Raw genomic sequence first — 57,671 nt, 5'->3', positions numbered from 1 at the left:
GAGGCAAGTATTTGAGAGGCTGTACACTGTATGTCACTCTGGAGCCCTGCCAAATGTGTGCCGGCGCTTTGTATTGGAGTCAGTTATCAAGATTGGTGTTTGCTGCTCCCGACGAGAGGCGGGGGTACATAACTCTGGGAACACAGCTGCATCCTAAAACCAAAGTCGATCATGGTCTTTTAGAAGAAGAAGCCTCCATACTTTTAAAAACCTTCTTTATTCAAAAACGCAATATGAATTGAAGTGGTTTGTATATCCATTTAGTTTCCAATCGTTGAACTGCTAGTTATTATTAGCTTGTCAAATAGTCTCTCTCCGAAATATCTCCTATTGAGTTTACAAATGAACTCATCGAGATATAACTGAAGATACTTTCGCCTTATTTTATAAAACTTCTGTAGGTCTATTTTTGCGTTTCCAATTGCAATGTGCATCCATTTAAGTGTTTCCTTTGTCAGCTGTTTGCTAGACTTTCCAGTGTTATGACTACTTACGACATCTGCTGTATTTATATATGATGTGCTTTCATCTAAAAACACAATGAATTTTCCTCTTTCAATAGTCCTTTTTAGCATTTGATCAGTGCTCGTTTAGCCCCGAATATGTTCGGAGTACTATTTTAAATAACACCTTTGATATATAAAATACAAGAAGTGGAGTTAGAAGAAAAAGCTAGAGATTCTATCATTTTTAGAACAACTAGGAATCGTCAAAATGAGACTTAAATATAGTTTGAGTTTTTTCATTTCCTCTATATAATTCATAACAAACAATTTGATAAGTTCTCCATCGGTGAAACTCAAAATGTTGAAAATAAAGTTTTGATGTTTAATCAACATTATCGATTATTTCTATTTGCTGATCTAAGAGACTTTAAAGACTTTTATCAAGACCTACCTGTTACAGGTTTTTATAGCTTTCAACATTCAAACTTTGTCACTTTTTAACCTGCCTTTGCCAGAAAACAGGCCGTGTTTTAGGATCTTCTATGCGAGGACCTTCTAAGCGATTTGATTCATCTAAGGTTTAGATGCTGAAACAAGTTCAGCATGACAAACTAGTTTAGAGAAAATGCTGAAAAACCTTAACCAAGCCTTTACTGAGTTTATCGAAGAATCGAAACGCTCAGTTCAACACAATCTTCTTAAATACAAAAAACCCCTGTTGATTAAAACAGGGGTTTTATAATCAATAAAATCACCATAGAAACTATAATTCAGTGTAGCCCATATTATAAAAGGTAAAGGCAAAAATATCTGCGTATTCTTGGATAATTTTTGAAGTTGGTTTACCCGCACCGTGTCCAGCATCGGTTTCTATTCGAATCAAAGTAGGGGCGTCTCCTGCTTGTTTACTTTGTAATTCAGCAGCAAACTTAAAACTATGCGCTGGCACTACTCTATCATCATGGTCTCCAGTAGTCACTAGAGTAGCTGGATATTCTGTACCGTCTTTAACGCTGTGTAATGGAGAATAGCCTTTTAGGTATTCGAACATTTCAGAACTGTCTTGAGACGTTCCATAATCATAAGCCCATCCAGCACCTGAGGTAAAAGTATGATAACGTAACATATCCAGAACGCCTACCGCTGGTAAAGCAACTCTCATTAAGTCTGGCCGTTGAGTCATTGTGGCTCCTACTAGAAGACCTCCGTTAGATCCTCCGCGAATCGCCAATTTATTTGATGACGTATAGTTTTCAGCAATAAGATATTCAGCAGCAGCAATAAAATCATCAAAGACATTTTGCTTTTTCATTTTAATTCCTGCATTGTGCCATTCTTTTCCGTATTCACCTCCACCTCGTAAATTAGCCACAGCGTAAATACCTCCATTTTCTAACCATACTGTATTTGCAGTACTAAAAGACGGCGTTAATGAAATATTGAATCCTCCATATCCATAAAGCATCGTTGGGTGAGTTCCATCCAATTCAATCCCCTTTTTATGAGTGATGATCATTGGGATTTTAGTCCCGTCCTTGGACGTGTAAAATACTTGCTTACTTTCGTAGGCCTCCGTATCAAAATCGATATCTGGTTTTTGATACACCACGTAAGTTCCATTTTCAGGAGCAAACTTGTAAATGGTCCCTGGAGTAGTATAATTTGTAAAAGAAAAGTAAATGTCTTTCGCTTCTTTTTTACCACCAAAACCTCCAACAGATCCTACACCTGGTAATTCAATATCTCTCAGTAATTCACCTTCGTAGTTGTATTGCTTTACTTGAGAAACCGCATCTACCATATATTCTGCAAAGAAATATCCAGCACCTGTAGAAGGAGACAAAACATGTTCCGTTTCAGGAATAAAATCTTCCCAGTTTTCAGGCTGAGGTGCACTTGCCTCCACAGTCACAATCTTTTTATTGGGGGCGTCTTTATCTGTCACCATAAATAATTTACTATCTTCATTTTCAATCACATAAACATCGTTATCGTAATTATCGACAACCTCTATAAAACCTGAATCTGGATTGGTCAAGTCTTTAATCATCAACTTATTACCCGAAGTAGATTTGGATGCAGAAATCACCAAATACCTATCGTCCTCTGTTACATTTCCAGAAACATACCTATGCTTTTCTGCTTCAGTTGCTCCAAAAATAACTTCATCTCCACTCTGAGGGGTTCCCATGGTATGGAAATACAATTTATGCTGATCTGTTTTTGCAGAGAGTTCGCTCCCTTCTGGCTTATCATAACTAGAATAGTAAAAGCCCTCATTTCCTTTCCAAGACACCCCACTAAACTTGACGTCCACTAGCGTATCTTCTTTTCTATCCATAGTTTCAGTATCGAGGACGATTATTTTTCTCCAATCGCTACCACCTTCAGAAATAGAATAGGCGAGAGTTTCACCATCTTCAGTAAAACTCATTCCAGCGAGTGAAGTCGTTCCATCGTCGCTAAAGGTATTCGGGTCTAAAAACACCTCTGCATTTACTATGGAGTCCTCATTTTTATAGCGGTAAAAGACATATTGGTTTTGTAAACCATCATTTTTGGAAAAGTAAGTATACTTACCACGCTCAAAAGGAGCGCCTATTTTTTCATAATTCCACACTTTAGACAAACGCTCTTTCAGCTTGTTTCTGAAGGGAATGCTATCCAAATAATCGAAGGTAACGTCATTTTGGGCTTTCACCCAGTCTTCAGTTTCTGCGCTTCGGTCATCTTCCAACCAACGGTAAGGATCTTTCACTTCAGTATCAAAATACGCGTCCACCGTATCGACTTGTTTTGTTTCTGGATATGTCAAATTTGCTTGATTTTTTTCACCTTCATTGCAAGATGCCAAGAGACATAAAGCTGCAAGAGGTAATACTATTTGTTTCATAGAAAAATGATTTTGTCGTAAATATAATCAAACAAAATCATATGCTTTTTAGCGCTTTTATTTACTCTGAATTTAATGCAGCCAGCTTTGATGTTTTTTGATATCAAACTTAAAAGCTGGAGTATAACACAAAGGCTTTTCCAAAAAAAAGAAAAGCCCTTGTGGTCATTATCGTCTTAAATCTTATACTTTGAAGCGCTTTTCTAAAAGGTACTCAGCGATTTGTATCGCATTGGTCGCTGCTCCTTTTCTAAGGTTATCTGAAACGATCCAAAGATTTAAAGCATTGTCGCGCGTGAAGTCTCTTCGTATCCTACCAACAAAGACATCGTTTTTGCCTTCAGCATAGATAGGCATTGGATATGTATTCACCTGCGGGTTGTCTTGAAGGGTAATCCCACCGGTTTCACTTAAAAGCTTTCTGATATCAATAACTTCAAAAGCTTTTTTAAATTCGATGTTAACCGATTCTGAATGACCGCCAACCACAGGGATTCTAACTGCTGTAGCAGCTACTTTGATGCTATCATCCGACAGGATTTTTTTGGTTTCGTTAGTCAACTTCATTTCTTCTTTGGTATAGTCGTTGTCTAAAAAAACGTCACAATGTGGAATTGCATTTTTATGAATAGGATAAGGATAGGCCATCTCACCAGCTTTACCTGCATATTCATTCTCCAATTGTCGCACTGCTTTTATCCCAGTACCTGTAATAGATTGGTAAGTAGAAATAATTACACGATCTATTTGATAGGCTTTGTGCAAGGGCTGTAAAGCCATCACTAACTGGATTGTAGAACAGTTGGGGTTAGCGATAATCAAGTCTTCCTCTGTAATTTCTGAAGCGTTTATTTCTGGAACTACTAGCTTCTTGGTAGGATCCATTCGCCAAGCGGAAGAATTATCAATAACGGTTGTACCCACCTCTGCAAATTTTGGAGCCCACTCTTGTGAGGTTTCACCACCAGCAGAAAACAAAGCAATCTCTGGTTTTCGGTTCACTGCGTCTTGAAGGCCTACAACGGTGTAAGATTTTTCTTTGTACATGATTTTTTTTCCGACTGACTTTTCTGAAGCCACTGGAATTAATTCAGTTAAAGGAAAATTACGCTCCGCTAAAATCTGGAGTACCACTTGGCCTACCATACCGGTAGCGCCGACGACAGCTACTTTCATTTGTTTGTGTTTAAGTAATTTATAAAGCAGCAAAAGTATACTTTTGAAGGAAGGGATCTCCTTGTTTTGGAAATTATTAGGAGCAATTCAAAGTTCTATAAGCTAAAGAATTAGCTATTTCAAATGGACTTGAGTACTTTTGCAAAAAATTTAGCATTGAATTACTTATCAGTTGAAGAAATTTCTAAGTCATACGGCTTACTTGTATTGTTTGAAAACTTGTCTTTTGGCATCAGCCAAGGCCAAAAAATCGCTCTTATTGCCAAAAATGGAACCGGTAAAACTACTTTACTAGATATTGTTTCTGGAATAGGAGTCCCAGATAATGGACAGGTGGTCTATAGAAAAGGTGTTAAAGTCGGGGTTCTTCCTCAAGAACCTGACCTTGACCCAAAATTGACTGTTGAGGAAACTATACTTACCTCTGATAATGAGGTTTTGAGAATCATCAGTGCTTATGAAAAGGCTCTACAAAATCCTGAAGACGCAGATGCTTATCAAAGCGCTTTCGACCAAATGGAAGCCAAGCAAGCTTGGGATTTTGAAACGACTTACCGACAAATCCTTACCAAACTGAAGTTAGATGACCTCTCTAAGAAAGTAGGAGACCTCTCTGGAGGTCAAAAAAAGCGTTTGGCCCTAGCCAATTTGTTATTGGACAAACCAGACCTGCTTATTCTTGATGAGCCAACCAACCACTTGGACTTGGAAATGATAGAATGGCTCGAGGAATTTCTAAAGACCGAAAACCTTACTTTATTTATGGTTACCCACGATAGGTATTTTCTAGACCGTGTTTGTAACTATATTTTGGAACTAGAGGACAAAACTCTATATAGCTATAAAGGCAACTACAGTTATTATATAGAGAAACGTGCTGAACGTATTGAAGTAGAGCAAACCACAACAGCAAAAGCAAAACAGCTCTATAAAAAAGAGTTGGACTGGATGAGAAGACAGCCTAAGGCTAGAACGACCAAATCCAAATCTAGAATCGAAAGTTTTGGGGAAATAAAAGATCGAGCTGGCAAACGTAGAAACGACCACAAGGTAGAGTTGGAGATTAATATGGAACGTTTGGGATCTAAGGTTCTAGAAATGCATCACGTGTCTAAAGGCTTTGAAGACAAGTTTCTTTTTGAAGATTTTGATTACATCTTCAAGAAAAATGAGCGAATAGGCGTTATTGGTAAAAACGGTACTGGTAAATCTACATTTTTGAACGTCTTGACAGGTAAGTTAGCCCCAGATCAGGGTAAAGTTATCCATGGAGAAACTTTAAAAATCGGTTATTACACTCAAGATGGTATTAAGGCTAAAGAAGGTCAAAAAGTAATAGAAGTGATAAGAGATTATGGCGACTATATCCCTCTTAATAAGGGGCGACAAATTTCTGCTCAGCAACTTTTAGAAAAGTTTTTATTTGATCGTAAAAAACAATATGATTTTGTAGAGAAGCTAAGCGGTGGAGAAAAAAAACGCTTATACTTATGTACGGTATTGATTCAAAATCCTAATTTTTTAATTTTGGATGAACCTACTAATGACTTAGACATTGTGACCTTAAATGTTCTCGAAAACTTCCTTTTAGACTTCCCTGGATGCTTAATTGTGGTGAGTCACGACAGGTATTTTATGGATAAAATAGTGGATCATTTATTTGTCTTTGGTGAAGGAAAAGTAACTGATTTCACTGGAAATTATTCTGACTACAGGGATATAAAGGCCTTGGAACTTGAAGCTAAATACGAGGAGAGCAGCCAAAGTTCTTCGGAATCTCCAAGTAAACCAAAACCTGTTTCAGACCAAAAAAGCAGCCTTAGCTTTAATGAGCAAAAGCTTTATAAAAAACTGGAAAAGGGAATTCATTCTCTAGAGAACAGAAAAGAAAAGCTCGAAGCTGATTTCCTTAGAGAGTTGAACGCGAAGGAGGTTAAAGATAAAACGATCGAGTTACAGGACATCCAAAAAGAGCTGGAATCAAAAACAGAACAGTGGTTTGAATTATCTATGAAAATTGAGGGATAGAAAAGTCTTTTAATTAATCTTACTCTGGTTTGAACTTAATTTTGGTAATCTATAAGAACTGAATACGATATAAGGAAAGTTGTAAATCATGTGGTTCAAAATAAAGGCGTATTTAAAATTTTTGTGGCATTCCAAAAACCAACATGGCATACATTCTCCCTTTGTTTATAAATTAATCACTCAGTGCTTTTATAATAAGCACTATTTTAAAGCCTATGGGATTTGGTCCAATGCACAAAGAAAAAGTTTAGAATCCAAAGAGATTCTTGAAGTTGAAGATTTTGGGGCGAAATCAAAAGTTTTCGAGAGGAATAGGAGACCTGTCTCTAAAATTGCTGAACAGGTTTCGATAACAAAGAAGCGAGCTCGACTAATGATCCGCCTTGTCGATTATCTTTCTATAGAAAAAGCACTAGAACTGGGGACTTCTATTGGACTTGGGAGTTTCAGTATTGCAGGAAATGGAAAAACCAGTTTGACAACAGTAGAGGCCTGTCGAGAAACTTCTTCTTTTGCAAGGCAACTTTTTAAAAGTGAAGGCCTTGAAAATATTTCTGCAATATCTTCTTCATTTTCTGAGTATCTGTCAGGCTTTGGCTCTAGCGAGAATCTTGAACAGGCAAATTCAAAAAATAAGTTTGATTTGGTTTTTATAGACGCACATCACGATGGCAAGATCACCTTGAACTATTTTGAACGCCTATTAGCCCATAAACACAACGATAGCCTTTTTATTTTCGATGACATTCATTTGTCACCTTCTATGGAAGTAGCCTGGGAGCAGATAAAAGTTCATAAGGACGTAAAAGTCACCATCGATACCTTTCAGTGGGGGCTTGTATTTTTTAGACAGGAACAAGTCAAACAAGATTTTGTAATCCGTGTTTGATTTTAAAATCAATTTAAAACTCATTAACTTTATTAAAATTTGAATCATGCTCGAGCAATTTTCACCAGACTTACAATTTATCATAGTCATTGTGATTTTGGCAATTCTATTTTTAGCGGTGTTCTTAAACAATAAGAAAAACAAAAAGAAACACTACGGCCGAAAAAACAGAAACTTTAGAAGAAATTTCTACGATAAAAAACAAAACAAAAAAGAAGCTTAAAAAGCTACCTCTCATAGCTCTAGGACTTATAAATTTAAGTTTTTCTATTACCTTTGTGACGTATGACAAAAGCTGAAATTAAAAAACACTTTTCCAAAAGTCCAATAATCAAAGAGTTAAGTGAAACTCTTTTGTCCGGAGAAAAGAAACAGATTTTCATCAAAGGTTTAATAGGTTCTGCGGTCTCTTTTGTGCAAGCCGAAAGTTTTTTGAAGTCTGAGCGTCCTTTTTTGTTGGTCTTTAACGACAAAGAAGAAGCCGCATACCATCTTAACGATCTCGAGCAGCTCGTCGATGAAAAAAACGTTCTTTTCTACCCTGGAAGTTATAGACGACCTTACCAAATTGAGGAAACCGATAATGCAAATATCCTGCTGAGGTCTGAAGTTCTTAACCGAATCAATTCTAGAAAGAAATCATCCATTATAGTAACTTATCCAGAGGCTATCTTTGAAAAAGTAGTCACCAAAAAAGAACTGGATCGCACGGTTTTGAAAATAAATCTCAAAGATGAGCTATCGATTGACTTTGTTAATGAAGTTCTATTTGACTACAATTTTAAACGTGTTGATTTTGTAACAGAACCTGGAGAATTTTCTGTAAGAGGAGGCATTATAGATGTGTTTTCATTCAGTAATGATGAACCTTATAGAATAGAGTTTTTTGGGGATGAAATCGATAGCATACGAGCATTTGATGTGGAAACCCAATTATCCACCAAGCAAAAGAAGAGAATCGACATCATGCCCAATGTTGAGAAAAAGCAGCTAGATGAAGTCCGCCAAACCTTCTTGGAATATATCAGTCATAACACGGTGGTCTTTATCAAAAATGTAGACGTCCTGTCGCAAACGATTGATGATTTATTTTCAAAAGCTGAAAAGGCTTTTTCTAAACTCTCTACAGATATAAAACACAGTGAGCCTAATGAATTATTTTCTAAAGGCGAGCTGCTCAAAAAACAGTTACTTGAGTTTACAAGTGTTGAATTTGGAACACAAGCTTTTTTAAAACCCAATCAAACCTTTATCTACCCTACGAGCCCTCAACCCTCCTTCAATAAGAAGTTTGATCTGCTTATAGAGGATTTGAATAGCAAGCACCATAAAGGCTACGAGAATTATATTCTTTGCACTAGTGAACAACAGGCCAAACGTTTTAAAGATATTTTTGAAGACCAAGACGATGACGTCCATTATATAACCTTGGTGCTTTCCATGCACGAAGGCTTTATAGATGAAACCAATAAATTGGTATGTTATACAGACCACCAAATCTTCGACCGGTATCATAAATTTCATCTAAAAAACGGCTATGCCAAGAAGCAGGCTATTACCTTAAAAGAATTAACCAGTTTAGAAATTGGGGATTATGTGACTCATATAGACCATGGAATTGGAAAATTTGGTGGGTTACAGAAAATAGACGTCGAGGGGAAATTCCAAGAAGCTGTAAAGTTGTTTTATGGAGACCGAGATATTCTCTATTTAAGCATTCATTCTTTACACAAAATTTCAAAATTTAACGGGAAGGATGGTAAGGCCCCTCAAGTCTACAAATTAGGAAGTAAAGCTTGGAAAAGTCTTAAGAATAAGACCAAAGCTAGAGTAAAGAAAGTAGCCTTTGACCTTATAAAATTATATGCCAAACGAAAGTTGGAAAAGGGATTTCAATATGGACCAGATTCTCATTTACAACATGAACTGGAAGCCTCTTTTATCTATGAAGATACGCCAGATCAAGGCATAGCTACACAAGATGTAAAGAGCGACATGGAAAAAGAACAACCCATGGATCGCTTAGTCTGTGGGGATGTAGGTTTTGGAAAAACAGAAATCGCTATCCGTGCAGCTTTTAAGGCTGTAGATAATGGTAAGCAAGTTGCTGTTTTGGTTCCCACTACAATTTTAGCCTTTCAGCATCATAAAACATTTACTGAGCGATTATCAGAATTTCCAGTCACTGTAGATTACCTCAACCGCTTTAGAACTACTAAAGAGCGTAAATCTGTTTTGGAAGGCCTCGAAGACGGTAGTGTGGACATTGTAATAGGTACTCACCAACTCGTTAGTAAAGCTGTAAAGTTCAAAAATTTGGGACTTCTCATCATTGATGAGGAGCAAAAATTTGGGGTGACCGTAAAAGATAAATTGAAAACTATTAAGGCTAATGTAGATACTCTTACCCTTACAGCTACTCCTATACCAAGAACCCTTCAGTTTAGCCTGATGGCTGCCAGAGATTTATCGACCATCAAAACCCCTCCTCCAAACCGCTATCCTATAGAAACCCATGTCATTCGATTTTCTGAAGACCAGATCCGAGATGCCGTGTCCTATGAAATCGAAAGGGGTGGGCAAGTCTTTTTTATCAATAATCGTATTGAAAACATAAATGAAGTTGCTGGACTCATCCAACGGTTGGTTCCTGATGCTAAAATTGGCATTGGACATGGACAAATGGAAGGAAAGAAACTCGAAAACCTGATGTTGCAGTTCATGAACAACGAGTTTGATGTGCTTGTCTCAACTACAATTATAGAAAGCGGTCTAGACGTTACCAACGCCAATACTATTTTTATTAATAGTGCTAATAATTTCGGCATGTCAGATTTACACCAAATGCGTGGGCGTGTGGGAAGAAGCAATAAAAAAGCTTTTTGTTATCTTATCACTCCACCCCTAACGATGATGACCGACGATGCTAAAAAGCGACTTTCAGCGTTAGAACAGTTTTCTGATTTGGGGAGCGGCATCAATATCGCTATGAAAGATTTAGAAATCCGTGGAGCAGGAGATTTGCTAGGAGGTGAGCAAAGTGGATTTATTTCGGATATTGGTTTTGATACGTATCAGAAAATATTGAACGAGGCCATTCAAGAATTAAAAGATAATGAGTTCAAATCTGTATACGAAGAAGAAAACGTAGAAGAGGATCAGGTGTTTGTGAAGGACGCTCAGATCGATACTGACTTTGAGATTTTATTCCCAGATAACTATATCAATAGCATAAAAGAACGCTTGAATTTATACACCAAATTAAATTCTATTCAAGATGAAGATGGGCTTGCCAATTTTGAAAATGAATTGATGGATCGGTTTGGAGATTTGCCAAAAGAAGCTCGAGATTTAATCAACAGTGTAAGATTAAAATGGATTGCAGCCAATATTGGACTTGAAAAATTAATTTTGAAAAAAGGTAAAATGATAGGTTATTTCCTCTCTAATCAAGATTCAGAATTTTATAATTCCAGGCGCTTCAGAAGTGTCCTTCACTATGTACACTCGCATCCACGCCAATGCCAGATGAAGGAAAAGCAAACTAGAAATGGCTTGCGTCTGCTGCTTACGTTTGAACACGTTAAAACTGTCGATAAAGCTATAGGCTTGCTTCAACCCTTTGAACAAAAAGAAGTAGCTAAAGTCTAAAATTAATTCACTTCCTTTAGAAGATTAACAAGACTTTCCCTCCAATGAGGAATTCCTATAGCAAAAGTAGATAAGGCTTTAGACTTATCAAGAACGCTAAATTTTGGTCTTTTTGCCTTTGTTGGATACGAAAACGTGGCTTGTAAACTTATCTCTTGTGTAAGGTTTTTTTCTTCCAAAATCAATCTTGCAAAATCGTACCAAGTGGCTTCTCCTTTATTGCTGTAATGGTAAAGGCCATAGTCTGTAGAATCCGTTTGGATTAAATGGAGAATAAATTTTGCTAAGTCGTTGCCATTGGTTGGTGTTCCTATTTGCTCGGTAGTGATATTTAAGGAATGTTGACTTGCGGCTTTTTTTAATATAGTATTGAAAAAATTATGACCAAATTCTGAGTATAGCCAACTCGTCCTCAACATAAAATAAGAGTTCATTGTTGAAGTAATATAAGTCTCTCCCTGAAATTTTGAAGCGCCATAGACATTGATAGGATTTTCATTATCGCTCTCATGATAAGGGCGGTTTTTTAAACCGTTAAAAACATAATCTGTAGAGATGTGTATAAGTTTAGTTTTAAATTTTTCACACAATTTAGCGAGGTTATGAACCGCTTCAGCGTTCACTTGAAAAGCTGATTTTTCATTATCTTCTGCTCCCTCTACATTGGTATAAGCTGCGCAGTTAACACAAAAATCTGGCTGATGTTTTTCAAAATAAAGAGTCAGGGTCTCTTCTTGAGTAAGGTCTAAGCTTTTTAAGGTTTCAAACTTAAAATCAAATACAGTTAGAGATTTAGCCTGCTTTTGGAGACATTGTCCTAATTGCCCATTGGATCCTGTAACAAGTATTTTCATAACTTTAAATAAGCATCTAGTGAAGGTAAATTCTGATCTTTTTCAGAAACAATTTGATCGTCTTTAGGAATTTTCCAATCAATATTCAAGGCTTTATCATTGAAAACTATTCCACTTTCTGAAGCTTTATTGTAAAAATTATCACATTTATAGTCGAAAACAACTTCATTAGAAAGGCTAGTAAACCCATGAGCAAATCCTCTGGGGACAAACAGCTGGTGATTGTTTTCTCCCGAAAGGAGATAACTAAACTGTTTGAGGTAGGTTGAAGAGTTTGGGCGCATATCCACCACCACATCTAAAACCTCCCCTTTAGCGACTCTTATCAATTTAGCTTGAGCAAATTCTCCTTCTTGAAAATGCAAGCCTCGTATAGTTCCATATTGGGAGATCGACTGATTGTCTTGAACAAATACAATGTCTAGGCCTGTATTTTTTTTGAAGTCTTTAGAATTGAAAGTTTCAAAAAAACTTCCTCTTTCGTCTTCAAAAACCTTGGGTTCTATAATAAAACAATCGTTTAAAGGCGTTTGTTTACAAATCATTTATTCTGGATTTATATTTTTAGAATAACCACTTTTTAGAAAAGGTTCTGTTATTTTTTTAAGTTGATCTTTAGAAATATAACCCATCTTATAAGCTGTTTCTTCAATAGACCCTATTTTAAGACCTTGACGTTCTTCTATAACCTCAACAAATTGCGAGGCTTGCATCAATGAGTTAAAAGTTCCTGTATCTAACCATGCCGTTCCTTTATCCAAAATACTAACATTCAATTTTCCTTTTTCCAGATAAGCGTTATTCACATCTGTAATTTCTAGTTCTCCTCTATGACTTGGAGTTATAGATTTAGCAATATCAACCACGTCATTATCATAAAAATAAATCCCAGGCACCGCATAATTAGATTTTGGATGTTTAGGCTTTTCTTCTATAGACTTCACTTGGCCAGTAGTATCAAAATCTACAACACCATAGCGTTCTGGATCGTGCACATGGTAAGCATAAATAATTCCCCCATCTGGATTGGTATTGCCTTGAAGCAGTTGATCCAAGCCCGTTCCATAAAAAATATTATCCCCCAGAATCAAGGCAACCTTGTCATTACCTATAAAGTCTTCGGCAATGATAAAGGCTTCTGCAAGACCGTTTGGGTCGGCTTGAACAGCATATTCAAACTTGCATCCTAGAGTAGAACCGTCTCCCAATAGCTTTTTAAAAAGCGGTAAATCATTGGGTGTAGATATGATAAGGATCTCACGTATTCCTGCAGACATCAGCGTTGATAAGGGATAGTATATCATCGGTTTGTCATAAATAGGCATAAGTTGCTTACTTACTGCTAGCGTTAAGGGGTGGAGTCGAGTTCCTGACCCTCCAGCTAAAACAATTCCTTTCATAAGTTAAAGATTCAAGGGTTGGTTATACTTTTCAAGATACCACTGGACTGTTTTTTTTATACCACTTTCAAAGGTTTCATCGGCACTCCATCCTAACTTGCTTTCAATTTTACCAGCATCTATAGCATATCGAAAATCGTGACCAGGCCTGTCGGTAACATATTCAATCAAGTCCTTATAAGGCTTATTTTGAGGCTTTAATTCATCTAAAATTTCACTAATTTTGGTTGCAATGTAGATATTTTGGCGTTCATTCTTTCCTCCAATATTATAAGTCTCACCTAGTTTCCCTTTATGCAGTGCTATATATATGCCTTTACAGTGGTCATCAACATAAAGCCAGTCTCTTATGTTTTTTCCATCTCCATAAATAGGAATGGGTTGCTTTTGAATAGCCTTTCGAATAATGGTTGGGATCAATTTTTCATCATGTTGATGAGGTCCATAATTATTGGAACAATTGGTTGTAACTACGGGGAGACCATAGGTATGAAAATAACTTCTAGCAATCATATCCGAGGACGCCTTGGAAGCGCTATATGGACTGTTTGGTGCATAAGAGGTGTCTTCTGTAAATAAGCTCCCGTCATTTTCTAAAGTCCCGTAGACTTCATCTGTCGACACATGAAGAAATCTTGCCTTTTCAAATTCTTTTCTGAAATTGAAAGGAGATTCCATCCACAACAAATAAGATTGATGAAGAAGATTGAAGGTTCCTGTTATATTGGTTCTGATAAAAGCATCAGGATTAGAAATCGAATTATCTACATGAGATTCTGCAGCAAAATGAATTACCTTTTCAAACTTATATTCCTTAAATAAAGTTTCTAAAAGAGAGGCGTCACAGATATCTCCTTCTATAAAGGTATAATTATCATAATTGGAAACCTTTATATTGTTAAGGTCTCCAGCATAGGTCAATTTATCCAAATTAACAAAATGATATGTTTGTTCAGGAACCCAAAGGTTTAAAAAATTAGACCCTATAAATCCCGCCCCTCCTGTAACTAGGATAGTTGTCATATGTCCTTATTTCAAATTTTGAATAGCATCATCTATAATTTGCTCAAGAATTTTTTCAGTGATTAAATAAGTGGGCTTTACTCCTGCTGTACCTAACCCACCAGAAGCTAGTGTACTTCCTGTTTCTAGAGGATTATCACTGGCATAGTAAGCATAGCGTAATTTTACTTTAGGTGAAATGTTCCCTCTTAGTCTGGATGCCGCTTGAATCGCTTTTTGGTAATGCGCCCCTTCCATCTCTAGGCCAATGACGTTCCAAGTAGAGTCGTGGAAAAATTTCAATAAATCTCTATTTTGAAGTGAAGTCCCAAGCACAGTCACCATAGAACCATCATAGACTCTCAAGCCTTGGTCTTCAAAGTCCGATTTGGTCAATTCATTATAGAAGGGATAGTTATCTGCCGTCCCTTCAAATAAGTGAGCATCTGGAATCATTAAATCTCCTTTTCCACCTTCCAAAATCCCTGCCTTTCCCATAATAGATATGGAATCCACATTCATATAGACTGGTTTTTCCTCATCCTTATAAGGTTTCAGAAGCTCGTCCATAGTTTCGTATGCCTGCTCTCCAAAAGCGTAATCCATAACAATGATCACTGGAGCTTCTTCATTAGCATTAAGTTTTGTGTTGCCTTTATAATGACTCAACTTCGCAAGATCAAAAATTTGGACATCGATATTTGTACCGCTTTCATCATCCAAAACAATCATGCCTTCTTCTTTTGCCTTTTCAGTAACTGTACGCCTTAACGTTTTGTTTTTAGCATTACTTAACTCTTCATAGACCTCAAAAGCAGACTTTTCCTTGAGTAAGTCTTTTAAGGCCAATGGAGAAAAAAGGGTGTTCATCACACTGTGCATGTTAGCACTAACGATGTGTAATTTCCTGTGGATTAAATCGTGCTTATGTAGCGTTTTTTTGATGTTATTGGCCCAGACCTCTCCATGAATATGATGTCCTAAACGCTCCCTTACAACAGGACTGAAGGTGATAACTCGCTTGTCTCCATGAATAATTTCACGAATGGCGAGCTTCCCTAAATTATAGATAAGATGTAGGAATTTGTCAGGAGTGTCTTTGGTAGCAAACCTATCGTAAACCTGAGTAATTTCAGCAAAAGTTCGTCCCAAAATATTAGCCGTATGCGTAATAGCAATCTCTCTTTCATGCTGGCTCAACTCCACTTCCTTTAAAACTGCTGCACTTAGTTTTTCCCAGTCTCTAGAAGTATGACCTGCTTCGTTAATCACCACATTTCGCATGATTTTATGAGATTCTATAAACATAAAAGTAAGGTGAGTCAAGATATCATAAATCTCAGAGCGACCTCTGGTAATCTCGATGTTCATCTGTTCCTCATCTATCCTATAGCAATTCCTTCGCCTCTTAGGCGGAATAATGGCTTTAAAATGCGAGTTAGAGTAGCCTTCATCACTAGTTAAGTTGATAAAACTACACTCTTCAATTCCTTCTGGAAGTCGTTCAATGATATATTGAAGACCACTTAATTCGACTTTAGGCTCTGCGATTGTTCCATAAATTTCTGGTCGCAAAGTCAACAATGCTTCTCGCAAAGTTTCTCCAGAGACTCCCATTGGTTTATAAAAACCTCTAATAAAGAGGTGTCTCATTGTAATGTACATTCGCTCTATAGCATTTGTACTTTCTTGGGCTCTGTTTCTTCCTATATTAAAAGGTTCTGTCATATCAATTTATTGTTTTATCAGCTGCTTATATAATTCGTCTGCTATTTTTCTATCGTTAGACAGCCGTGGTAATTTATTTTGACCTCCGAGCTTTCCAATGGATTTCATATAATTTTGAAATCCGTCTTTTTGAACTTTAGTAATCACTAAAGTTTTCAATATATTACCTTTTATAAGGTCATGATAATACGCGTTTTGTTGTTGAAGCAAATCATCCATCTTCTGTCTAAAAGCTTCCATGTTTCTGGGTTCCTTTTGAAATTCAATCAACCATTCGTGATAAGGTAATCCTTCTTTTGGAGTAATTTGTGGAGCGACTGTAAATTCATTAATTTGAGCCTCGAATTCTTCGGAGGCTTTAATTATAGCCTGCTCTACTTCTTGAGCAATTACGTGTTCTCCAAAAGCAGAAGTGTAATGCTTAATTCTACCAGAAACTTTTAGTCGATATGGGTGTGTATTGGTAAACATGACTGTATCTCCGACATTATACCTCCATAAGCCTGCATTGGTAGAGATAATCATCACGTAATTTACATCGACTTTCACATCTCCGATTGTTAGTATTTCAGGAGTCTCCTCAAAAAATTCATCAGCCTTGATAAATTCATAAAATATACATGAGTTTAACTGTAGAAGCATCCCGTCTGCTGTTTGAGAGTCTTGAAAAGCAAAGAAACCTTCAGAGGCAGGATAAAGTTCTATACTATTAACAGAACCTCCTATTAGATTTTCAAATTTTGACCGGTAGGGTTCATAATTTACACCTCCATAAATAAATAGCTCAAGATTAGGAAAGAGTTCTGAAATGGACTTTCCAGTTTTATCTTTTAGTTTTTCAAAATAAATCTGTACCCAAGATGGAATACCACTGATGATGGTCATGTCTTGCGTGTAAGTTTCTTCTACGATTTCGCTTATTTTTTTGTCCCAATCTTCTATACAATTGGTTTCCCAATTTGGCAATCTGTTTTTCTGAAGATAATTGGGGACAAAATGAGCAACAATCCCAGACAGTCTTCCAAAGAAAATCCCATTTTTTTCTTTTAACTCAGGACTCCCTTGCAAAAAAATCATTTTACCATCTACAAAACTAGAGTTACCAGTTTCTGCAATATAAGATAATATGGCATTTCTAGCAGCGCTGGTATGGGTTGGGATAGATTCCTTGGTTAAAGGTATGTATTTAGCCCCGCTTGTAGTTCCAGAAGTTTTTGCAAAGTATAGAGGCTTACCTGGCCATAAAATATCTTCTTGACCGTCGACGACTTGGTCTATATAAGGTTTTAATCCTTCATAATCTTGAATGGGTATACGCTCAAAAAAATCTTCGAAGGTTTCGATCTCATCGAATCGGTGATCTTTTCCAAATTTGGTTTTGCGACCTTCTTTTATCAGGTTTTTGAAAACTTTACGCTGAGTCTCCAAGGGTTGAGAAGACCAACTTTTAATTTGTGATGTAATATATTTAGCAAATATTTTTGCGGCTATAGATTTAAGGGGCATAAGCTCTTATTCAAAATTTATGTAATCGGATGGGTTGACAGGATATCCATCTACCCAAAGTTCAAAATGTAAGTGAGGACCATAAGAAAATTCTCCTATGTCCCCAACTACCGCGATCACTTCTCCTGCAGTTACCAAATCACCTTGACTTTTCAACAGCGAGTTATTGTGTTTATATACAGATATTAATCCTCGGCTGTGTTCAATAATAATCACATAACCAGTTTCAACAGACCATTCTGAAAAAATAACTGTACCATCTAGAGTCGCTTTTACAGGTTCATCTTTTTCAGTAACAATATCTACGGCATAGTGCTTAGCATCGGCATTATATTCTTCTGAAATTTGACCAGAAACTGGAGGGAAAAGCGTAAAATTTGCATTAAAAGTTGCTTTTTCTAAAAGACTGTATTTATCTTCCTGTTCTACTTTTTCTCGTAAAATGGAATCCTGTTGGGAAGCATATATATTTACTGTTTCAGCATCTACAGGTTCTGTGTCGTCTATAGAATAGGCGTCTTTTGCACTTAATGAATCCAATTGCCCAGTAAGCATATTGCGTATCGACTTAAAATAGATATCATTTATTTCTACATCTGCCATTAAAGAATCTACCGTAATCGTTAACCGTGTGGCTTTGTTTTTTAAAGCTGTCGAAGAATATCCAGGAATAAACTCTCTTATTGGTGTAAAAGCAATTAGAAGAGCTGTTCCAGAGATCAATAATAAAGTTGATATTGCTGTTAAGATGATTACGTTTAATTTAGACAATTGAAATGATAACCTCTCTTCAAAGGTGTCTTCATTCAATATGACTAAACGATACTTATGAAGTAGCTTTTGCTTAACTTTTCGTTTATCTTTTTTAGGTGAACTCATAGTATTTTAACTCGTACAAAGATAGAATAAAGTTAATTTATGTAGGTTTTAGAATCACAAACCTTTGGTTTAGATTTTTATCACTAATTTTGAATTAAATTTCAAAGTTATGAATGCACTTAATGTAATAATGGGAATGGTGGGACCATGGCAATGGGTCATTATTGGTATTGCGATTTTACTGTTGTTTGGTGGAAAGAAAATACCGGAATTGATGAGAGGACTAGGGAGCGGAATTAAGGAATTTAAAGACGCATCAAAGGAAGATGATGATGATAATGAGACTAAAAAAGAGTCTAAGTCTATTAAATAAATAGACCTTTTTAATATAGATTATAAACCCTGTTTACTTTGTATTCAGGGTTTTTTAATTGAATTTCTTTAATGTTAATTCTTTTCCATCAAACACTCCATAAGTATAGTGAGAAATCCAGTCTCCTAAATTAATGTATAGGGAAGCCTCTCCAACTTCGATTTCCATAGGTAAGTGTCTGTGCCCAAATACAAAGTAATCATAATGAGAAGATAGCAGCTTGCGTTTACAATACTGAGCTAACCATTCGTTCTCTTCCCCTAAAAAATTCGCGTCTTCATCTCCAGAAATAAGTTTATTTTTCACCGATAGGTGTCTGGCCAATCGCACTCCAAAATCCGGATGTAGCCATTTGAAAAGCCATTTCGAAACAGGGTGGGTAAATACCTTCTTCATTCGTTTATATCCTAAATCCCCTGGGCCCAAGCCATCTCCGTGACCTAAAAAAAAGACAGTTGAATTTATTTCGAACACTTGTGGTTTATAAAAAACAGGTATGTTAAGCTCTTTTTCAAAATAATCTTTCATCCACAGGTCGTGGTTTCCTACAAAAAAGTAAATCTCTACTCCGGCATCACTAAGCTCAGCAAGCTTACCAAGTGTTCTAACAAAGCCTTTGGGAACCACTTCTCGGTATTCGAACCAGAAATCGAAAAGATCTCCTAACAAAAAGATAGCATGAGCATCACTTTTAATGTGATCTAGCCAAGAGACAAAAACTTTCTCTCGCTTTAGACTTTCTGAATGCGTTGGCGCACCGAGGTGATTATCACTAGAAAAGTAAATCTTTTTTCCTTCGGGAAGTTTCATGCAAAATAATTCTGGGTCAAATATACTTAAACCATAAAAATACAGACGCCCAAGTTTTGGGTAAAAATTAATGCCCTAGTAAAACAGATTCTAGTATTTTTGATCTGCACTTAAAAAACACACTCATGAAAGTTAAAATCAATTTTATAGCCTGCTTATTTCTTATCCTTGGATCTTCTGCCTTTTCACAGGTAAAATCTATTTCACCAGGGGAAGAGTTTACAAAAATCAAAGTCTCTACTGGACTTTTTGTTGAAATCATCACCAATTCAGACGAAAGCAAAATCGATATAAAAGGCTCTGAGAAAGACAATGTAAATGTTGATATTAAAAATGGTGAATTGGAATTGAGTTTACCGGTTGGTCAACTCTTTTCTGAAGCTGAAATTTTAGTGACGGTCTATACCCGTAAAGTTGAAGAATTGAAGGCAAGAAGTGGTTCTGAAGTAGAATTTAAGAACAAAGTCCAGCAAGAGGAACTGAGTCTTATCGCCTCTGAAGGGAGCTATATAGGCGGTGTAATTGAAGTTAAAAATTTAGCGGTTAGAACAGTAACTGGAGCTAGTGTTAGTCTAGTTGGGTTTGCTAATAACCAAAGTATAAGCTTAAAAACAGGAGCCTCTTATGATGGCAAGAATCTCGAAACTGAAAACACGAGTATAAGTGTAAGCTATGGGGGAGAAGCGATCGTATTCTCTACCGATAGTTGTAGCGCTAATGTGACTGCTGGAGGTAGTATTGATATTTATGGGAACCCTTCTTCCATAAGCCAAAACGTTAAACTCGGCGGAAATATCCACCTTATTGAGGAGTAAAATCAGGCTTAAATATACCTTATGCAAGAACCCTTATTAGCATTCAATCAAAATGGAATCTACTGCGCCAAGGCAGATGTATACCTTGACCCCTGGAGGAAAGTAGATAAAGCTATTATTTCTCACGGTCATGCCGACCATTCTCGCTGGGGAAATAAAAAATATATTACCCATCATGATAACATCCCTATCATGAAACATCGTCTGGGAGAAATAGATGTAATGGGAAAAGCATATGGGGAAAGTTTTACCATCAACAATGTAAAATTCAGTTTACATCCCGCTGGACATGTCATTGGAAGTTCACAAATACGAGTGGAGCACCAAGGAGAAGTCTGGGTGTTTACAGGCGATTATAAAGATGAAGACGATGGGGTTTGCATACCTTACGTCCCGGTAAAATGCCATACATTTATTACTGAATGTACTTTTGGTTTACCTGCCTTTAAGTGGACACCTCAAGCGGAGGTAATGGCAGAAATCAATGACTGGTGGCAAAGCAATAAAACTGATGGACGCACCTCTGTCCTTTTTGGATATTCCCTTGGGAAAGCACAGCGGCTTCTAAAACATCTCGATACTAACATTGGAGACATTTATACCCATGGTGCTATTGAAAACATGACGAATGTGCTAAGAGCACAGGTAGATTTTCCTGAAACTAAACTTATCACTCGAGAAACCACAAAAAAAGAGTTAAGCGGAAATTTGGTGCTCGCCCCTCCAAGTGTTCATGGTGGCACCTGGATTCGTAAAATGGTGCCTTATGTGACAGCTTCAGCGAGTGGTTGGATGACTTTTAGGGGGGCTAGAAGACGACGGGCTATTGATAAAGGTTTTGTGATGAGCGACCATTGTGATTGGGATGGCTTACTCAACAGCATTAAAGCAACTGAGTGCGAAAAAGTGATTTGTACACACGGTTATACCGATATCTTCTCAAGATATTTACGTGAAATAGGTTACGACGCCCGAACTGAGGCCACTCAGTATGAAAATGAATTAGATGATATCGAATTGTAGTTGTTAAGCCCCGCACCTCTTTTTTACTTTTAATTAAATTCATTTTGAAATCAATGACTTGATAGATTGCAAAATTTTCATAAATTGTCTAAGAATAGGTTTAGAATATTCTTTTTCCTAAAATGTCACTTATGAATCGACTTCAACTCATCAACGTTTCCAAAACCTATAAAAACGGAGTAAAAGCTCTTGATAATATTTCCATAGAAATCAATTCTGGAATGTTTGGATTACTAGGACCCAATGGGGCTGGAAAATCTACCTTAATGCGAACCATCGCTACTTTGCAACAACCAGATTCTGGTGAAATTCACTTAGATGAGATCGATATTTTGAATCAGAAAATGGAATTGCGTAAAGTTTTGGGGTATTTGCCACAATCCTTTGGTGTGTATCCAAAATTGTCGGCAGAAAAACTCTTGCATTATTTTGCTGAATTGAAAGGAATCTCAAGTAAAGAAGAACGAAATAAGATTGTAGATTATGCCCTAGAGGTCACCAATCTTTCCAATGTTAAAAACAAGTACGTAGCCGGATATTCCGGGGGGATGAAACAGCGTTTTGGAATTGCCCAATTACTACTGAATAATCCTAAACTTATCATAGTAGATGAGCCAACCGCTGGTCTGGATCCTGCAGAGCGTCATCGTTTTCTTAATGTCTTACGTGAAATAGGCACCAATCACATCGTTATCCTTTCTACGCATATTGTAGATGATGTAAAAGAGCTGTGTACCGATATGGCCATTCTAAACGGCGGTAAATTGCTAAGTCACAAAAAACCAATTGATGCGGTTTCAGAACTTGAAGATAAAATTTGGGGACTTACTATTGATCGGGAAAATTTGGAAACTTATGAATCTCAATTCAATTTGATTTCAACCAACTATAACCAAGACAATTCTTTGAATATTCGTGTTTATGGAGATACTCCACCTGGAGAAAAATTTCAAAAAGTAGAACCAGACTTGAGTGATGTGTACTTTGTACACCTGAAGGCAGACGAAACTGAAGCCACTAACCAACACCTTTAATCTTTATGTTTTCAAGCATCTTCAAGTTCGAAATCAAGACTTGGTTTAGAACACCTATTACCTATATTTATTCAGGCATCATGTTTATTTTTGCCTTGATTTTAATGGCCTCATCTGGTGGACTTTTTGATAATTTCACCGTCACAACTACCTCCGCAACCTTTCAGAATTCTGCTTTAGCAATTAATGGTTTGATTAATATCATTGCTGTGTTTTTGTATTTTTTACTTCCCTCCATCGTTGGTGCCTCTGTGAGTAAAGATTTTAAATACGATATGCACCAGGTGTTATATTCTTACCCAATCACCAAATTTAATTATCTATTTGCTAAGTTTTTGAGTGCATTGAGCATCGTCATCATGATTGTTCTTTTCATTTGTTTCGGTCTCTATCTAGGGACTATTTTTCCGGGAACCAATCCAAAACTTTTCATGGATTTTGATATTCTGAATTACGTACAACCCCTTTTATTAATCATTTTACCTAACCTTATTTTCTTTGGGGCTGTTGTATTTGGAGTAGTGACGTTTTCAAGAAATATTTTCATAGGATTTATCAGCATATTAATATTGATTGTTATCCAAGGTTTAGCTCAAACTTTAGCAGCAGATGTCGATAACAAGACCCTTGCAGCACTCATTGATCCTTTGGGCGCACAAGCATTATCACTTGAAACGGAATATTGGACTGTTTTTGATAGGAATACAAATTATTTACCCTTTGAAGGCTACTTGCTTTACAACCGATTGCTTTGGGCATCTATTAGTATTTTAATTTTCGCATTTGTGTATGTGAAATTCAAATTCAACCAGCAGGCTATTCAATTTAGACTTTTCAAGACTAAGGCAGAACGGATCATTAAAAGAAATTTTGGCAGTTTAGTACGTATTAAAATCCCAGAAGTCAGCAAAACTTATAAGTTTAAACATCAGTTGAAAATGGCCTGGACACACAGCCGTTTCGAAACTAAATACATTTTCAAAAACTGGGTTTTTATTTCTTTTGCACTCGTCATTGTATTGGTTACTTTTATCACACTTGCTCAGCGTATTCCTATTTATGGTACTTCTACTTATCCCGTGACGCGAGAAATGATGCAGTCGGCTTCTGGAATCATTAGCGGGTTTATGATTATTATCACATTTTTGATTTCGGGCATGCTTATCAATCGTGCTCAAAACACAAATATGAACCAATTGGTGGATGTAACTCCTTACCCTAACTGGTCGTTTATGTTGTCCAAATTTCTTGCCATTTTCAAAATGCAAGCGTTTTTCTACATTTTAGCCCTGGTCATGGCTATTGGCGTTCAAATTTATAATGAGTACTATAAATTGGAAATTGACTTGTATTTATTTCAATTTTTTGCTGTTGATTATTTACGAGTCTTTGGTTGGACGGTTATGGCATTCTTAGTTCATGTCCTTATCAAAAATCATATCGCAGGTTTTATAACTCTATTGGCAGGATTGATTTTTCTTTCTTTTCTCCCAAGTTTTGGTATTGAACAATACATCTTCAGATTCAACACTAATGCTGGTGCCACCTATTCTGATATGGTTGGTTATGGCACCAGTCTAAAAGTCTTTTACATTTACCGACTATATTGGTTTGCTTTGGCCACGGTGATGTATGTTTTGGCCCTATTATTTTATCGTAGAGGTATCTCTTATTCTGTAAAACAAAGGATACAGAGAGCAAAGCAGAATTTTAATCCACTCCAAAAATCTATTGTTGCTTTAAGTCTGCTTCTATTTATAAGTATTGGTTCTTGGATTTATTATACCGATAATGTTGTCAATAAACGCTATTCTGGAAACGAAATAGAACAGCTAGGTGTCGATTTTGAAAACCAATTTTCAAAATATAACGAGTTGGCACAACCCAGAATTACAAGTGTCAATATCGATTTTGATTTATATCCTGAAACTCGAGATTTCAAGGTAAAAGGGGAGTTCATTCTGAAAAACAAAACTGATATCCCTATGGATTCAGTTTTCATCAACATGAACGACTACCCCCAATCTTATGCCTTTGAAAAAGCAGGGAAAGTAGTCATAAAGGATACTCTTTATGATTTTGAAATATTCAAATTCAATGAAAATTTATCTCCTGGAGAAGAGGTGAAATTCACTTTTGAAATGGAGAATAAACCCAATACTATTTTGACGTCAAATTCTCCTGTAAGAACCAATGGAACGTTTATCAATAATCAAATTTTCCCGAGTTTTGGCTACGATGAAAACAGAGAAATTCAAAATAATAAAACCCGAGAAAAGTATGGATTAGGGCCTAAAGAACGGATGAATTCACCTTATGATTCAACAGCTTTAGGCAATACTTATATCTCTAGTGATGCTGATTGGATAGATTTTGAAACCACAGTATCTACCTCTAAAGATCAAATTGCCATTGCACCGGGCTATCTTCAGAAAGAATGGATGGAAGGCGACAGAAAATATTTTCACTATAAAATGGACAAGAAAATATTAAATTTCTACGCCTTTAATTCTGCTGAATACGAGGTTTACGAAGACCGCTGGAAGGATGTGAACATCCAAGTGTTTTATCATAAACCGCACGATTATAACATTGAAAGGATGGTAAATGCAACCAAAAAATCATTAGCTTATTATTCAGAAAATTTCAGTCCATATCAATTCAAACAACTTCGAATCTTGGAATTCCCAGTTACTTCAGGCTCGTTTGCTCAATCCTTTGCCAATACGGTTCCTTATTCGGAAGCAATTGGTTTTATAGCCAAAGTGGATGATGAAGATAATGAAAGCGTGGATTATCCATTTAGTGTAACAGCTCACGAAGTGGCTCACCAGTGGTGGGCGCATCAGGTGATTGGTGCCAATGTACGTGGGGCAACTTTACTTTCTGAAAGTATGTCTGAATATAGTTCACTAAAAGTTCTAGAAAAGGAATACGGCGCGGAGCAAATGCGAGTGTTTTTGAAAGACGCTTTGGATAAATACCTGAGAGGCCGTCGTTTCGAAAGTCAAAAAGAATTGCCTTTGATGTACAATGAAAATCAACAATATATCCATTACAATAAAGGGTCGCTAGTGCTTTATGCTATGAGTGATTATTTGGGTGAAAAGAAAATGAATAATATCTTGAAAACCTACGTAGATCAAGTCGCATTTCAGGAGCCACCCTACACAACTTCAGTAGAATTTGTAAATCTTTTGAAATCTCAGACCCCAGATTCTCTCCAATATTTGATAAAAGATATGTTTGAAACTATCACACTTTACGATAACCATGCCCTTGAAGTAACCTATAAAGCCCTTGAAAATGGTCAATATGAGGTTAATTTTGATGTAAATGTCCAAAAATACAGATCTTCAGAAAAGGGAGAAAAGGAATTTAGCGATGCAGAAGGCGAGGGTCTAGTTTTGGAAACAGATAACGAGAATCTAGAATCTCTACCTCTAAAAGATTATATTGAAGTGGGGGTCTTTGGAGAATCTGAAGAATCTATTGAGGGCATTAAAAAACAAAATGTCCTCTACCTGAAAAAACACTTGGTATCTGAGATAGATAATGAATTCACTATTGTAGTGGATGAATTACCTTCAGAAGTAGGCATAGATCCTTATAATAAATTGATTGATACCAATTCTGGAGATAATCGAATGAAAGTCGAAAAAGAATAGCTATTAGTTTGTAATGCATGCTTGTAATTATCTGTATTTCATTAAAATACAACAAACTTAATATTGAATTAAATCTTTTATAACATATATTTATGTACATTTAACATAAACGTTTTTGTTATGAAAATTTACAACATTCTCAACAAGCTATTAAAAACTTTTGTTATTCCTCTTGCCTTTCTTTTTAGTAATGTTGCTTTTTCTCAATTAAGCTGCGGTGAAGTTACATTTGACAATCCTCAGCAAGATCCCTTTTTTAAATAGAACTACAAGTACCGCAAGTATAAATCTTGATAATTTTAATTCTGGCACCTATACTATAGCTTTGATATGCGATAATGAGATTATAGATGCTAAACCCTTTATAAAACAGTAATATGAAAACGTTTTATCTAATAAAAGAAAGAAGTATAAAAGGATTAAACCCTTTAATATTTATACTAATTGCACTTTTCTCTGGGAATGTTTCTTCAGCACAAGACCAGTACACCATGGAATGGCATAAGGAGGAGGACACACAACTTTCTAATTGGACATTTAGTTGTGTTGATCCTCTATTTCAAGAATGCCAGAAGATTCGTTTGGATTCTGAAGATAATGTGATTGTTGCAGGAACTTCTTTGGAAAATGGGAGTTACGATTTTTTACTACTCAAGTATTCTAATACAGGGGAATTATTATGGAAGCAACTCCTTGATATTTCCAATGGAAGCGATGATCGTATCACTGGAATTTTTATAGACAACAGCGATAACATTATTATTGCTGGGATAAGTGAAACCAGTCAATTTCTGTCAAAAAGTATTATCATCAAATTAGATGAAACGGGCAATATCCTATGGGAAAGTAACTATTCTGATCAATATAGCAAGAGTTTTCCAAGTAAGGTAATAGCAGATTCCTCTGGAAATGTTTTTATAGCAGGTGTCATCGATAATGGTGGCTTTTTTCATCAAGCTTTTTTTGTTTGTAAATTCGATGCCAATGGCAATTTTATCTGGGATTCTATTTATGCACCAGAGGAATCGACTGCATACCGGGGTATAACCTTAAAAATCATTGATAATACAATTGTTTCTTTAGGTCTAGTTTTTAAATTTTTTCCCCTTGATAGGAGAATCGTGCTTTTAAAACATACCCAAGAGGGTAACTTATTGTATTCTAAAGAAACTTCTTTTGATGGAGAAAGAAATAATTACTCTGGAAGTAGTCATATTGACGATGCTGGAAATTCTTATATCGGGCTGTTCGGTAATTTTAAAGTAATTAAGTACGACCCTTTAGGAAACGAGCAATGGCAATTTGAAGTGCCTACAAACCTTCCTGATAACGTAACTGCAGATGAAGTACATGATATTATAACTGACACCAATGGGAATGTCTACATTACAGGACGTCATTACGGTGAAAATTATAACGACCCAACAGAATATACAAACGGAGATTTACAAGTTAATAAGATTTCTAGCGAAGGAAATTCAATTTACAGTTACCGTTACAATAATACGGGTGCAAATACCTATGATGGAGGAAATAAAATGTTTTTGGGAGACAACGGTTATTTAGCAATCGGAGGTAGTAGTGGAGAGATAGAAGGGGAAAGCCGATATCTTGCTATCGTTCTTGATGAGTCTGGCGAAGCTTTTGACATCATAAGGGAGGAGGCTCCTGGAAACGACAATGAAATTACATCTTTAGTCATGGACCATGACTTAAATTTTTACGTAACGGGAATAGGAAGTTTAAAGGCTTTGACTCAAAAATATTTATTTACAGGAACACTCGGTACAGGGCATTTTTCAGAAAATCGATCTAAAATTAAAGTTTATCCAAATCCGTTTTCGAATCAATTTCAAATTGAAACTAAAGGCATTTCTGGAATGGCGGAGTTTATACTTTATAATTCTAACGGCTCAATTGTATACCGAAAATCCTTTGAAAATATACCAGAACTCACGATTGATGCCCAATCTTTTTCCAGTGGTTTCTACTTTTATAGATTATCTCATGGAGAAATAGTTGAATATGGAAAACTCGTAAAGAAATAAAAAAACTATGGCTTTATAAAACAAGTTCTAAATGTAAATAGAGTTTAGAAGTAACTCAAAATACCGTGCAAATCAATTATAACCTTAACCAGGTCGACTCAGCTTATCTCATGATTGTTAATCAGAATAGCGGTGTTTCTCAAAATCCTTTTTTAAATAGAACTACAAGTACCGCAAGTATAAATCTTGATAATTTTAATTCTGGCACCTATACTGTAGCTTTGTTATGCGATAATGAGATTATAGATGCTAAACCCTTTATAAAACACTAGTTATGTAAAAGATCTATATACTACTTATCATGAGTAAAATTTTATAGCCTGTAGCAATAATGATGGTAGTGAAGAAATAATAATGATTCGCCTCAGCTTCCAGAAGATGAGCTTCCTTTTATAGAAACGGAAAGTGAAAATACGGTTGCATTTTATCCAGACAGTACAATTGTGAGCAATAGTGTTTCGCTTTGCTCTAATACTCCTTTCTTAGGAAGTCCAACAATGGGGATCTATACACTGATAGACTCAACCTACACCTCAATGATTGTACAAATCCAGATCGCAAATACGAGTTTACCCAAACAGATTCCATACTTATACCAAATTAAATTTATAATGTCGTATAAATAAATTGAATTATTTTTTGATTGATTGAAGTTGAAAATAATTAGCATAGCCTTAGCTACGGTAATAATTTTTGATAAAAAGCAGGCGAAAAAGAAACGATTTATTGCGACATTATAGGTTTAATTTGGTATTATTATTAGCTACCCTTATCTTGGTGTTAGTGAAGGAAAATTTAAAAAAATTGAAGACTTAGACTAAGGCTCAAGGTTGAGGAATAAAGTGGTCAACATATATGAGGCGAACTAACAAATAAGGGGAAGCAAATTTTAGATAATTGCATTTTGGAATTCAGTTGTTGTTAAGTACCACCATTAACTGTAAACTGAGAACAACTTACTAAAAAACTACTCTTCGTACTTTTGCTTCAACTTTCTAGAGAGTTGCAATATAAATAGCAAAACTAAAATACACAGGCAAACTAATATACCTAAAACTCCGGTGAAACTTTTTTGATCTCCAACTAGGTCATTTGTATTGACCAATGTTCCACTAAAAATTAAAAGACCTATGGCAGAGAGAATAAGGAAATAAATAAAATACTTCATAACTGTTAATTGAATAAACTCTGAATATTAGTGGCAAATAACTTCACCGCTATGGCAAGCAAAATTACACCAAATATCTTCCTGATGACAGAAATACCTTGTTTTCCGAAAAGTTTTTCAATTTTTTTAGAAGACTTTAAGACTGCATAAACCACGATAATGTTCAATATTATGGCCACAATAATATTAGGGGTATCAAATTCAGACTTTAAAGACAATATGGAGGTCATTGTTCCAGCCCCAGCGATAAGAGGAAAGGCTAGAGGAACTATAGCGGCAGTTTCTGGAGCATCATCTTTATAAAGTTGAATGCCCAGAATCATTTCCATGGCCAAAAAGAAAATAATAAAGGCTCCCGCTACGGCAAACGAGTTCACGTCTATGCCAATAAGGTTGAGGATGGTCTCTCCAACAAATAGAAAAGCAATCATCAAAACACAAGCAACTATAGATGCTTTTTCGCTTTGTATATGACCCACTTTTTTCCTTAAGTCTACAATAATTGGAATACTTCCCACAATATCTATAACGGCAAAAAGAATCATCCCAGCGGTGAAAATTTGTTTAAGATCGAACATAATAAGTGACTCAAAATTTTTTCAAAAGTAATTCTGCTCAAAGGAATATCAATACTCATAAAGAGACTAAAATATCAAATTTAAGTTAAATTTGCTTTTTAAATCCTTTGCCTTTGATTCTATAAGGCAGAACCCAAACGCACTAAATATTTAATTAGATTTGCAGCTATGATTCAAATAGGAAAAACACTTGTTTCTGAAGCAATTATTGACAATGAATTTGCTTGCAACCTATCGGCTTGCAAAGGAGAATGTTGCGTTTCAGGAGATTCAGGAGCTCCATTAGATCCCGAAGAGCTTAATATTTTAGAAACCATCTATCCAAAAGTAAAACCCTTTTTAAGACCTGAAGGCATTGCCGCTATAGAAGCCCAGGGCACTTACATCATGTCAGATTTTGGCGAACCAGAGACCCCTTTAGTTGAAGGTAAAGAGTGTGCTTACGTCAATTTTGCAGAAAACGGTACAGCACTCTGCGGCATTGAGACAGCTTATCGCGCAGGTGAAACCGACTTTAAAAAACCGGTTTCTTGTGAACTCTATCCTATTCGTGTTCAAAAATTATCAGAACTTCATGCGGTTAATTACGATCGCTGGAGTATTTGTAGTGATGCTTGTACTTTAGGCAAAAGCCTTGAAGTGCCGGTTTATAAATTCACCAAAAATGCCTTGATTCGAAAATTTGGAGAAGATTGGTATGCAGAATTGCAGCAAACGGTAGAAGAAAAAAACACTTAAAATTTACTATTAAACTTTTCAAAATTAAATTCAAACAGTCTTAAAGTTTACTTCTTTAAGGTTGTAGCCATCTACTTTACACGAGCTAGAATTCTTGTGGATATCTTTCGACCAAATCCAAAGAAACTTACTGATACCAAATTAAATTTATAATGTTGCATATATATTAACTGAAAAAAGCAGATCAGGAGAATCAAATTTATGTCAACATTCTGCTTTAGGAAATGTCATCTCATTTTTTTTATTGATTAAATGTAACTACACCATAAAACTTTTAAAAGGGGAAGAGTTCAATACTTATCCGAACTTCATTTGGTTAATTCCAATCGCGGGGATATTTGAAGTGATGTTTGTACTTTAAGCAAAAGACTTGAAATGTCTGTTTATAAATTTATCAAAAACGCCTTGATTCGAAAATTTGGAGAAGATCTAATATGCAGAATTGGATCAAACAATAGGATGAAAAAATACCTAAGATTTGTTATTAACCTTTCAAAGATTAAATTGAACAAGTCTTAAAGTTTGTTTCATTAAAATTGCAATCCTTTAGTTTACAGGAGCTAGATCAATTGTGGATAACTTTGTGGATAACTTTCGACTGAATCCAAAGAAATTTAAGTGATTTATTTTCATATTTGTTTAGAACAATTACAAATACCAAACCTCTCAAAATCATAGACCTATGGCGCAAATTGAACCTATTTTAGAAGAAAACAAAAATAGATTTGTCCTTTTCCCTATCACACACCCTGACATATGGGAATGGTACAAAAAATGTGAGGCGAGCTTCTGGACGGCAGAGGAAATAGATCTCCAACAAGACATCACCGATTGGAAAACTAAACTGAGCGAAGACGAGAAATATTTCATCAAACATATTCTTGCTTTTTTTGCTGCATCCGATGGAATCGTCAACGAAAATCTTGCTGAAAATTTCGTAAATGAAGTTCAATATACAGAGGCGAAATTTTTCTACGGATTCCAAATCATGGTGGAAAATATCCACTCAGAAACCTATTCGCTTTTGATAGATACTTATGTCGATGACGATAAAGAAAAGGATCTGCTCTTTAAAGCTATTGAGAATTTCCCTGCTATCAAAAAGAAAGCAGACTGGGCTTTACAATGGATCGAATCCGATTCTTTTGCTGAGCGTCTTATTGCTTTTGCAGCTGTAGAAGGTATCTTTTTCTCCGGTGCTTTTTGTTCAATCTTCTGGTTAAAGAAACGTGGTTTGATGCCAGGTCTTACTTTTTCTAACGAATTGATTTCTAGAGATGAAGGTGTTCATTGTGATTTTGCAGTGCATTTACATAACGAACATTTAATCAATCAAGTTCCTAAAGAACGTATTAGAGCTATCATCGTAGATGCTTTAACTATTGAACGTGAGTTTGTTACAGAATCTCTTCCAGTAAGCCTTATTGGTATGAATTCTAATCTTATGACACAATACCTTGAGTTCGTAGCAGACAGGTTGCTTTTCGAACTTGGTTGCGACAAAGAATATGGAACGGCGAATCCGTTTGACTTTATGGACATGATTTCGCTTCAAGGGAAAACCAACTTCTTCGAAAAAAGAGTTGGAGAATACCAAAAAGCTGGTGTCATGAATAAAAATAAAGAAGAAGATAGCAAGATTAGCTTCGATGCAGATTTTTAAAACCTGTAAACCTGAGCTTCTTTTTAAATTAGTTTATTAATTACCACAGAGTTACTTGCCTCTGTACCCTAAATACATTCGATTATGCACGTCATTAAAAGAAATGGACAAAAAGAACCTGTAATGTTCGATAAGATTACAGCTAGAATAAGGAAGCTGTGCTATGGCTTAAATCCATTGGTAGAGCCCGCAAAAGTAGCTATGCGTGTCATAGAAGGTCTTTATGATGGTGTGACCACAAGTGAATTGGATAATTTGGCTGCAGAAATTTCCGCTACTATGACTGTCAGCCATCCCGATTATGCTCAGCTTGCTGCTAGAATTTCTGTATCCAACCTTCATAAAAATACCAAGAAGTCTTTCAGTGAAGTGATGACAGATCTTTATGAGTATGTGAATCCTCGTAATAATAAAAAATCACCACTTATTGCTGATGACGTTTACAAGGTGATAGAAGAGCATAAAGATGAATTAGATTCTAGAATAATATATAGCAGAGATTTCAATTACGATTATTTTGGTTTTAAAACGTTAGAAAGATCTTATCTTTTAAAATTGAATGGTAAAATCGCAGAGCGACCTCAGCATATGTTAATGCGTGTTTCTCTTGGTATCCACGGTGAAGATTTAGAATCTGTGCTGGAGACTTACGAGTTGATGTCTAAAAAGTATTTTACTCATGCCACACCAACCCTTTTCAATTCTGGAACACCAAAGCCACAAATGTCATCTTGTTTCTTGCTTACTATGCAGGACGACAGTATTGATGGAATATATGACACTTTAAAACAAACCGCTAGAATTTCACAATCTGCCGGTGGAATAGGCTTATCTATTCATAACATAAGAGCTACCGGCTCCTATATCGCTGGTACCAACGGAACCTCCAACGGAATTGTCCCAATGCTTCGTGTATTCAATGACACTGCAAGATATGTGGATCAAGGTGGAGGAAAACGCAAAGGGTCATTTGCTATGTATGTAGAGCCGTGGCACGCTGATATTTTCAGTTTTTTAGACCTTAAGAAAAATCACGGTGCTGAAGAAATGAGAGCTCGTGACTTATTTTATGCGATGTGGATTCCAGACTTGTTTATGAAACGTGTAGAGGAAAATTCGACTTGGACTTTAATGTGCCCAAACGAATGTCCAAACCTTTATAATGTTCACGGCGAAGAGTTTGATGAGTTATACCTCAAATACGAACAAGAAAATAAAGGTCGTAAAACCATAAAAGCAAGAGAGCTTTGGGAGAAAATATTAGAATCTCAAATCGAAACAGGGACTCCCTACATGCTTTATAAGGATGCTGCTAACCGCAAATCCAACCAAAAGAATCTAGGTACCATTAGGTCTTCCAACTTATGTACCGAAATTATGGAGTACACAAGTCCCGATGAAGTTGCCGTCTGTAATTTAGCCTCTATTGCCTTACCTATGTTTGTTAAAAATGGTGAGTTCCAGCATAAAGAATTATATAAGATTACAAAGCAAATCATCAAGAACTTGAACAAGGTGATCGATAGAAATTATTATCCTGTAAAAGAAGCAGAAAATTCTAACTTTCGTCATAGACCTGTTGGTCTTGGTATCCAAGGCTTGGCAGATGCCTTTATTATGTTGAGAATGCCTTTTACGTCTGATGAGGCCAAAAAATTGAATCAAGAGATTTTTGAGACTTTATATTTTGCAGCCGTAGAATCCTCTATGGAACTGGCCAAAATAGAAGGGCCTTATTCCTCTTTTGAGGGGTCGCCAATCAGCAAAGGAGAATTTCAATATAACCTTTGGGGTCTAACCGATAATGACACAAGCGGGCGTTGGAATTGGAGTAAATTGAGAGAGAAAGTAATGAAGCATGGAGTACGTAACTCTTTACTTATGGCGCCAATGCCAACAGCATCTACATCTCAAATCCTAGGAAACAACGAAGCTTTTGAACCCTATACGTCCAACATTTATACCAGACGTGTACTCTCTGGAGAGTTCATTGTTGTCAACAAACACTTATTAAAAGACTTAGTCAGTCTTGGCCTGTGGGATGATGATCTTAAAGATGCCATCATGAGAGCTAACGGATCTGTTCAAGGCATTGATATTATTCCAGATGACATCAAAGAACTGTATAAAACCGTTTGGGAATTGTCTATGAAAGACATTATAGATATGTCAAGACAACGTGGGTACTTTATAGATCAGTCTCAATCCTTAAATTTATTTATGGAAGGAGCTACGTTCGCTAAACTTACGTCTATGCATTTCTATGCTTGGAAAAGTGGTCTAAAAACTGGAATGTATTACTTGAGAACAAAGTCTGCAGTAGATGCGATCAAGTTTACCTTGAAAAGTGAAAAGAAAGAAAAAGAGGCGCCTAGCCAAGTGGTACAAAATGCTGCAAAGACATATGAGCAAGCTCAAAGCCAATCCATAAAAGTCTCTGACGATTCATCATTAAGCCCAGAAGAATTGAAGGCATTAATCAAGCAGTCTAAAGAGTCTGAAGATGACGATTGTGAGATGTGTGGGTCTTAATAAACAGTGCACTTAATTACAAACCCCCAGCAAATTTTTTATTTACTGGGGGTTTTCCTTTGAACTAATACCAAATTAAATTTATAATGTCGTATAAATAAATTGAATTATTTTTTGACTAATTGAAGTTAAAAATAATTAGCATAGCCTTAGTTATGGTAATTATTTTTAATAAAAAGCAGGCGAAAAAGAAATGAATTATTGCGACATTATAGGTTTAAATTGGTATAATTTCGCTAAAAAACCAAATCGCCTCAAAACTTATAGTCCTGTCATTCTTGCCCTTCTTGTCATTCTGAATTCATTTCAGAATCAGTTCATGATCAATTTGAATAAAGACCTTGAAACAAGATCAAGGTGAAAAGAAAAGTTTTGAAACGGTTTTTTCTTTAGGTAAATCACTAGATTATTATTCTTTGACTTCTTTTTTGATCGTAATTTTTATTAATCCATCAACTTTTTTAGGATCGAATCCTGCTTCTTCTATAGCTTCAATAGATTTTATAATAAATACAGATTCTATTTGATTGTGATTAATCTCAGAGATTTTTTTCTTAACAACTTCTTTTCCATCAAGTATGTAGATTGCTGATTCTTTATTGCTTAGTAATGATCTAAATGCATCATAAGAATTTTCTGATTCTGATGCATTGGTAGTATTCACTTTTTTACTGGTTATTTTTATTAAACCATCAACGAAATTTGGATTATACCCTGCAGCTTTTAAGTCTTCTTTAGACTTCACTACATTGATGGAATCAATTTCTTTAGGATCGATGACCGTCATTTGGCTTTCATCTATTTTTTTACCGTCTAAAATAAATACACTATTTTCATCGTTAAATTTCTTCCGCTTTTGTGAATCATCATTTTTTGATGCGCGGCTAACATTATCTGAAATTTTGAAATCACTTATTTTCATCATGGTAACTTTATATTCAGATGTTAATCTGATATATATAAACTCATCAAGAACTCTATTTGCTGATGTGGTTTTAAGCTCTTTAAGGAGGTCGGAGATATCAGAAAAATAAGGCTGGGAAAATTCAGATTTAGTAGTTACGGATAAGGTCTTCGACTTGTTATTATAAGAAGAAGTCTCTACTGGGATATAGTTGCCTACAAGTTCTTCTTTATCTATCTTTTTTCCATTAATGATAAAGTTCTCTGCGTTCTTTATCGTCTCATAATTCATTTTTGAATCCATTTCAGTTTTAGATCTAGTTCCTACACCAAATGGAACCTCGGTATCTTCAGAGAAATCTCTAAAAAAGTAAACCGGTCTCGAAGCAACATCAGAAGAATTTACAGACCCACTGAAACCTTCATTAGTTTCTACAGACAGGAAAATTGAAATCAATTTGCCGTTAACTCCAAATTTAGCATCAGAAAAGGTCATATCAATGTCGAAATCTTCTTTTAGAAATGAAACGTCAGACTCTATTATTTCTATGGTAGTATTAGCATCGTAGGTGATTTCAATTTTATTTACTCTAGTTTTTGTAGGATTAACAGAAGGGGTGACTTGGGCTTTGGTTTCGACTTGAAAAAGAAGAAAGAAAACGACTAATAAAGGGGAAACGATAAGTAGTTTCCATACTGATTGTGGTTGATTGTTTTTATTGAGCATAGCGATTCTTTTTTTAATGGGGGATTGATGAAAGGAATGTTGTAATTGTGATTTGAAATGTTGCTGTGTTATCTTATACAGTGTCATTTGATAGTCTGCCTTTGCAGTTTCTGATACTGCTTTGGCATCAGCTTCGTATTCTAAATTTAAGACCAAACTTTTCTGATACAACCAAGCAAATGGATTGAACCAAAAGAAACTGTTGTAAACATGTGACAAAAGAATATCAAAACTGTGTTTATAGATCACATGTGCTTTTTCGTGAGCTAAAATAAGTTTCATTTCCTCTTTAGAATAGAGGTTTGAATCATAAACAATATAATTCAAAAAGGAAAAGGCTCCTTCTGGAATGGATTGGTTCACATGAACAATGCCCTCTTTTTTAAATGCTTTAGCACTGTTCAAAAACTTTAAAAGTTTGTAGAATTTGACGACTAAGAAGGCTGTAAACATCAGAGAAATACTTACGTATATAAGTTCGATCACGGAATTCTCAGTCATAAAAGACCAAAACAATTCCATCCTAGTTCTTGAAACTTCTGTAGTTGCAAATTCAGACGAGGACGGAATAAGACTAGACTCTATAAAATTTATTTCTTCGATTTTGGTAAATGTAAAGAGCGGTAAAATCAAGCTAAAAATATAACCTAAATGAAGGTAAGCTCGCTTTAATCTATGATAAGTTTCAGCTTCCAAAAAGAGGCTGTAAATCACCCAAAAAAGCGTCAAAATGCAAGAAACTTTAGCTAAGTATATCAACAAGTCCATTAGCTTTTGTTTTTAATAAGTTCTAAAATATCTTCTAGGTCCTTTTTGGTTATTTTCTCTTGTTGAGCAAAAAAAGATACCATGTTTTTATAGGAGCCCTCAAAAAACCGCTTTGAATTTTGATCCATAACCGTAGTGCTGTATTTTTCTCTCTCCACAATAGGGTAGTATTGATGGCTTTTACCATAAGACGTATAGGACACAAAACCTTTATCTTCCAATTGTCTTACGATGGTAGAAATCGTATTATAATGGTTCTTACCTTGAAGTTCAGAAACGATTTCTTTAACAAAAGCCTTTTCGAGCTTCCACAAAACACTCATCACTTCTTCTTCTTTAAGGGTGAGTTTTTCCAAATTTTTCATGTGATTTTATATTTATACTTTAAATGTAAACTATAAAATCAGTTATATAACTATAAACCCAGTTTTTAACATATTTCTGAATTTTTGCTACTTAGAAATCATATTCTTTGTTGGCAGCCTCCCTTTTAAGATTCTTTTGAAATTACTACCAAATAGAGAATTGAACATCTCCACTTAGTTCTTAGAGAAGTAGGTTTCACTCATCCTAAAAATAGCTCCCTAAATATGGTTTTATTTTGTGGGGAATCACTTTCTAGAATTCCTTACATTTGACACAAAATAAAACGCATGCCAACTTGGGAATCTCTTTTATCACTTAAACGCCATGGCGACACCAATAAACGCATACGCAAAGAACAAGATGATACTCGTTTAGGGTTTGAAGTCGATTATGATCGTGTTATTTTTTCTTCCGAATTTAGAAGTTTACAAGATAAAACTCAAGTGATTCCCCTATCTAAAACCGACTTTGTTCATACGCGTTTAACACACAGTCTAGAAGTTTCTGTTGTTGGCAGATCTTTAGGTCGTTTAGTGGGAAAGAAGGTGTTGGAAAAACACCCACAACTTCAAGGCACCCATGGACACCATTTTAATGATTTTGGGGCTATTGTAGCAGCTGCGGCTTTAGCTCATGATATTGGGAACCCTCCTTTTGGTCATAGTGGAGAACGCGCTATTGGAGATTATTTTAAATTTGGAAATGGCAAACGATTCAAATCCAAATTATCGGATGTTGTTCATGAAGATTTATCCAAGTTTGAGGGGAACGCTAACGGATTCAAACTCCTTTCTGAAGACAAATGTGGTTCCCCAGGCGGTCTTCGGCTTTCCTATGCAACTTTAGGAGCCTTTACCAAGTATCCAAAAGCCTCACTTCCACATAAACCCACCCAACAAGTCGCCGATAAAAAGTTTGGATTCTTCCATCAGCAGCTGGAAAAGTTTCGAGATGTTGCGGAAGAATTGGGTTTACAAAGCGTTATGGAAGGGGGCAATATTCGCTACAAGCGTCATCCTTTAGCTTTTTTGGTAGAAGCGGCTGATGATATTTGTTATACCATAATCGATTTTGAAGATGGAATCAATTTAGGTTTAATTCAAGAGGAATTTGCCTTAGAGTATTTGTCCAAAATTGTTCATAAGAATATAAATACGACCAAGTATTCACAGCTTTCTACTACCAAAAATAGAATTAGTTATTTAAGGTCTTTGTCTATAGGCGCACTAATTGAAGATGTTGTCGCTCTTTTCATGGAGAATGAAGAAGCTATTTTAAATGGAGATTATCACACGGCTTTGCTTGACAAATCCACGTACAAAGTTCAAATAGAGGATATTATCAAGATCAGTATTAAAAATATTTACCAAAGTCAAGAGGTTTTGGACAAAGAAATTGCGGGCTATAAAATATTGACTAAGATTTTAGACGATTTTACCATAGCTGTAGAACACGATCACGCAGGGGAGGCCAGTAGTTTTGATAAATTGATTTTAAAAAATTTCCTCAAAGACTTCGACTTTTCTGAAGCTAAACTTGACGATTGGCTTGTAGATGTTTGTTCTCATGTCGCTTCACTTACCGATAGTAATGCCCTTAGAACTTATCGTAAATTAATAGGAAGTGACTTCTAGGAACTAGATCAAGCCCACTAGATCCTTAATTTGAATTTTATAATAATTGTGTGACCAGTTCACACATTCATTGTTGTGATAAAAACCTTTTTAAAGTGTTCAACAGCACATCTGGATGTTCAATATAAGACATATGGCCTCCTGGTAAAACTTCAACTTTAGTACGTGTAGCGTGAGCAACTGCTTTAGTAGCATCAACCTCTATAACTCCGTCTAGAGCACCTAAGACTATAAGACTCTTATCGTTCACTTTCTTTAGTACGTCTACTCTTTCTTTTCGATCTCGTAAACCTTTTAGCGTATTGATAATTCCTTTTTGTGAACAGTATTTGGCTTCAAGGATAGCGGTATTGATTTCAGAAGAAAACCGGTCTTGGTCTTGAGGTAAGAACAAGTGTTTTATAGCCATAGTTACAAAAGCTTGTGGGTATTTTTGTATCATCACTATCGCTCTATTCCGCTCTTGCTTCCGAATTTCGGAGTCTGCTAAAGGGGTAGAATTTAAAAGTAGTATTTTATTGATTTGTTCAGAACCCGCCTGCGTGTCTTGGGTTTGCAGGCTTGATTGCCCAAGACACAATTCAGCTAAAGCTAAAGCCACATAACCTCCCATAGAATGACCGATAAGACTAACTTTTTGAAGGTTTTCAAATTGGATTAAGGCTAAAAGGATTTCAGCATAATCCTCCATCGTATGGATATATCCAATCGCTTCGGTCTCGCCATGGCCTGGCAAATCTACCGCCAATACCCTATAGTTTTTGGAAAGCTCACGCTGAAGAGTCGCCCACATATTTTTATTTTCTAAAAATCCGTGGATTAAAATAAGAGGCTCGCCAGAACCTATAGAGGAATAGTGAATTGGCGTTTGTTTATAAGTAAAGTTCATTGTCATAAAAAACCCTGTTATTTTTGCAAGGGATAAATTTTAAATTCAGGGATTTTTTAAACATGCTATTTTTTTACGAATTTATGAATTATACTATTTTTATCCGTGTCAAGTTTAATAAAGTAAATACCAGGACTTAAATGAGAAACATCAATCTGATTTGAATTAGCAAGTGAAGTAGTCATCACCCTTTTTCCTCGGGTGTTAAACAATTCAATAGGATTAACTATGTTTCCATGAGTATCAATATTTAATTTATCAAACGTTGGATTTGGATAAATTGTATATTGGTTCTCATCAAAAGTTTCGTTGCTTAAATTTTGAATGTCTACCAACTCACAAGTTACCCAATCATTGCTTGTATCTTCAATATCTAAATCCCAAATTTCATCAATCCTAAACACTTGATCTCCATCTTTTTCAACACATACTGTAAAATATGTAAAAAAATAATCAAATCCCTCAGGAAGAGGAACTTGTTCATTGAACATCAGTGGTAATACCCCTTCTTTGAAAAATATTTCATCTTGCCAAGAAGTTTCAAAATATATAATTTTATAATTGCCATCATAGACTATGTCACTAACAGTAACCGTGTTATCATCGCCTTCAAAAAAAGTTGAAAAAATATCAGTAGTGTCTCCAATTTCTAGTGATAAATCTGCTATTAAATAGTCCTCAGCATCAATTGTTGGCCGATACCATAATTTACCTTCTTCAAGATCCTCCCTATAATAAAAAGAAATGGGGGGTTCCGTTTGATTATACTTGAAGTGATCTGCTTTTTTCAAAATTTCACCATCTGCTGAAACAACTTCTGTTGTGATAGAAAGAGAATCTAAAAATCGGGAGCATCCACAAAGCGTGCCGGGATTATGAAGATATATAACATGTGTCTCTTCTTCGCCAAAAAAAGATTGATAATTTTGAGCATTTACTGAAATCAAAAATAGGAGAAAAAAGTTTAACAGGAATAAAGTTTTCATAATTAGTCCTTTAAAAATAACAATAAAGTTAAGATATTTTTATCTAATATGTTAATATATTGATAGTTGAAAATTTATTCCCATTTTCCCTTAAGAATTCATCAAATCCTCTATCTCTTCAATTTCGATAGGAATATTAGCCATCAAGTTTTTGGGAGTCCCATTTTCTTGTATAACTACATCGTCTTCTAGACGAATACCCATATTTTCCTCTGGCAGATAAATTCCTGGTTCCACAGTGAAAACTTGGTTAGCTTTCATCGGTTCGTTAAGTAGACCATAATCATGTGTGTCTAGTCCAATATTATGAGACGTTCCGTGCATAAAGTATTTCTTATAGGCAGGCCAATCTGGGTTTTCATTTTGAATATCTACCTTGTCTAACAATCCAAGATCTATCAACTCGGAGGTCATTAGTTTCCCCACCTCAACATGGTAATCTTTCCAAATAGTACCAGGAACCAATAGATTGGTAGCTTCTTTTTTGACTTTATTTACCGCATTATAAATTTGCTTTTGTCTATCACTAAACTTTCCAGATACAGGAATAGTACGAGTCATATCACTCGCATAATTCGCATACTCTGCCCCAACATCTATCAAAATTAAATCACCAGTATTCAACTGTTCTTTATTTTCTATATAATGAAGTACGGTTGCGTTTTTCCCTCCTGCGATAATAGGTGTATAGGAAAAACCTCGAGATTTATTCATCAAAAATTCATGCATAAACTCAGCCTCCAACTCATACTCCCATTGGCCAGGTTTGGTATAATTTAAAATTCTTCTGAAACCTTTTTCAGTAATAGTGCAAGCTTTTTGCATCACTTCTAGTTCTAAAGGATGCTTGATAGAGCGCAAGCGTTGTAAAATAGGATTGCTTTTGGCCACTTGATGGGCGGGGTAGTTTTCTTTTAACCACTTATTAAATCGATCTTCACGAGTTTGGGTGGCATGATCTGCCCGATAGTGCTCGTTGGTATTCATATATACCAAGCCGCATTGGGTCATCAATTCATTAAAAACTTTAGGGAAGTCTTTTAACCAATATACCGTTTTTATCCCTGTGTTTTGAAGCGCTTTTTCTTCATTGAGTTTTTCTCCTTCCCAAACCGCTATATGCGGATTGGTCTCTGTCAGAAATAAAACTTCTCTGTGTTTAGGATTTGGAGCATCAGGAAATAATACCAAAATACTTTCCTCTTGGTCTACACCACTGAGGTAGTAAATATTTCGATCTTGTTGAAAAGGAATGGTACTATCTGCACCAATTGGATATGTATCGTTAGAATTGAATACTGCCAAGCTGTTAGGCAGCATCTGACTCATGAAATTTTTTCTATTCTGAATGAACAAGTCAGATTTTATAGGTTCGTATCTCATAATTTTAATTTTTTCCAAAGGTAAGAAATGGAAGGTGAAAATTGTATTTGTTAGGTTTTAAGTGGTGACTAAAAGTTTTCAAGACACAAATTGGGTGATAAAACTCAAAGGTTTTCGTAAAATCAATTCAATAGACTTTAAAACTATTCTAAATTATGGCTAAACAACTGGCTTTATTTGCTTGCGAGCTCTAGGTGGTGTATTTTTGTGTTATAATTAAATAAAGACTTATGGCTGGAATAAGCAAAACATCAATAGCAAGGAAATTTGCTATGGCTCTATCAGGACTATTTCTAGTCCTTTTTTTAGCTCAACATTTTACAATAAATTTTACATCGGTAGTAAGTCCATCCACTTTTAATGAAATATCCCATTTTATGGGGACTAATTTTGTGGTCCAAGCGATTTTACAACCTATTTTAATTTTGGGAGTTGTATTTCACTTTATCATGGGATTTGTCCTAGATATTAGAAATAGAAAAGCAAGGTCTGTGAGTTACGCCAAATTTAACGGTGGTTCCAATTCTTCTTGGATGTCTAGAAACATGATTATTTCTGGGAGTGTAGTATTACTATTTTTAGGCTTACACTTTTACGATTTCTGGATTCCAGAATTGGTTCATAAATACGTTGAGAGCCATCCTGATGATCCAACACGTTACTACAACGAAACCGTAGCGAAATTTACTGGAGATCCGATACGAACAGGTTTGTATGCATTATCATTTTCTTTTTTAATGCTTCACTTACTTCATGGCTTTGCCTCTTCATTCCAATCTGTTGGTTTCAACAACATGTATTCAAAAGCTCTAAAGGTCTTTACAAAAGCTTTTGCAATTGTTATCCCAATGGGATTCGTTTTTATTGCTATATTTCACTACTTTAATAACTTATAAGCGAAAGGATTATGACAGTTTTAGATTCAAAAGTACCAGAAGGACCCATTGAGAAAAAATGGACCAAACATAAAAATGAAATCAATCTTGTTAATCCTGCCAACAAACGTAATATTGACATTATAGTTGTTGGAACTGGGTTAGCAGGAGGTAGCTGTGCAGCAACATTAGCAGAACTTGGATATAATGTAAAAACATTTTGTTTTCAAGATTCGCCAAGACGTGCACACTCTATTGCAGCTCAAGGAGGAATTAACGCCTCAAAAAATTACCAAGGTGATGGAGATTCCGACTACAGATTATTTTATGACACGGTAAAAGGTGGCGATTATAGATCTCGAGAAGGGAATGTCTACAGACTCGCCGAAGTATCTAGTAATATTATTGACCAATGTGTGGCACAAGGTGTTCCTTTCGCAAGAGAATATGGGGGTTTGCTAGACAACAGATCATTTGGAGGAGTATTGGTATCAAGAACTTTTTACGCCAAAGGTCAAACAGGTCAACAACTTTTACTTGGAGCTTATTCAGCAATGAATAGACAGATTAACAGAGGTAAGATTCAATCTTTCACTAGACATGAAATGATGGATTTGGTTTTGGTTGATGGAAAAGCAAGAGGAATTATCGCTAGAGATTTGATATCTGGAGAAATTGAAAGACATTCTGCGCATGCTGTGGTCTTAGCCTCTGGTGGTTATGGGAATGTGTTCTATTTATCTACCAATGCTATGGGTAGTAATGTGACGGCCGCTTGGAGAGCTCACAAAAAAGGAGCCTTTTTTGCAAATCCATGCTTTACACAAATTCACCCTACTTGTATTCCTGTTTCAGGAGATTTACAGTCAAAATTAACCTTGATGTCTGAGTCGTTAAGAAACGACGGACGTATTTGGGTTCCTAAACATAGTAAAGATGCTGAAGCTATCCGAGAGGGTAAGTTAAAGCCAACTGAACTTGGTGAAGAAGATAGAGATTATTATTTAGAGAGAAGATATCCAGCTTTTGGAAATCTTGTTCCACGTGATGTTGCTTCTAGAGCAGCAAAAGAACGTTGTGATGAAGGCTATGGTGTAAACAAAACCGGACAAGCTGTTTATTTGGACTTTAAAGCTGCCATTGAACGTTATGGTAAAGAAAAAGCCTTCATATCTGGACACAAGAAACCAGGTAAAGAAGAAATTATAAAATTGGGTGAAGAAGTTATTGAGTCTAAGTATGGTAACCTATTTGAGATGTATGAGAAAATTACGGATCAAAACCCATACAAAACTCCAATGATGATTTTCCCTGCGGTTCACTATACAATGGGTGGTCTTTGGGTAGATTACAACTTGATGACAACAATTCCTGGATGTTATGCTACTGGAGAAGCTAATTTCTCTGATCACGGAGCAAACAGATTAGGAGCTTCTGCCCTTATGCAAGGTTTAGCAGATGGGTATTTTGTCTTGCCATATACCATTGGTGATTACTTATCAGATGATATTAGAACTGGCAGCATTTCTACAGATACTGAAGAGTTTGAGAAAGCAGAAAAAGAGGTAAAGGAAAGAGTTCAAAAACTTTTTGCTGCCAAAGGCAAGAATCCTGTTGACTATTACCACAAGAAATTAGGGAAAATTATGTGGGACAAATGTGGAATGTCTCGAAACATAAAGGATCTTAAAGAAGCCCTAGAGGAAATTAAAGAACTAAGAGATGACTTCTGGGCCAATGTAAAAGTAACCGGTAAAGAAGGGACTAAAAATTCTGAATTAGAGAAAGCAGGACGAGTTGCAGATTTCCTTGAACTTGGAGAACTTTTCGCTAAAGATGCTTTAGAAAGAAATGAATCTTGTGGGGGTCACTTTAGAGAAGAATACCAAACAGAAGATGGTGAGGCTTTAAGAGATGATGAAAATTATCGATTTGTTTCAGCATGGGAATTTGTTGGTAACCCTAGAGATGCGAAACTTCATAAAGAAGAATTGATTTTTGAGAATATTGAATTAAAAACAAGAAGCTATAAATAATTGAATTATGAAGCTTAATTTAAAAATATGGCGTCAAGAAGATGCCAAAGATAAAGGAGGATTTCAAAATTATAAAGTAGATGGTATCGATGGAGATATGTCTTTCTTAGAAATGCTAGATGTTTTAAATAATACTCTAGTAGAGGAAGGGGTTGACCCCGTTGAATTTGACCATGACTGCAGAGAGGGAATCTGTGGATCGTGTTCGCTCCAAATTAATGGAGAACCTCATGGACCCGATAGACGAGTCACTACATGTCAACTCCACATGAGAAAGTTTAAGGATGGAGATGATATTGTTATAGAGCCGTTTAGAGCTACTGCTTTTCCTGTCATCAAAGATTTAGTCATTGATAGGTCTGCTTTTGATAGAATTCAACATGCCGGCGGTTACATATCGGTTAACACGTCTGGTAATACTCAGGATGCCAACAGTATTCCTATAGAAAAAGATAATGCAGACGATTCGTTTTATGCGGCGACTTGTATAGGTTGTGGTGCGTGTGTGGCTGCTTGTAAAAATGCGAGTGCGATGTTATTTACCGCAGCAAAAGTTTCACAGTTTGCTTTATTACCTCAAGGGGAAGTAGAAGCTCACGAACGTGTACTCAGCATGGTAAACCAGATGGATAAAGAGGGATTTGGTAACTGTACCAACACAGGAGCCTGCGAAATAGAATGTCCTAAGGGGATTTCTCTTGAGAATATCGCTAGATTGAATAGAGAGTATCTAGGAGCTAGTTTCTCTGGATAACTTCGATTTAAAATAAGGTATACTCATTAAGCTAAAAAAGCAGGAATTCTAAAAGTTCCTGCTTTTTTAGTGATCAAAGAATTCTATTTGATTAAGTTTTCTAAGACCCTAAATTGCATAATTTTCCTAAGAATTTTATGGATTTGAAATTGAGCATTAATTTTTAAACAATTAATATCTGTCTCGTTTTATGATACAGGTACTTTAGTTTCAAAGGGAGAAGTGGTTTTATGTACTAGTTACTCTAGTTCTAATGAGCCCCATCATATAATACCAATTTAGTTTTTAAATGTTTTATTAAATAGTTGAATTATACTACGACGTAGCTCAGCACAGGTTTTTTACTTAGTTGAGGAGAAAAATATAAGCATAGCCTTAGCTACAGTAATTCTTTTTGATAAAATGCACGGAAGAAAGAAACGATTTATTGCGATAGGATAGGTCTAAATGGGTAAAAGTAGCCTACTAGAATTTGCTAGTTTTTAGATTCAACTGATACAAATAACGAGTAAAAAATAATTGATTTTTTTTTTGAGAAGATTCGATAAGGCCTTAAAAAATGAAACAGTTTCATTTGGTAAAGATTGGAATCTATTATTTTCTAAAATTTAGAGCAATTTTTTTATTGCCAAAGATTTTATTATATTTAGTATTCTTATTTAGCTTATTAGTTTTATAATTTATTTTGAACCCCACGGATAACCATATTCTCGGTAGTTATTAAGTACTAGTGAATTTGATTAATGAATAATTTACTTGGTATAAGTAGCGAGTTTATTTAAAAAACTATCATTATGAAATTTAGTTCACTCAGCCTTTTATTTTTTTTCATCCTATCTGCAAATGCTCAAGACGTATTTTTAGAAAAATATAAAGATTATTTCGAGTTACCCCGTGAATCCATATTTGTTCATACAAATAAGTCGGTGTTTACAGCTGGAGAGTATTTATGGTATAAAGGTTATGCTATCGATAGAACTAATGGGAAATTAAGCGATAACGTAAGAAATATTCAGGTCTTTGTTTATGATAGCATTGGTAATTTAATTGATAAATCAATGGTACTTGCAAACAACGGTATTTTCTTTAATCAAATTAAAATAGATAGTACGTTTACACCAGGGCGCTACTATTTTAAGGCGATGACTAATTACATGAATAATTTTAAGGAATCTGATGCTTATTTTCAAAAGTTTGAGGTCATCGATGAGGTTGTGAGATCTAAAACAAAAGCTCAAGATATTGAAGTAGTTATTCGTCCTGAAGGACAAGAAATCGTTTATGGTTTAAATTCTAATTTGGGTATAAAAATTACTAACGATATAGGCAACCCTGAAGAATCAACTCTTATACTATTTGAAAATAATACCCCAATAAAAGAATTTACAACTAGTAAATTGGGTTTAGCAAGAATGAATTTTAGACCACTTAAAAATAAAACCTACAAAATAGAAGTCATAACAAAAGGAGGCTTTAAGAAGATCATCCCGATTGAAGATATAAAATCTAAAGGTAATTCTCTTGACCTTATCAATTTAAAAAAACACATCTATTTAAATATTGAGACCACATCTATTAAAGAACATGAAAAATGGCAATTGTTTATTTTTAAGGATCAAAACTTTATTTCATTCAATATTGAAATGAATAATTCTGAGAAGTCAATTGCGATAGAAAAAGATAAACTTTTTGTTGGCCTAAATACAATTCAACTCTTAAAGGATGGTAAAGCTGTATTAGAACGCATGTATTTGAATGAAACTACAGATGAAACTGAATCTAAAGTTGACTATACACTAAAGCAAGTCGATAAACAAGATTCTATAATTTTAAGTTTAAACTTCAAAAATAATAGTAAATTAATGCTTAGTGCCTCCATACTACCAAAAGAAAACATCACTTATAGGTCGCCGCAATCTATTATTAAAACATTGAGATTAAATCCTTACATAGATAATAATGACTTTAAATCTTTTTTTGATTATACGTCGCTATCAAGTTTAAATGAGTTGGATGTACTATTGTTAATGTCAAAAAGTCTATACACAACTAACCTTGAATTATCTGAACCACCTACACTTCAATATAAACGAGAGAACGGTTTTGACCAAATCTTGTATTTGATAGATAAAATAAAAAAAGATGATGACCTTATGGTAGGTATAGCCTCTAGATTTAATAAGGACTATAGTTTAAAACTTGATTCATCAAGGGTCTTTTTTTTAAAAAATAAATATCCAGTGATTGGAGAAAAACTTGAATATACTGCTGTAAACAAGCTAGGCAATTTTAAAGCACCAAAATTAACTTTGAAAACTCGTGTAATTTTTAATAACCAACATCCTGTTTTATTTGAAGAGCTTGACACTTTACCATTTTTAAAAGATATTTCATTATCTAAAAATAGAGTTGCAGCTAATTTCACCAAAACAAATGAACTTAAGGAAGTCATTATTTTAGCACCAAAAAATAAAGAAGAAAAAATAGATCGATTCATTCGAGGTACTAGAGAAGAAATTACTGAAGATATAGTTAATGAATATTTAAAACTTTCAGCTTATCTAGCTGCAAAAGGTTTTAGAGTAAATGAAAACTATGGTGCATTCGGAGAAGTGTTTGAAGTTCATAGGTTAAGAAATCGAAGTCAAGGTTTAGGAGATATTGGACAAGTTGGATTCATATTAGACGGCACTAGATTTAAAAATGCTTCATTTCTATCCAATGCTCGATTGGATCAATTTGAATCAATTACAATTAATAAAGACGGCTTTGGAGAAGGCTTCTTTGGACAAGGCGGAATTATAGCACTTGAAAGCCGTAAAACACCTCTTTATGATAAAGATAATGGAGGAGTGTTTACCTCAATAGATGTAAAGGAAGGTTATAATGAAATAAAAAAATACACTAACCCAAATTATACATCTTACAATAGCGAAACATTTAAAAGACTTGGCTCTATAGCCTGGTTTCCTAATATAGTAGTTCAAGGAGGAACCCAGAATAATAATAGTGTTGATTTGAAAGTGGTGGATACTAAACTTAAAGAAGGTATTATTTATATTGAAGGTATTTCAGAAGATGGCCAATTACACAGTTACAGAATCCCTATTAAATTGAATAACAATTAGACTGGATATTTTAAACTATCTGTAAAAAGAAGAGTAAGTGGTGTTCTTTAAAAAATGAATCACAGCTTAAGAAATATAAAGGATGATATAAATTCTAAGTTAATGTAACTATTAGGTTTGTGTTTGGTGTATCAATTGTTTCAATTATATTCGATAGGAATATCTTTGAGGGTAGCAATAAAGCAGTATTTTTTTCAATATTATTTAGTTTGATTACTTTAAACCTTATAAGGATATCAATTTCTAAAGTCTCATCAGATTAAGATGAGGGTTTGAAAATCCTATATTTGTAATGGATCAATTATTATGTAATGCAGAAGTTGCATTTATGACTTGAATTCAGCAATTGAAAAAACCTACTTTATTAAAGAATATATTTCTATATATAAATGGGACTTTACCTTTAGTAGTGGACTCAAATTCCTGAAGCGCTTTTTGATAAAGTGTCTTGAGAAGTGCTTTAAAAATTTTATGAATAGTACTTATTAATACATCAATAAAATTTTGAGATTGCTGTATTTTTAAATAAATTTAGTAATTTTAACATCATACCCACGACTAATATTTTAATTAAAACCTGTGAAATTTGAAACAAGAACATATTGTCATCATCGGGAATGGTATATCAGGAGTGACTTTAGCTAGGCATATTCGAAAATTATCCAATCAGCGTATTACCTTAATTTCTTCTGAAAGTGAACATTTCTTTTCTAGAACCGCTTTGATGTACGTTTATATGGGTCACATGAAATGGAATCATCTTAAGCCATATGAAGATGGATTTTGGAAAAAAAATAGAATAGACATTAAGCAGGCTTATGTTTCTGCCGTTGATCATAAAAACAAAGAGTTACAGCTAGAATCAGGAGAAGCATTTTCTTATGATAAGCTTGTCATTGCTTGTGGCTCTAAATCAAACAAATTCGGTTGGCCTGGTCAAGATTCCGATGGTGTTTTGGGCCTTTATAGCAAACAAGATTTAGAGTCTCTAGAAGTTCATGCCCCAAATAAGGAGGTATGCAAGAGAGCCGTTATCGTTGGTGGTGGTTTAATAGGAATTGAATTAGCAGAAATGCTTGCGACTAGAAATATCCCTGTTACTCTATTGGTTAGGGAGAGCCATTTTTGGAACAATGTGCTACCTGATGAAGAAGCAAAGCTTATTGACAGACATATTCGAGAGCATCATATCGACTTAAGATTAGAAACTAATCTTGAAGAAATCAGTGCAGATAAAACAGGTAGAGTTAAGGCTATAAAAATTAAAGAAACAGGAGAGGTTTTGGAGTGTGATTTTGTAGGGCTAACGCCTGGGGTTTCACCAAATATCGATTTCCTTAACTCCAGTGATATCGAATTAAATCGAGGAGTTTTAGTGAACCGAAATCTGGAAACCAGCGTAGAGGATATTTATGCTATTGGAGACTGTGCCGAGCAAAGGCAGCCTATCGGAAATCGTCCATCAATTGAAGCGGTCTGGTATACCGGTAGAATGATGGGAGAGACTTTGGCTCAAACACTCTGTGGTAATCTTAGAGAATACAAGCCAGGGCATTGGTTTAATTCGGCTAAGTTTTTCGATATCGAATATCAAACATATGGTTGGGTATTTAACCAACCTAAGGAAGGACAAACTGATTTTTATTGGCAACATACCGACGGAAAAAAATGCATACATATCCAGTATGAAATTGAATCGAGGATTTTTAAAGGAATAAACACCTTTGGGATTCGACTACGCCATGAAGTTTTTGATCGCTGGTTAACTGAGAAAGCTACAGTTGACGAGGTTATTAAAAACCTGAAGTCGGCTAACTTTGATCCTGAATTTTTTAAGTCTTATGAGAAAGAAATTCAAAATAAATTTCAACATACACTAAAAACAATCTAATTATGAGTGAATATGTAAACATGTCTGTTACAGGCAACTCGCCAGAAGCTTTAAATGTCCAGCAAAAACTATCTTCTGCATTAGGATTGTTAGGTGTTTCTATAATGGTCTTATCGGGTTTCAATATTCAATTTCAACCTAAAATTGTTTGGGTGAGTTTGTCGCTTATCATGGTTTTCGCAGGGATTTTTTGGTATTCCAAAGTGAGTTATGGTTATATGACTGAAGGTATCAAAAACGATCGGGTTTATTTTAAATCTCTAACCAACCGTGGATTCTGGGCTTATATTTTAGGCTTAGTCTTGACAGGATTTTATATTGTGCTTTATTTTTATCCTAGCTGGATAGGATTGAGTAGCGATGGAGAAAATACAGGAGTTGTAGCTTTGTTTGATCCGTTAAGCAAAGCTATAAGCGGGAATGCAGCAAGCCAATGGTTTGTCTACGGAACCTTGTACACCCTAGCTATTGTTGGTTTTGGTGTAAAATTCCTATGGAAATATCGTCATAATCGCTATCAACGCTTACGCACATTTTCAGTTATGTTTTTCCAATTGGGATTTGCATTTTTAATTCCTGAGCTGATGTCAAGACTCAACGGAGATGATTTTTCATTACCCTATTATAACTTCGTCAACATATGGCCATTAAACTACTATAATTTTGAGCAGTATAGAGTCGATCAGTATATAAATGCGGGAAATGTTGGGATTGGATTACTTATTTTTGGAGTTCTTTCTATCCTTATTATTACTCCTATTCTAACTTATAAATATGGTAAGCGCTGGTATTGTTCTTGGGTGTGTGGCTGTGGAGGATTAGCAGAAACTGCGGGAGATTCTTTCCGCCATTTGAGCGATAAATCCCAGTCTTCTTGGAAATTGGAGCGCTGGTTAGTCCATACAGTTGTTGTTTTTGTTGTCATAATGACGACGGCAGTTGTTTATTCATATCTAAATACTGATAAGTATTGGTTGTCTGGTACTGCTTTCCTTATAAGTGTAGCAAGTTTACTGACGATGGTCTTTACTTGGACGATGCTTTATAAGCGTGAAGAACTGCAAAACGATGCTAAATATGGGGCTATTGGTTTTTTTGTCGTTATACTTTCCTTGTTGGGACTTCACTTTTCTGAACTTATAGATAAGGTTTTTTTATTTGAAGCGGAAACCCTAAGATCAACCTATGGTTTTGTAATTGGTGCTATTTTTTCTGGAGTTGTAGGGGTGGGCTTTTACCCTATTTTTGGGAATAGAGTTTGGTGTAGATTTGGATGTCCTATGGCTGCTATTTTAGGATTTCAACAGCGCTTATTTTCAAAATTCAGAATTACGACCAACGGTGGTCAATGTATTTCCTGTGGAAACTGTACTACGTATTGTGAGATGGGAATAGATGTGAGAGCCTATGCGCAAAAAGGAGAAAATATAGTTAGATCCTCTTGTGTGGGTTGTGGAATTTGTGCCTCAGTCTGTCCAAGAGGAGTTTTAAAATTGGAGAATGATACACCAGTTGGCAGAATCAATTCAAAAGAAATCCTTCTTGGAAATGATGTGGATTTGATGGACTTGGTGAATCATAATAAGTAAAATAATTTTACAGTATAATTTAACTCCTTCTCGTAATATTGGGAAGGAGTTTTTGTTTTATTTCAAAAAAACATCAATTCTTTAGGAATACATTTATTAATTTATTTATTTTTAAGAAATATTTAATTATTAAAATATTAATTAGTTTTACTTATGATTATATAAAATATATAAATTAAACTTATAGTGTCTAAGTTTTCCATTTTGTTTCCTTTACTCAAAATTAAATACGCTTATGATGGAAGATATGAAAAGTTCTAAAGACGGCTCAAAAGCAAAGGCTGGGGACGTGAATTCCTCTCCCGCGAAATGTCCGTTTTTAAATGGCGATATGAAGGAGGCTGCTGGTAGTGGTTCCGGTAATAAAGACTGGTGGCCAAACTCTTTAAATATAAATATACTTAGGCAAAACTCATCAATGGCTAGCCCAATGGATGAGGATTTCGATTATGCGGAAGAGTTTAAAACCCTAGATCTTAAAACTGTCAAAGAAGACTTAAAAGAACTTATGACAACTAGCCAAGAGTGGTGGCCAGCAGACTATGGGTACTATGGTCCATTTTTCATAAGAATGGCCTGGCATGCGGCGGGAACTTATAGAATTCAAGATGGTCGCGGTGGAGCTGGAACTGGTTCTCAACGTTTTGCACCGCTTAATAGTTGGCCAGATAATGCTAACCTTGATAAAGCAAGATTATTACTTTGGCCAATAAAAAAGAAATACGGTAGAAAACTATCTTGGGCAGATTTAATCGTGCTAACAGGAAATGTAGCTCACGAATCTATGGGCCTTGAGATGCAAGGTTTTGGTGGTGGACGTGAAGATATATGGCAACCCGAAGAGGATGTGTATTGGGGATCTGAAAAAGAATGGTTAGACAATGATGAACGATACTCAGAAGGAGAATTAGAAAATCCATTAGGAGCTTCTCATATGGGGCTAATTTATGTTAACCCAGAAGGACCAAACGGAAAACCAGACCCTATAGGTGCAGCTCATGATATTCGAGTTACTTTTGGTCGAATGGCTATGAATGATTATGAGACCGTAGCTTTAATTGCTGGAGGGCACACCTTTGGTAAAACTCACGGTGCTGCAAATGATTTGGAATATGTAGAAGCTGAACCAGAAGGCGCACCAATCGAAATGCAAAGTATGGGTTGGAAAAATAACTACAAAAGCGGTAAAGGTGAAGATACAATCACCAGTGGACTTGAAGGTGCATGGACCGACACTCCAACCAAGTGGAGTCATAAATATTTTGAAAACTTATTCAAATTCGATTGGGAATTGACCAAAAGTCCAGCAGGCGCACACCAATGGAAGCCAAAAGACAATGGAGGAGCGGGAACTATCCCAGACGCACACAATCCTACTAAAAAACATGCTCCATTTATGTTGACTACTGATATCGCTTTGAAGGAAGATACTGCTTATGAAAAAGTATCCAGACATTTTTATGAAAATCCAAATGAATTTGCTGAAGCGTATTCCAAGGCTTGGTTTAAGTTAATGCACCGTGATATGGGACCAATTGATCGTTACTTAGGGACAGATGTCCCAAAAAAACAAGAGAACTGGCAAGATCCTATACCTGCTGTAGATCACGAATTAATCAATGATAAAGACGGTGCAGAATTAAAATCTAAAATTTTGAATTCTGAGTTATCCATTTCTGAATTGGTTTCTACAGCTTGGGCATCGGCTTCTACCTTTAGGCATTCCGATAAGCGTGGTGGTGCAAATGGTGCCCATATAAGACTTGAGCCACAAATAAATTGGGCAGTCAATTCTCCAAAACAATTGTCTAAAGTTCTAGAGGTTTTGACTAAAATTCAATCTGACTTTAATGCGTTGCAAAAAGAAAATAAAAAAGTTTCCATGGCAGATTTAATTGTACTAGGGGGGAACGCCGCTATTGAGAAGACTGCTGAAGCTGGAGGGAATTATATTCAAATTCCGTTTTATCCTGGACGAACAGATGCCTTAAAAGAGCAAACTGAGATTGACTCATTTGATGCTTTGGAGCCAATGGCTGACGGATTTAGAAATTATTCCAAAGGATATCTTAAAGTTACTGATGAAGAATTGCTCATAGATAGGGCCAACTTGTTGACTTTGACAGCTCCAGAAATGACAGTGCTTATTGGAGGTATGAGAGTTTTAAATACCAACTATAATCACTCTAAACATGGTGTTTTTACAAATCGTCAAGGTGTTTTAACAAATGACTTTTTTACAAATCTACTGGACCTTGGAACAACTTGGAAATCTAGTAATGAAGAACAAACTTTGTTTGAAGGGAGTGACCGTAAAACTGGGGAGATAAAATGGACAGGAACACGAGCTGATCTTATTTTTGGATCCAATTCAGAATTAAGGGCTCTTGCTGAAGTTTATGGATCTTCAGATTCTGAAAAAAAGTTTGTCAAAGATTTTGCATCTGCTTGGAATAAAGTCATGAATTTAGATCGATATGATTTACACCAAATTTGAATTAGAGTCAAGAGGTGGTTTGAAAACGAACTGCCTCTTTTTATTTAGAACCTAAGGAGACGTTACAACGTAAATAGTTTAAACCTATTTAGAACCTGGTTCTACTGTTTTCAAGTTTATTTCTTTAGAAAGCTACTCTAAAAAGTTTATACTTTTTGAATACCTGCATAAGAGGCAAATAGAAGTATTTAATTTAGCATAAAGACACTTTACGATTATGAATAGGTTCAGAATTCAATATTTAATATTATTTTTATAGAAATTACAGCAATTTTTATGTAGAAGTAAGCGTTTTAAATAACTTGCTAGGGTAAATTGACTTATTTTAAAAATATGAAATACTTACTTATTATATGTGTCGTTTTCTTAGGGTGCACAGACAATAGACCTCTAGACTCAGATGATTTTGAATTGAGTCCAAGGTTTGAAGTTAACTTGTTTCAAATTCAGTATCCAGCTCTACTTATCAATGTTGGAAATAATTCTATCCCTTCTCCTAATACTATCCGCCAATTTGTGAATACCGATTTTCTAAATGAGCAGTTTAATGCGGATTATTTAAAATCTCTAGAATTTAAGTTTTTAGCAGAGAACAGTATCGATACACCACAAACTTTTGAGTTTATTTTCTTTGATGCCGATGGCGTTGAAACTTTGACAATTACACATAGTATAGAAGAAGGTGATGAGTCTACCCCAAAAACAGGGAGGTTTGCAAACTTATATACTACACAATCTGACATAGAAAAAATAACAAACAGTGTAGAGTTAGAAGTTGTTTTTAGTCAGCCTTTATCAGCGGATAATAACGGTATAATGAACCTTGAGTGTGTCATTGAGGCTAGTTATCTTTATACAAAAGGATGAAGTTTATACCTTTTCTTTTTTTTGTTTTAATATCCAATACTCTACGGAGTCAAGACAATCATTTGCTCTACAACCAAAGGCATAATCCGCAATCTTTGATGCTGAATCCAGGAGCTGCTTATGAAAAAACAGACTTTCATATCGGAGTCCCTATACTTTCTAATGTTTATGCTTCTGTTGGAAACACGGTGCTCAATGTAGATAATCTATTCAACACTAGAGATTTCAATACCAATGTGGCAGCATCTCTAGATCGTATATCAGCTAAAGATTTTGTGGCTTTTAATCAAAGAATTGATCTTATTAATTTTGGTTGGAAAAGTAATTCGCGTTACTATACTGCCGGAGTATATCAGGAAAGTGATGCTGTATTAAATTTTCCAAAAGACTTATTGCAACTTGCTTATTATGGAAATGTTGGTCAAAATAGAAGTTATGATATTGGACAAATCAACTTCAGAGGAAACCTGCAGACCGTATTTCATTTTGGAATTAATCAACAAGTAAATGACGATTTACATATCGGAGTGAGAAGTAAGCTCTACACTTCGAGTGTTAATATAAAATCAGTAAGAAATACTGGGCGCTTTATATCCAGGGAGAATCAGCAAGGGTTTTTACTCAATCAAAGCATAAGCGATTTGAACTTAAATTTTCAAAGTACAGGTTTGCAAAGTCTTGATCAACTGGTTCCTGGGAATATACTCATTGGTTCTAACTATGGAGTAGGCTTTGATTTTGGAATATCTTATTTTTTAAATGAGAGGCTAGAATTCACAGGGAGTATTTTAGACCTTGGTTTTATTCGTTTTACAAAAGACACCAGTCAAGACGTTTATGAAGGTTCTTTTGATTACGGTGGTCTTGGTATCGAGTTCCTTGATTTTGAAAGTGATGAAGATTTGATTGATTATTATCAAAATTTGCTTGATGATATTGAAGCGAATTTATTGGGAGAGACTACTTCTGGATCATATACATACGTTCAACCAACTAAAATAAATTTAGGATTGAGTTATAATTTTGGAAAAGAAGCAAGGCCATGCACTTGCAGTCTAAAGTCAGTGGCAAAGCCCTCAGGTAACCAAACTTTAAGTCTGCACGCTTTTAGTATGGTAAGTGCTGGGAATCTATTTTACAGTCTCAATGGAATCTACCAGCGGAGCTTTTGGAAAGTATTGTATGCAAAGGTGAGTTTAGGGATAGACCAATTTAATAGACCAAATTTTGGAGGAGGGTTGGCTCTAGATGTATGGAAGTTTAACCTATCTCTAAATGTAGATCGCTTAAATCATTTTAATAACATTTATAATGCCGAGGCTCTAGCTTTTCAGTTTGGTCTAAACCTAAAACTTTAAGGCCTTTTTTTGAATCTAACCACATATCCTAAGCCTTCAACAGCTATCTAATATTCCGAGGTATTCTTATAGGTCACAGTTCCTTGAATATGTTTAAAACCTAAAGAGGTCAAATCTAGTTTTACGCCTTTAGCTTCTTGAGAAGAAGCTTTACCGAGTTAACCAATGCAAATATCTT

At 35.4% G+C, this 57,671-nt stretch carries 41 protein-coding genes and 1 pseudogene (1 of these 42 running past the window's edge); 25 read left to right on the top strand and 17 right to left on the bottom strand.

Features of this window, described 5'->3' with window-relative positions:
- On the top strand, positions 1-242 hold the 3' portion of the coding sequence (locus CXF67_RS15980; protein ID WP_102089647.1) for a nucleoside deaminase. It extends 208 nt beyond the left edge of the window; only the last 242 of its 450 coding nucleotides appear in the window; the start codon falls outside the window, past its left edge; it ends in the stop codon at positions 240-242.
- Between the two features lie 18 nt (positions 243-260).
- On the opposite strand, the pseudogene CXF67_RS15975 reads toward CXF67_RS15980, so the two are convergent.
- The 3 genes and pseudogenes from CXF67_RS15975 to CXF67_RS15960 all read right to left on the bottom strand — a co-directional run.
- Positions 261-542: pseudogene (locus CXF67_RS15975) on the bottom strand (IS1595 family transposase); the annotation flags it as partial.
- A gap of 667 nt (positions 543-1,209) precedes the next feature.
- Positions 1,210-3,339 carry a prolyl oligopeptidase family serine peptidase gene (locus CXF67_RS15965; protein WP_102089644.1) on the bottom strand — a complete coding sequence of 710 codons (2,130 nt, stop codon included), beginning with the start codon at positions 3,337-3,339 and terminating at the stop codon, positions 1,210-1,212.
- A gap of 183 nt (positions 3,340-3,522) precedes the next feature.
- Complete coding sequence (locus CXF67_RS15960) at positions 3,523-4,515, bottom strand: aspartate-semialdehyde dehydrogenase (RefSeq protein ID WP_102089643.1); 993 nt, start codon at positions 4,513-4,515, stop codon at positions 3,523-3,525.
- 156 nt (positions 4,516-4,671) lie between these two features.
- Between CXF67_RS15960 and CXF67_RS15955 the strand changes: the two genes are divergently transcribed.
- The 4 genes from CXF67_RS15955 to mfd all read left to right on the top strand — a co-directional run bounded on the left by CXF67_RS15955 (position 4,672) and on the right by mfd (position 11,083).
- Positions 4,672-6,543, top strand: a complete 1,872-nt coding sequence (locus CXF67_RS15955; protein WP_102089739.1) for an ABC-F family ATP-binding cassette domain-containing protein — start codon at positions 4,672-4,674, stop codon at positions 6,541-6,543.
- A gap of 121 nt (positions 6,544-6,664) precedes the next feature.
- Entirely contained in the window at positions 6,665-7,432 is a 768-nt protein-coding gene (locus CXF67_RS15950; RefSeq protein ID WP_308302199.1) for an O-methyltransferase, read from the top strand.
- A 46-nt stretch (positions 7,433-7,478) separates the two neighbouring features.
- Positions 7,479-7,655: a hypothetical protein gene (locus CXF67_RS18370; protein WP_180957994.1), complete on the top strand. Its 177-nt coding sequence runs from the start codon at positions 7,479-7,481 to the stop codon at positions 7,653-7,655.
- Between the two features lie 62 nt (positions 7,656-7,717).
- Positions 7,718-11,083 carry a transcription-repair coupling factor gene (mfd, locus tag CXF67_RS15945; protein WP_102089641.1) on the top strand — a complete coding sequence of 1,122 codons (3,366 nt, stop codon included), beginning with the start codon at positions 7,718-7,720 and terminating at the stop codon, positions 11,081-11,083.
- Between the two features lie 2 nt (positions 11,084-11,085).
- Here the strand turns inward: mfd and rfbD are convergent, their stop codons facing one another.
- Genes rfbD through CXF67_RS15910 form a run of 7 tightly spaced genes read right to left on the bottom strand, consistent with a single transcriptional unit; the run spans position 11,086 to position 18,452 of the window.
- On the bottom strand, positions 11,086-11,937 hold the full coding sequence (gene rfbD / locus CXF67_RS15940) for a dTDP-4-dehydrorhamnose reductase (RefSeq protein WP_102089640.1): 852 nt from the start codon (positions 11,935-11,937) through the stop codon (positions 11,086-11,088).
- Complete coding sequence (gene rfbC / locus CXF67_RS15935) at positions 11,934-12,482, bottom strand: dTDP-4-dehydrorhamnose 3,5-epimerase (RefSeq protein ID WP_102089639.1); 549 nt, start codon at positions 12,480-12,482, stop codon at positions 11,934-11,936. The genes rfbD and rfbC overlap by 4 nt, the downstream gene beginning before the upstream one ends.
- Complete coding sequence (gene rfbA, locus CXF67_RS15930) at positions 12,483-13,337, bottom strand: glucose-1-phosphate thymidylyltransferase RfbA (protein WP_102089638.1); 855 nt, start codon at positions 13,335-13,337, stop codon at positions 12,483-12,485.
- Positions 13,338-13,340: 3 nt separating this feature from the next.
- Positions 13,341-14,360 (bottom strand): dTDP-glucose 4,6-dehydratase, encoded by a 1,020-nt coding sequence (gene rfbB, locus CXF67_RS15925; RefSeq protein WP_102089637.1) that lies wholly within the window; start codon positions 14,358-14,360, stop codon positions 13,341-13,343.
- A gap of 6 nt (positions 14,361-14,366) precedes the next feature.
- Complete coding sequence (locus CXF67_RS15920) at positions 14,367-16,067, bottom strand: DUF6909 family protein (RefSeq protein WP_102089636.1); 1,701 nt, start codon at positions 16,065-16,067, stop codon at positions 14,367-14,369.
- A 6-nt stretch (positions 16,068-16,073) separates the two neighbouring features.
- A complete protein-coding gene (locus CXF67_RS15915) occupies positions 16,074-17,573 on the bottom strand; it encodes a GH3 auxin-responsive promoter family protein (RefSeq protein WP_102089635.1) in 1,500 nt (499 codons plus the stop codon).
- A 6-nt stretch (positions 17,574-17,579) separates the two neighbouring features.
- Positions 17,580-18,452 (bottom strand): M23 family metallopeptidase, encoded by an 873-nt coding sequence (locus CXF67_RS15910; protein WP_102089634.1) that lies wholly within the window; start codon positions 18,450-18,452, stop codon positions 17,580-17,582.
- 109 nt (positions 18,453-18,561) lie between these two features.
- Here CXF67_RS15910 and CXF67_RS15905 point away from each other — a divergent pair, with 109 nt between their 5' ends.
- Positions 18,562-18,765 carry a twin-arginine translocase TatA/TatE family subunit gene (locus CXF67_RS15905; protein WP_102089633.1) on the top strand — a complete coding sequence of 68 codons (204 nt, stop codon included), beginning with the start codon at positions 18,562-18,564 and terminating at the stop codon, positions 18,763-18,765.
- 54 nt (positions 18,766-18,819) lie between these two features.
- On the opposite strand, the gene CXF67_RS15900 is transcribed toward CXF67_RS15905, so the two are convergent.
- Positions 18,820-19,575 carry a UDP-2,3-diacylglucosamine diphosphatase gene (locus CXF67_RS15900; protein WP_102089632.1) on the bottom strand — a complete coding sequence of 252 codons (756 nt, stop codon included), beginning with the start codon at positions 19,573-19,575 and terminating at the stop codon, positions 18,820-18,822.
- Positions 19,576-19,700: 125 nt separating this feature from the next.
- Between CXF67_RS15900 and CXF67_RS15895 the strand changes: the two genes are divergently transcribed.
- The 6 genes from CXF67_RS15895 to CXF67_RS15870 all read left to right on the top strand — a co-directional run bounded on the left by CXF67_RS15895 (position 19,701) and on the right by CXF67_RS15870 (position 28,435).
- Positions 19,701-20,390 carry a head GIN domain-containing protein gene (locus CXF67_RS15895; RefSeq protein ID WP_102089631.1) on the top strand — a complete coding sequence of 230 codons (690 nt, stop codon included), beginning with the start codon at positions 19,701-19,703 and terminating at the stop codon, positions 20,388-20,390.
- 21 nt (positions 20,391-20,411) lie between these two features.
- Positions 20,412-21,413 (top strand): ligase-associated DNA damage response exonuclease, encoded by a 1,002-nt coding sequence (locus CXF67_RS15890; protein ID WP_102089630.1) that lies wholly within the window; start codon positions 20,412-20,414, stop codon positions 21,411-21,413.
- A gap of 131 nt (positions 21,414-21,544) precedes the next feature.
- Entirely contained in the window at positions 21,545-22,447 is a 903-nt protein-coding gene (locus CXF67_RS15885; protein ID WP_102089629.1) for an ABC transporter ATP-binding protein, read from the top strand.
- A 5-nt stretch (positions 22,448-22,452) separates the two neighbouring features.
- The gene (locus CXF67_RS15880; RefSeq protein WP_102089628.1) at positions 22,453-26,115 is read left to right on the top strand and encodes an ABC transporter permease/M1 family aminopeptidase; all 3,663 of its coding nucleotides are present in this window, start codon (positions 22,453-22,455) and stop codon (positions 26,113-26,115) included.
- Positions 26,116-26,492: 377 nt separating this feature from the next.
- Positions 26,493-28,163 carry a T9SS type A sorting domain-containing protein gene (locus CXF67_RS15875; protein ID WP_102089627.1) on the top strand — a complete coding sequence of 557 codons (1,671 nt, stop codon included), beginning with the start codon at positions 26,493-26,495 and terminating at the stop codon, positions 28,161-28,163.
- Positions 28,164-28,228: 65 nt separating this feature from the next.
- Complete coding sequence (locus CXF67_RS15870; RefSeq protein WP_102089626.1) at positions 28,229-28,435, top strand: hypothetical protein; 207 nt, start codon at positions 28,229-28,231, stop codon at positions 28,433-28,435.
- Between the two features lie 901 nt (positions 28,436-29,336).
- On the opposite strand, the gene CXF67_RS15860 is transcribed toward CXF67_RS15870, so the two are convergent.
- Complete coding sequence (locus CXF67_RS15860; protein WP_102089624.1) at positions 29,337-29,909, bottom strand: MarC family protein; 573 nt, start codon at positions 29,907-29,909, stop codon at positions 29,337-29,339.
- Between the two features lie 168 nt (positions 29,910-30,077).
- Here CXF67_RS15860 and CXF67_RS15855 point away from each other — a divergent pair, with 168 nt between their 5' ends.
- The 3 genes from CXF67_RS15855 to CXF67_RS15840 all read left to right on the top strand — a co-directional run bounded on the left by CXF67_RS15855 (position 30,078) and on the right by CXF67_RS15840 (position 34,842).
- Positions 30,078-30,647 carry a DUF3109 family protein gene (locus tag CXF67_RS15855; RefSeq protein ID WP_102089623.1) on the top strand — a complete coding sequence of 190 codons (570 nt, stop codon included), beginning with the start codon at positions 30,078-30,080 and terminating at the stop codon, positions 30,645-30,647.
- 682 nt (positions 30,648-31,329) lie between these two features.
- Complete coding sequence (locus tag CXF67_RS15845) at positions 31,330-32,310, top strand: ribonucleotide-diphosphate reductase subunit beta (RefSeq protein WP_102089622.1); 981 nt, start codon at positions 31,330-31,332, stop codon at positions 32,308-32,310.
- 84 nt (positions 32,311-32,394) lie between these two features.
- On the top strand, positions 32,395-34,842 hold the full coding sequence (locus CXF67_RS15840) for a ribonucleoside-diphosphate reductase subunit alpha (RefSeq protein WP_102089621.1): 2,448 nt from the start codon (positions 32,395-32,397) through the stop codon (positions 34,840-34,842).
- A 409-nt stretch (positions 34,843-35,251) separates the two neighbouring features.
- On the opposite strand, the gene CXF67_RS15835 is transcribed toward CXF67_RS15840, so the two are convergent.
- Positions 35,252-37,240 carry a M56 family metallopeptidase gene (locus tag CXF67_RS15835; protein ID WP_102089620.1) on the bottom strand — a complete coding sequence of 663 codons (1,989 nt, stop codon included), beginning with the start codon at positions 37,238-37,240 and terminating at the stop codon, positions 35,252-35,254.
- Positions 37,240-37,605: a BlaI/MecI/CopY family transcriptional regulator gene (locus CXF67_RS15830; RefSeq protein ID WP_102089619.1), complete on the bottom strand. Its 366-nt coding sequence runs from the start codon at positions 37,603-37,605 to the stop codon at positions 37,240-37,242. The genes CXF67_RS15835 and CXF67_RS15830 overlap by 1 nt, the downstream gene beginning before the upstream one ends.
- A gap of 288 nt (positions 37,606-37,893) precedes the next feature.
- On the opposite strand from CXF67_RS15830, the gene dgt reads away from it, so the two are divergent.
- Positions 37,894-39,240 (top strand): dGTP triphosphohydrolase, encoded by a 1,347-nt coding sequence (gene dgt, locus CXF67_RS15825; RefSeq protein ID WP_102089618.1) that lies wholly within the window; start codon positions 37,894-37,896, stop codon positions 39,238-39,240.
- A gap of 67 nt (positions 39,241-39,307) precedes the next feature.
- Here dgt and CXF67_RS15820 read toward each other — a convergent pair whose 3' ends face one another.
- The 3 genes from CXF67_RS15820 to CXF67_RS15810 form a co-directional block, all read right to left on the bottom strand.
- Positions 39,308-40,135, bottom strand: a complete 828-nt coding sequence (locus CXF67_RS15820; RefSeq protein ID WP_102089617.1) for an alpha/beta fold hydrolase — start codon at positions 40,133-40,135, stop codon at positions 39,308-39,310.
- 59 nt (positions 40,136-40,194) lie between these two features.
- Positions 40,195-41,115: a T9SS type A sorting domain-containing protein gene (locus tag CXF67_RS15815; RefSeq protein ID WP_102089616.1), complete on the bottom strand. Its 921-nt coding sequence runs from the start codon at positions 41,113-41,115 to the stop codon at positions 40,195-40,197.
- Positions 41,116-41,205: 90 nt separating this feature from the next.
- Positions 41,206-42,498: an aminopeptidase P family protein gene (locus CXF67_RS15810; protein WP_102089615.1), complete on the bottom strand. Its 1,293-nt coding sequence runs from the start codon at positions 42,496-42,498 to the stop codon at positions 41,206-41,208.
- A 230-nt stretch (positions 42,499-42,728) separates the two neighbouring features.
- On the opposite strand from CXF67_RS15810, the gene CXF67_RS15805 reads away from it, so the two are divergent.
- From CXF67_RS15805 to CXF67_RS15765, 9 genes are all read left to right on the top strand, one after another.
- Positions 42,729-43,394, top strand: a complete 666-nt coding sequence (locus tag CXF67_RS15805; protein WP_102089614.1) for a succinate dehydrogenase cytochrome b subunit — start codon at positions 42,729-42,731, stop codon at positions 43,392-43,394.
- Between the two features lie 11 nt (positions 43,395-43,405).
- On the top strand, positions 43,406-45,409 hold the full coding sequence (locus CXF67_RS15800) for a fumarate reductase/succinate dehydrogenase flavoprotein subunit (protein ID WP_102089613.1): 2,004 nt from the start codon (positions 43,406-43,408) through the stop codon (positions 45,407-45,409).
- A 7-nt stretch (positions 45,410-45,416) separates the two neighbouring features.
- The gene (locus CXF67_RS15795; RefSeq protein WP_102089612.1) at positions 45,417-46,163 is read left to right on the top strand and encodes a succinate dehydrogenase/fumarate reductase iron-sulfur subunit; all 747 of its coding nucleotides are present in this window, start codon (positions 45,417-45,419) and stop codon (positions 46,161-46,163) included.
- Positions 46,164-46,957: 794 nt separating this feature from the next.
- The gene (locus CXF67_RS15790; protein WP_102089611.1) at positions 46,958-49,291 is read left to right on the top strand and encodes a hypothetical protein; all 2,334 of its coding nucleotides are present in this window, start codon (positions 46,958-46,960) and stop codon (positions 49,289-49,291) included.
- Positions 49,292-49,877: 586 nt separating this feature from the next.
- Positions 49,878-51,182, top strand: coding sequence for an NAD(P)/FAD-dependent oxidoreductase (locus CXF67_RS15785; RefSeq protein WP_102089610.1), 1,305 nt, complete (start codon positions 49,878-49,880; stop codon positions 51,180-51,182).
- Between the two features lie 2 nt (positions 51,183-51,184).
- Positions 51,185-52,771, top strand: a complete 1,587-nt coding sequence (locus CXF67_RS15780) for a 4Fe-4S binding protein (protein ID WP_102089609.1) — start codon at positions 51,185-51,187, stop codon at positions 52,769-52,771.
- Positions 52,772-53,009: 238 nt separating this feature from the next.
- Positions 53,010-55,268 carry a catalase/peroxidase HPI gene (gene katG / locus CXF67_RS15775; protein ID WP_102089738.1) on the top strand — a complete coding sequence of 753 codons (2,259 nt, stop codon included), beginning with the start codon at positions 53,010-53,012 and terminating at the stop codon, positions 55,266-55,268.
- A 333-nt stretch (positions 55,269-55,601) separates the two neighbouring features.
- Complete coding sequence (locus tag CXF67_RS15770) at positions 55,602-56,135, top strand: hypothetical protein (RefSeq protein ID WP_102089608.1); 534 nt, start codon at positions 55,602-55,604, stop codon at positions 56,133-56,135.
- Positions 56,132-57,493, top strand: a complete 1,362-nt coding sequence (locus CXF67_RS15765) for a DUF5723 family protein (protein ID WP_102089607.1) — start codon at positions 56,132-56,134, stop codon at positions 57,491-57,493. Before CXF67_RS15770 ends, CXF67_RS15765 begins: the two co-directional genes overlap by 4 nt.
- Positions 57,494-57,671 lie beyond the last annotated feature (178 nt).

The organism is Psychroflexus sp. MES1-P1E (genome assembly GCF_002836055.1).
Lineage (GTDB): Bacteria > Bacteroidota > Bacteroidia > Flavobacteriales > Flavobacteriaceae > Psychroflexus.
Note: the sequence above shows the minus strand (reverse complement) of the source record. Positions and strands in the feature narration are given on the sequence as shown.

Excerpts from the sequence above, each read along its gene's own strand:
- CXF67_RS15965 (WP_102089644.1), bottom strand. The coding sequence starts at position 3,339 with ATGAAACAAATAGTATTACCTCTTGCAGCTTTATGTCTCTTGGCATCT.
- CXF67_RS15960 (WP_102089643.1), bottom strand. The coding sequence starts at position 4,515 with ATGAAAGTAGCTGTCGTCGGCGCTACCGGTATGGTAGGCCAAGTGGTA.
- CXF67_RS18370 (WP_180957994.1), top strand. The coding sequence starts at position 7,479 with ATGCTCGAGCAATTTTCACCAGACTTACAATTTATCATAGTCATTGTG.
- mfd (WP_102089641.1), top strand. The coding sequence starts at position 7,718 with ATGACAAAAGCTGAAATTAAAAAACACTTTTCCAAAAGTCCAATAATC.
- rfbD (WP_102089640.1), bottom strand. The coding sequence starts at position 11,937 with ATGAAAATACTTGTTACAGGATCCAATGGGCAATTAGGACAATGTCTC.
- rfbC (WP_102089639.1), bottom strand. The coding sequence starts at position 12,482 with ATGATTTGTAAACAAACGCCTTTAAACGATTGTTTTATTATAGAACCC.
- rfbA (WP_102089638.1), bottom strand. The coding sequence starts at position 13,337 with ATGAAAGGAATTGTTTTAGCTGGAGGGTCAGGAACTCGACTCCACCCC.
- rfbB (WP_102089637.1), bottom strand. The coding sequence starts at position 14,360 with ATGACAACTATCCTAGTTACAGGAGGGGCGGGATTTATAGGGTCTAAT.
- CXF67_RS15920 (WP_102089636.1), bottom strand. The coding sequence starts at position 16,067 with ATGACAGAACCTTTTAATATAGGAAGAAACAGAGCCCAAGAAAGTACA.
- CXF67_RS15915 (WP_102089635.1), bottom strand. The coding sequence starts at position 17,573 with ATGCCCCTTAAATCTATAGCCGCAAAAATATTTGCTAAATATATTACA.
- CXF67_RS15910 (WP_102089634.1), bottom strand. The coding sequence starts at position 18,452 with ATGAGTTCACCTAAAAAAGATAAACGAAAAGTTAAGCAAAAGCTACTT.
- CXF67_RS15905 (WP_102089633.1), top strand. The coding sequence starts at position 18,562 with ATGAATGCACTTAATGTAATAATGGGAATGGTGGGACCATGGCAATGG.
- CXF67_RS15900 (WP_102089632.1), bottom strand. The coding sequence starts at position 19,575 with ATGAAACTTCCCGAAGGAAAAAAGATTTACTTTTCTAGTGATAATCAC.
- CXF67_RS15895 (WP_102089631.1), top strand. The coding sequence starts at position 19,701 with ATGAAAGTTAAAATCAATTTTATAGCCTGCTTATTTCTTATCCTTGGA.
- CXF67_RS15890 (WP_102089630.1), top strand. The coding sequence starts at position 20,412 with ATGCAAGAACCCTTATTAGCATTCAATCAAAATGGAATCTACTGCGCC.
- CXF67_RS15885 (WP_102089629.1), top strand. The coding sequence starts at position 21,545 with ATGAATCGACTTCAACTCATCAACGTTTCCAAAACCTATAAAAACGGA.
- CXF67_RS15880 (WP_102089628.1), top strand. The coding sequence starts at position 22,453 with ATGTTTTCAAGCATCTTCAAGTTCGAAATCAAGACTTGGTTTAGAACA.
- CXF67_RS15875 (WP_102089627.1), top strand. The coding sequence starts at position 26,493 with ATGAAAACGTTTTATCTAATAAAAGAAAGAAGTATAAAAGGATTAAAC.
- CXF67_RS15860 (WP_102089624.1), bottom strand. The coding sequence starts at position 29,909 with ATGTTCGATCTTAAACAAATTTTCACCGCTGGGATGATTCTTTTTGCC.
- CXF67_RS15855 (WP_102089623.1), top strand. The coding sequence starts at position 30,078 with ATGATTCAAATAGGAAAAACACTTGTTTCTGAAGCAATTATTGACAAT.
- CXF67_RS15845 (WP_102089622.1), top strand. The coding sequence starts at position 31,330 with ATGGCGCAAATTGAACCTATTTTAGAAGAAAACAAAAATAGATTTGTC.
- CXF67_RS15840 (WP_102089621.1), top strand. The coding sequence starts at position 32,395 with ATGCACGTCATTAAAAGAAATGGACAAAAAGAACCTGTAATGTTCGAT.
- CXF67_RS15835 (WP_102089620.1), bottom strand. The coding sequence starts at position 37,240 with ATGGACTTGTTGATATACTTAGCTAAAGTTTCTTGCATTTTGACGCTT.
- CXF67_RS15830 (WP_102089619.1), bottom strand. The coding sequence starts at position 37,605 with ATGAAAAATTTGGAAAAACTCACCCTTAAAGAAGAAGAAGTGATGAGT.
- dgt (WP_102089618.1), top strand. The coding sequence starts at position 37,894 with ATGCCAACTTGGGAATCTCTTTTATCACTTAAACGCCATGGCGACACC.
- CXF67_RS15820 (WP_102089617.1), bottom strand. The coding sequence starts at position 40,135 with ATGACAATGAACTTTACTTATAAACAAACGCCAATTCACTATTCCTCT.
- CXF67_RS15815 (WP_102089616.1), bottom strand. The coding sequence starts at position 41,115 with ATGAAAACTTTATTCCTGTTAAACTTTTTTCTCCTATTTTTGATTTCA.
- CXF67_RS15810 (WP_102089615.1), bottom strand. The coding sequence starts at position 42,498 with ATGAGATACGAACCTATAAAATCTGACTTGTTCATTCAGAATAGAAAA.
- CXF67_RS15805 (WP_102089614.1), top strand. The coding sequence starts at position 42,729 with ATGGCTGGAATAAGCAAAACATCAATAGCAAGGAAATTTGCTATGGCT.
- CXF67_RS15800 (WP_102089613.1), top strand. The coding sequence starts at position 43,406 with ATGACAGTTTTAGATTCAAAAGTACCAGAAGGACCCATTGAGAAAAAA.
- CXF67_RS15795 (WP_102089612.1), top strand. The coding sequence starts at position 45,417 with ATGAAGCTTAATTTAAAAATATGGCGTCAAGAAGATGCCAAAGATAAA.
- CXF67_RS15790 (WP_102089611.1), top strand. The coding sequence starts at position 46,958 with ATGAAATTTAGTTCACTCAGCCTTTTATTTTTTTTCATCCTATCTGCA.
- CXF67_RS15780 (WP_102089609.1), top strand. The coding sequence starts at position 51,185 with ATGAGTGAATATGTAAACATGTCTGTTACAGGCAACTCGCCAGAAGCT.
- katG (WP_102089738.1), top strand. The coding sequence starts at position 53,010 with ATGGAAGATATGAAAAGTTCTAAAGACGGCTCAAAAGCAAAGGCTGGG.
- CXF67_RS15770 (WP_102089608.1), top strand. The coding sequence starts at position 55,602 with ATGAAATACTTACTTATTATATGTGTCGTTTTCTTAGGGTGCACAGAC.
- CXF67_RS15765 (WP_102089607.1), top strand. The coding sequence starts at position 56,132 with ATGAAGTTTATACCTTTTCTTTTTTTTGTTTTAATATCCAATACTCTA.